The organism is Synechococcus sp. H55.10, from assembly GCF_047502715.1.
In the GTDB taxonomy this organism is placed as follows: domain Bacteria; phylum Cyanobacteriota; class Cyanobacteriia; order Thermostichales; family Thermostichaceae; genus Thermostichus.
Window position 1 is genome coordinate 57,040 of sequence record NZ_JANSJJ010000080.1, and the last position, 55,220, is coordinate 112,259.

56 protein-coding genes and 2 tRNA genes (2 of these 58 only partly in view) are annotated in these 55,220 nt (G+C 59.2%); 29 read left to right on the plus strand and 29 right to left on the minus strand.

Annotation, left to right across the window (positions count from 1 at the left end):
• The 4 genes from NW858_RS06150 to NW858_RS06165 form a co-directional block, all read left to right on the plus strand.
• Positions 1–995, plus strand: partial view of a recombinase family protein gene (locus NW858_RS06150; protein WP_414333683.1) — the 3' portion only. It extends 292 nt beyond the left edge of the window; 995 of the gene's 1,287 nt are visible here — the last part of the coding sequence; the start codon falls outside the window, past its left edge; the stop codon is at positions 993–995.
• Positions 996–1,362: 367 nt separating this feature from the next.
• Positions 1,363–2,199, plus strand: a complete 837-nt coding sequence (gene bchL, locus NW858_RS06155; RefSeq protein WP_414333681.1) for a ferredoxin:protochlorophyllide reductase (ATP-dependent) iron-sulfur ATP-binding protein — start codon at positions 1,363–1,365, stop codon at positions 2,197–2,199.
• A gap of 158 nt (positions 2,200–2,357) precedes the next feature.
• Positions 2,358–3,329 (plus strand): protochlorophyllide reductase, encoded by a 972-nt coding sequence (locus tag NW858_RS06160; protein ID WP_414520151.1) that lies wholly within the window; start codon positions 2,358–2,360, stop codon positions 3,327–3,329.
• Between the two features lie 29 nt (positions 3,330–3,358).
• The gene (locus tag NW858_RS06165) at positions 3,359–4,759 is read left to right on the plus strand and encodes a ferredoxin:protochlorophyllide reductase (ATP-dependent) subunit N (protein ID WP_414520121.1); all 1,401 of its coding nucleotides are present in this window, start codon (positions 3,359–3,361) and stop codon (positions 4,757–4,759) included.
• Here NW858_RS06165 and NW858_RS06170 read toward each other — a convergent pair.
• The 3 genes from NW858_RS06170 to NW858_RS06180 form a co-directional block, all read right to left on the minus strand.
• The gene (locus NW858_RS06170; protein WP_414333678.1) at positions 4,756–4,992 is read right to left on the minus strand and encodes a hypothetical protein; all 237 of its coding nucleotides are present in this window, start codon (positions 4,990–4,992) and stop codon (positions 4,756–4,758) included. The two genes, NW858_RS06165 and NW858_RS06170, sit on opposite strands and share 4 nt — an antisense overlap.
• A 63-nt stretch (positions 4,993–5,055) precedes the next feature.
• Positions 5,056–6,366, minus strand: coding sequence for a glutamate-1-semialdehyde 2,1-aminomutase (gene hemL, locus NW858_RS06175; protein WP_414333676.1), 1,311 nt, complete (start codon positions 6,364–6,366; stop codon positions 5,056–5,058).
• 71 nt (positions 6,367–6,437) lie between these two features.
• The gene (locus tag NW858_RS06180) at positions 6,438–6,713 is read right to left on the minus strand and encodes a DUF4404 family protein (protein WP_414333675.1); all 276 of its coding nucleotides are present in this window, start codon (positions 6,711–6,713) and stop codon (positions 6,438–6,440) included.
• A gap of 187 nt (positions 6,714–6,900) precedes the next feature.
• Here NW858_RS06180 and NW858_RS06185 point away from each other — a divergent pair, with 187 nt between their 5' ends.
• The 7 genes from NW858_RS06185 (at position 6,901) to NW858_RS06215 (ending at position 13,281) form a co-directional block, all read left to right on the plus strand.
• Positions 6,901–7,212, plus strand: a complete 312-nt coding sequence (locus NW858_RS06185) for a hypothetical protein (protein WP_414520122.1) — start codon at positions 6,901–6,903, stop codon at positions 7,210–7,212.
• 135 nt (positions 7,213–7,347) lie between these two features.
• Positions 7,348–7,989, plus strand: coding sequence for an SIMPL domain-containing protein (locus NW858_RS06190; protein ID WP_414520123.1), 642 nt, complete (start codon positions 7,348–7,350; stop codon positions 7,987–7,989).
• A gap of 332 nt (positions 7,990–8,321) precedes the next feature.
• A complete protein-coding gene (locus NW858_RS06195; RefSeq protein ID WP_414333669.1) occupies positions 8,322–9,554 on the plus strand; it encodes a response regulator in 1,233 nt (410 codons plus the stop codon).
• Between the two features lie 71 nt (positions 9,555–9,625).
• Entirely contained in the window at positions 9,626–10,120 is a 495-nt protein-coding gene (locus NW858_RS06200; protein ID WP_414520124.1) for a hypothetical protein, read from the plus strand.
• Between the two features lie 36 nt (positions 10,121–10,156).
• Positions 10,157–11,047: a shikimate dehydrogenase gene (locus tag NW858_RS06205; protein WP_414520125.1), complete on the plus strand. Its 891-nt coding sequence runs from the start codon at positions 10,157–10,159 to the stop codon at positions 11,045–11,047.
• A 150-nt stretch (positions 11,048–11,197) separates the two neighbouring features.
• On the plus strand, positions 11,198–12,877 hold the full coding sequence (locus tag NW858_RS06210; protein WP_414520126.1) for a hypothetical protein: 1,680 nt from the start codon (positions 11,198–11,200) through the stop codon (positions 12,875–12,877).
• A 38-nt stretch (positions 12,878–12,915) separates the two neighbouring features.
• Positions 12,916–13,281: a hypothetical protein gene (locus tag NW858_RS06215; RefSeq protein ID WP_414333663.1), complete on the plus strand. Its 366-nt coding sequence runs from the start codon at positions 12,916–12,918 to the stop codon at positions 13,279–13,281.
• A 57-nt stretch (positions 13,282–13,338) separates the two neighbouring features.
• On the opposite strand, the gene argS is transcribed toward NW858_RS06215, so the two are convergent.
• The 4 genes from argS to NW858_RS06235 all read right to left on the minus strand — a co-directional run bounded on the left by argS (position 13,339) and on the right by NW858_RS06235 (position 16,258).
• Positions 13,339–15,129 (minus strand): arginine--tRNA ligase, encoded by a 1,791-nt coding sequence (gene argS, locus NW858_RS06220; RefSeq protein WP_414332691.1) that lies wholly within the window; start codon positions 15,127–15,129, stop codon positions 13,339–13,341.
• A 197-nt stretch (positions 15,130–15,326) separates the two neighbouring features.
• Positions 15,327–15,400 (minus strand) — tRNA-Pro (locus NW858_RS06225).
• A gap of 103 nt (positions 15,401–15,503) precedes the next feature.
• Positions 15,504–15,929, minus strand: coding sequence for an NfeD family protein (locus NW858_RS06230; protein WP_414332579.1), 426 nt, complete (start codon positions 15,927–15,929; stop codon positions 15,504–15,506).
• Positions 15,930–16,018: 89 nt separating this feature from the next.
• Positions 16,019–16,258, minus strand: coding sequence for a hypothetical protein (locus NW858_RS06235; RefSeq protein ID WP_414332581.1), 240 nt, complete (start codon positions 16,256–16,258; stop codon positions 16,019–16,021).
• 139 nt (positions 16,259–16,397) lie between these two features.
• Here NW858_RS06235 and NW858_RS06240 point away from each other — a divergent pair, with 139 nt between their 5' ends.
• Entirely contained in the window at positions 16,398–16,592 is a 195-nt protein-coding gene (locus tag NW858_RS06240) for a hypothetical protein (protein WP_414332583.1), read from the plus strand.
• On the opposite strand, the gene NW858_RS06245 is transcribed toward NW858_RS06240, so the two are convergent.
• The 3 genes from NW858_RS06245 to NW858_RS06255 form a co-directional block, all read right to left on the minus strand.
• Entirely contained in the window at positions 16,568–17,638 is a 1,071-nt protein-coding gene (locus tag NW858_RS06245) for an SAM-dependent methyltransferase (protein WP_414520127.1), read from the minus strand. The genes NW858_RS06240 and NW858_RS06245 overlap by 25 nt on opposite strands.
• Positions 17,635–18,237, minus strand: a complete 603-nt coding sequence (gene leuD, locus NW858_RS06250; protein ID WP_414332587.1) for a 3-isopropylmalate dehydratase small subunit — start codon at positions 18,235–18,237, stop codon at positions 17,635–17,637. Before leuD ends, NW858_RS06245 begins: the two co-directional genes overlap by 4 nt.
• A 94-nt stretch (positions 18,238–18,331) precedes the next feature.
• Positions 18,332–18,658, minus strand: coding sequence for a phasin family protein (locus NW858_RS06255; RefSeq protein ID WP_414332589.1), 327 nt, complete (start codon positions 18,656–18,658; stop codon positions 18,332–18,334).
• A gap of 41 nt (positions 18,659–18,699) precedes the next feature.
• On the opposite strand from NW858_RS06255, the gene NW858_RS06260 reads away from it, so the two are divergent.
• Positions 18,700–19,038: a hypothetical protein gene (locus tag NW858_RS06260; RefSeq protein ID WP_414348892.1), complete on the plus strand. Its 339-nt coding sequence runs from the start codon at positions 18,700–18,702 to the stop codon at positions 19,036–19,038.
• Positions 19,035–19,511 carry an urease accessory protein UreE gene (locus NW858_RS06265; RefSeq protein WP_414332593.1) on the plus strand — a complete coding sequence of 159 codons (477 nt, stop codon included), beginning with the start codon at positions 19,035–19,037 and terminating at the stop codon, positions 19,509–19,511. The genes NW858_RS06260 and NW858_RS06265 overlap by 4 nt, the downstream gene beginning before the upstream one ends.
• Before the next feature lie 25 nt (positions 19,512–19,536).
• On the opposite strand, the gene NW858_RS06270 is transcribed toward NW858_RS06265, so the two are convergent.
• Positions 19,537–21,462: a S9 family peptidase gene (locus NW858_RS06270; RefSeq protein ID WP_414520128.1), complete on the minus strand. Its 1,926-nt coding sequence runs from the start codon at positions 21,460–21,462 to the stop codon at positions 19,537–19,539.
• Positions 21,463–21,821: 359 nt separating this feature from the next.
• Between NW858_RS06270 and urtA the strand changes: the two genes are divergently transcribed.
• From urtA to mnmH, 6 genes are all read left to right on the plus strand, one after another.
• Positions 21,822–23,096: an urea ABC transporter substrate-binding protein gene (gene urtA, locus NW858_RS06275; RefSeq protein WP_414332597.1), complete on the plus strand. Its 1,275-nt coding sequence runs from the start codon at positions 21,822–21,824 to the stop codon at positions 23,094–23,096.
• 108 nt (positions 23,097–23,204) lie between these two features.
• Positions 23,205–24,362 (plus strand): urea ABC transporter permease subunit UrtB, encoded by a 1,158-nt coding sequence (urtB, locus tag NW858_RS06280; RefSeq protein ID WP_414332599.1) that lies wholly within the window; start codon positions 23,205–23,207, stop codon positions 24,360–24,362.
• Between the two features lie 56 nt (positions 24,363–24,418).
• Positions 24,419–25,564 carry an urea ABC transporter permease subunit UrtC gene (gene urtC, locus NW858_RS06285; protein WP_414509666.1) on the plus strand — a complete coding sequence of 382 codons (1,146 nt, stop codon included), beginning with the start codon at positions 24,419–24,421 and terminating at the stop codon, positions 25,562–25,564.
• Positions 25,565–25,712: 148 nt separating this feature from the next.
• Positions 25,713–26,480, plus strand: coding sequence for an urea ABC transporter ATP-binding protein UrtD (urtD, locus tag NW858_RS06290; protein WP_414332603.1), 768 nt, complete (start codon positions 25,713–25,715; stop codon positions 26,478–26,480).
• Positions 26,481–26,546: 66 nt separating this feature from the next.
• Positions 26,547–27,299, plus strand: coding sequence for an urea ABC transporter ATP-binding subunit UrtE (gene urtE / locus NW858_RS06295; RefSeq protein WP_414367710.1), 753 nt, complete (start codon positions 26,547–26,549; stop codon positions 27,297–27,299).
• A 129-nt stretch (positions 27,300–27,428) separates the two neighbouring features.
• Positions 27,429–28,478, plus strand: coding sequence for a tRNA 2-selenouridine(34) synthase MnmH (mnmH, locus tag NW858_RS06300; RefSeq protein ID WP_414520129.1), 1,050 nt, complete (start codon positions 27,429–27,431; stop codon positions 28,476–28,478).
• On the opposite strand, the gene NW858_RS06305 is transcribed toward mnmH, so the two are convergent.
• The 3 genes from NW858_RS06305 to NW858_RS06315 form a co-directional block, all read right to left on the minus strand.
• The gene (locus NW858_RS06305; protein WP_414509668.1) at positions 28,475–29,278 is read right to left on the minus strand and encodes a M55 family metallopeptidase; all 804 of its coding nucleotides are present in this window, start codon (positions 29,276–29,278) and stop codon (positions 28,475–28,477) included. The genes mnmH and NW858_RS06305 overlap by 4 nt on opposite strands.
• A gap of 263 nt (positions 29,279–29,541) precedes the next feature.
• Positions 29,542–30,576 carry an adenosine deaminase gene (locus NW858_RS06310; RefSeq protein ID WP_414348888.1) on the minus strand — a complete coding sequence of 345 codons (1,035 nt, stop codon included), beginning with the start codon at positions 30,574–30,576 and terminating at the stop codon, positions 29,542–29,544.
• Positions 30,577–30,698: 122 nt separating this feature from the next.
• Positions 30,699–31,577, minus strand: coding sequence for an isoaspartyl peptidase/L-asparaginase (locus NW858_RS06315; protein WP_414332613.1), 879 nt, complete (start codon positions 31,575–31,577; stop codon positions 30,699–30,701).
• 229 nt (positions 31,578–31,806) lie between these two features.
• Here NW858_RS06315 and NW858_RS06320 point away from each other — a divergent pair, with 229 nt between their 5' ends.
• Positions 31,807–33,420 (plus strand): NAD(P)H-quinone oxidoreductase subunit 4, encoded by a 1,614-nt coding sequence (locus tag NW858_RS06320; RefSeq protein WP_414332693.1) that lies wholly within the window; start codon positions 31,807–31,809, stop codon positions 33,418–33,420.
• 20 nt (positions 33,421–33,440) lie between these two features.
• On the opposite strand, the gene NW858_RS06325 is transcribed toward NW858_RS06320, so the two are convergent.
• Together NW858_RS06325 and NW858_RS06330 are read right to left on the minus strand one after the other, a co-directional pair.
• Positions 33,441–34,049 carry a Uma2 family endonuclease gene (locus tag NW858_RS06325; protein WP_414520130.1) on the minus strand — a complete coding sequence of 203 codons (609 nt, stop codon included), beginning with the start codon at positions 34,047–34,049 and terminating at the stop codon, positions 33,441–33,443.
• Between the two features lie 61 nt (positions 34,050–34,110).
• Entirely contained in the window at positions 34,111–34,857 is a 747-nt protein-coding gene (locus NW858_RS06330; RefSeq protein WP_414332617.1) for a rhomboid family intramembrane serine protease, read from the minus strand.
• Between the two features lie 193 nt (positions 34,858–35,050).
• On the opposite strand from NW858_RS06330, the gene NW858_RS06335 reads away from it, so the two are divergent.
• The gene (locus NW858_RS06335; protein WP_414332619.1) at positions 35,051–35,725 is read left to right on the plus strand and encodes a response regulator transcription factor; all 675 of its coding nucleotides are present in this window, start codon (positions 35,051–35,053) and stop codon (positions 35,723–35,725) included.
• Positions 35,726–35,806: 81 nt separating this feature from the next.
• Here the strand turns inward: NW858_RS06335 and psb35 are convergent, their stop codons facing one another.
• On the minus strand, positions 35,807–36,115 hold the full coding sequence (gene psb35, locus NW858_RS06340) for a photosystem II assembly protein Psb35 (protein WP_414332621.1): 309 nt from the start codon (positions 36,113–36,115) through the stop codon (positions 35,807–35,809).
• A gap of 122 nt (positions 36,116–36,237) precedes the next feature.
• The gene (locus NW858_RS06345; RefSeq protein WP_414332623.1) at positions 36,238–36,456 is read right to left on the minus strand and encodes a chlorophyll a/b-binding protein; all 219 of its coding nucleotides are present in this window, start codon (positions 36,454–36,456) and stop codon (positions 36,238–36,240) included.
• 179 nt (positions 36,457–36,635) lie between these two features.
• Here NW858_RS06345 and NW858_RS06350 point away from each other — a divergent pair, with 179 nt between their 5' ends.
• The 4 genes from NW858_RS06350 to NW858_RS06365 all read left to right on the plus strand — a co-directional run bounded on the left by NW858_RS06350 (position 36,636) and on the right by NW858_RS06365 (position 41,302).
• On the plus strand, positions 36,636–37,913 hold the full coding sequence (locus NW858_RS06350; protein ID WP_414332625.1) for a SufS family cysteine desulfurase: 1,278 nt from the start codon (positions 36,636–36,638) through the stop codon (positions 37,911–37,913).
• 217 nt (positions 37,914–38,130) lie between these two features.
• Complete coding sequence (gene petG / locus NW858_RS06355) at positions 38,131–38,244, plus strand: cytochrome b6-f complex subunit V (RefSeq protein WP_414332627.1); 114 nt, start codon at positions 38,131–38,133, stop codon at positions 38,242–38,244.
• Between the two features lie 48 nt (positions 38,245–38,292).
• Positions 38,293–39,921, plus strand: coding sequence for a bifunctional pantoate--beta-alanine ligase/(d)CMP kinase (locus NW858_RS06360; RefSeq protein WP_414332695.1), 1,629 nt, complete (start codon positions 38,293–38,295; stop codon positions 39,919–39,921).
• Positions 39,922–40,264: 343 nt separating this feature from the next.
• On the plus strand, positions 40,265–41,302 hold the full coding sequence (locus NW858_RS06365; RefSeq protein WP_414348887.1) for a hemolysin family protein: 1,038 nt from the start codon (positions 40,265–40,267) through the stop codon (positions 41,300–41,302).
• Between the two features lie 9 nt (positions 41,303–41,311).
• Here the strand turns inward: NW858_RS06365 and NW858_RS06370 are convergent, their stop codons facing one another.
• From NW858_RS06370 to bioB, 3 genes are all read right to left on the minus strand, one after another.
• Entirely contained in the window at positions 41,312–41,608 is a 297-nt protein-coding gene (locus NW858_RS06370) for a 2TM domain-containing protein (protein WP_414332633.1), read from the minus strand.
• An 88-nt stretch (positions 41,609–41,696) separates the two neighbouring features.
• A complete protein-coding gene (locus NW858_RS06375) occupies positions 41,697–43,772 on the minus strand; it encodes an ATP-binding protein (RefSeq protein ID WP_414520131.1) in 2,076 nt (691 codons plus the stop codon).
• Positions 43,773–43,930: 158 nt separating this feature from the next.
• The gene (gene bioB / locus NW858_RS06380; RefSeq protein WP_414520152.1) at positions 43,931–44,863 is read right to left on the minus strand and encodes a biotin synthase BioB; all 933 of its coding nucleotides are present in this window, start codon (positions 44,861–44,863) and stop codon (positions 43,931–43,933) included.
• A gap of 109 nt (positions 44,864–44,972) precedes the next feature.
• On the opposite strand from bioB, the gene NW858_RS06385 reads away from it, so the two are divergent.
• Positions 44,973–45,968, plus strand: a complete 996-nt coding sequence (locus NW858_RS06385; RefSeq protein WP_414520132.1) for a deoxyhypusine synthase family protein — start codon at positions 44,973–44,975, stop codon at positions 45,966–45,968.
• Between the two features lie 142 nt (positions 45,969–46,110).
• On the opposite strand, the gene NW858_RS06390 is transcribed toward NW858_RS06385, so the two are convergent.
• From NW858_RS06390 to NW858_RS06400, 3 genes are read right to left on the minus strand one after another with little or no spacing between them, the layout of a single operon-like run.
• The gene (locus NW858_RS06390) at positions 46,111–46,659 is read right to left on the minus strand and encodes an ankyrin repeat domain-containing protein (RefSeq protein WP_414520133.1); all 549 of its coding nucleotides are present in this window, start codon (positions 46,657–46,659) and stop codon (positions 46,111–46,113) included.
• 4 nt (positions 46,660–46,663) lie between these two features.
• On the minus strand, positions 46,664–47,440 hold the full coding sequence (locus tag NW858_RS06395; protein WP_414509673.1) for an MBL fold metallo-hydrolase: 777 nt from the start codon (positions 47,438–47,440) through the stop codon (positions 46,664–46,666).
• Positions 47,437–48,072: an anthranilate synthase component II gene (locus NW858_RS06400; RefSeq protein WP_414520134.1), complete on the minus strand. Its 636-nt coding sequence runs from the start codon at positions 48,070–48,072 to the stop codon at positions 47,437–47,439. The genes NW858_RS06395 and NW858_RS06400 overlap by 4 nt, the downstream gene beginning before the upstream one ends.
• Before the next feature lie 171 nt (positions 48,073–48,243).
• Between NW858_RS06400 and NW858_RS06405 the strand changes: the two genes are divergently transcribed.
• Together NW858_RS06405 and NW858_RS06410 are read left to right on the plus strand one after the other, a co-directional pair.
• Positions 48,244–50,655, plus strand: a complete 2,412-nt coding sequence (locus NW858_RS06405) for a DEAD/DEAH box helicase (RefSeq protein ID WP_414348896.1) — start codon at positions 48,244–48,246, stop codon at positions 50,653–50,655.
• A 229-nt stretch (positions 50,656–50,884) separates the two neighbouring features.
• Complete coding sequence (locus NW858_RS06410; RefSeq protein WP_414332647.1) at positions 50,885–51,430, plus strand: hypothetical protein; 546 nt, start codon at positions 50,885–50,887, stop codon at positions 51,428–51,430.
• A gap of 338 nt (positions 51,431–51,768) precedes the next feature.
• Here the strand turns inward: NW858_RS06410 and NW858_RS06415 are convergent.
• The 5 genes from NW858_RS06415 to NW858_RS06435 all read right to left on the minus strand — a co-directional run.
• Positions 51,769–51,853, minus strand: a tRNA-Ser gene (locus NW858_RS06415).
• Positions 51,854–51,925: 72 nt separating this feature from the next.
• Complete coding sequence (locus NW858_RS06420) at positions 51,926–52,351, minus strand: DUF2358 domain-containing protein (protein WP_414520135.1); 426 nt, start codon at positions 52,349–52,351, stop codon at positions 51,926–51,928.
• On the minus strand, positions 52,348–53,145 hold the full coding sequence (locus NW858_RS06425; protein WP_414520136.1) for an MBL fold metallo-hydrolase: 798 nt from the start codon (positions 53,143–53,145) through the stop codon (positions 52,348–52,350). Before NW858_RS06425 ends, NW858_RS06420 begins: the two co-directional genes overlap by 4 nt.
• 4 nt (positions 53,146–53,149) lie before the next feature.
• The gene (locus tag NW858_RS06430) at positions 53,150–54,490 is read right to left on the minus strand and encodes a TldD/PmbA family protein (RefSeq protein ID WP_414348881.1); all 1,341 of its coding nucleotides are present in this window, start codon (positions 54,488–54,490) and stop codon (positions 53,150–53,152) included.
• Positions 54,491–54,503: 13 nt separating this feature from the next.
• Positions 54,504–55,220, minus strand: partial view of an Rpn family recombination-promoting nuclease/putative transposase gene (locus NW858_RS06435; protein ID WP_414520137.1) — the 3' portion only. It continues 156 nt past the right edge of the window; the window shows 717 of its 873 coding nt (coding positions 157–873); its start codon lies off the right edge, out of view; it ends in the stop codon at positions 54,504–54,506.

The following is a 55,220-nucleotide window of genomic DNA, read 5'->3' on the forward strand; positions in this document are numbered from 1 at the left end:
AGGCTGCCGACTGGATCCCGCTGCTGGCCGAGATCCCCCATCAATTGCAAAGCCGCCGCCTCTGCCACAGCCAAGCCCGCAACCGTCTGGCGGGCAAACCTCCCCCCGGCCCGGCTCCCTTTGGCTATCGCCGCGAGGGGGAGCGCTATGTGCTGGAGCGCCGCCAGGCCCCTGTTGTTCAGGATTTTTTCCAGCACTTTCTTCTCTACGGATCCCTGCGCCAAGCGGTGCGCTTTTTGGAAGAAAAACACCACAAGCGCATTTCGGTGGCCACGGGGCGCAACTGGCTGCTCAACCCGGTCTATCGCGGGGATCTGGCCTATGCCGACGGCACCGTTCTGCGCGATACCCACCCCGCCCTCCTCAGCCGCACGGAAGCGGCCCAGATCGATCGCTGGCTCAAACGCAACCAAAGGATCCCACGCCGCAGCGCCAGCGCCCCCCGCGCCCTGGCCGGCCTAGTCCATTGCCGTACCTGTGGCAGCCTTCTGCGCATCGTGCAAACCACCCCCGGCAAGGCCAAGAGGAACGGCTCCTCCTACCTCTACCTGCGTTGCCAAACCTGTCGCTACAGCCTCCACTACGCCCAAGTCCTGCAGGAGGTGATCCGCCAGGTCTGCGAGCAGCTCCCCCACCGTGCCCAAAACCTGGATCGGCAGGCCCTGGACCAAACCCGCCAACAGCTCCAAGCCCAGATCCAGGCCAACAGCGAGCGGCTGCGGCAACTGGAGGAGCTGCAGCAATCTGGACTGATGGATGAGCCCTCCCTGGCCCAGCGCTGCTACCAACTGCGGGCGGAAACGGCCCGTTTGGCCCAAAAGCTGGAACAGCTCCCTCCTGCCAACTTCCTCCAGATCGCCCAAACTCTCTCCATCCTGCCCTTCTGGCAAGACCTCAGCGAGAGCGAGCGCCGCGCCTACCTGCGGGAATTCCTGCGCAGGGTTGAGGTGGATTCTACAGGGGCCGTGCAGATTGCCTTTGCCTTCGATCCCTGAGATCCCTTTTGAAGTTGGGGATTCCGCGTCTCCTCTGGCCATTGAGACCATTCTTGAGACTCTCCCTCAAAGCGGGAAAAGGGATCCCGCCGGCAGTCTCCAGCGAGTTGACGGGAGCAGCGCTTGTCAAAGCCACGGAGAGATGAATGATTTGTTTTTGATCTGCTTTTACGAAAAAACAAAAAACAAAAGCTGGAAAAAAGCCAAAAATCGGCTCGAAGAATCTTTTGGGCGAGGACTTGTCCGTCTGGCGATTTAAGAAATTGCTTTAACTTGTTTCAGGCTTGCCTTAATTCTTCTCAACACTTCTCAGGGAGTGGGTTAGCTGCCGATAATGGCCCTTGTCAGGCTTGTGGAGGAACGTGCTGTGAAGTTGGCAGTTTACGGGAAGGGTGGGATCGGCAAGTCCACCACCAGTTGCAACCTCTCGGTGGCCTTGGCCCGGCGGGGCAAGAAGGTGTTGCAAATTGGCTGTGACCCCAAGCACGACAGCACCTTCACCCTGACTGGTTTTCTCATCCCCACGATCATCGATACCCTGGAAGCCAAGGGCTACCACTACGAAGACATCTACCCCGAGGATGTGATCTACCGCGGCTACGGCGGCGTAGATTGCGTTGAGGCGGGAGGGCCGCCGGCAGGGGCCGGCTGTGGCGGCTATGTGGTGGGAGAAACCGTCAAACTCCTGAAGGAGCTGAACGCCTTTGACGAGTACGACGTCATCCTCTTCGACGTGCTGGGGGACGTGGTGTGCGGCGGCTTTGCTGCCCCCCTCAACTACGCCGACTACTGTGTGATCGTTACTGACAACGGCTTTGACGCCCTGTTTGCCGCCAATCGCATTGCCGCCTCGGTGCGAGAAAAAGCCAAAACCCGCAAGCTGCGCCTGGCCGGCCTAATCGGCAACCGCACCAGCAAGCGGGATCTCATCGACCAATACGTCTCGGCAGTGCCCATGCCTGTGCTCGAGGTGCTGCCACTGGTCGAGGACATTCGCATTTCGCGGGTCAAGGGCAAAACCCTCTTCGAGATGGCAGAGACGGATCCCAGCCTGGAGCCCGTCTGCCAGTACTACCTGAACATCGCCGACGAGCTGCTGGCCCGCCCGGAAGGGATCGTGCCCCGGCCTGCTGAGGATCGGGAGCTGTTTGCCCTGCTGTCGGACTTTTACAACGCCCCGGCACGGGAGCCGGCGCTGGTGTAAGGGATCCCAAACCTGCCAGCTTGCCGGTGTGTCTAAAAGTGAAGCAATTGTTTCGGAAAACCGTCGCAAACCTTATCAATTTGTTGTCTGGCCCGCTTTCCGCCCCAAGATGGATTGTGCAGGAGAGCCATCTTGAGGACATGGCAGAGGAGTTGGATATGCAAGCACAAGTGCAACCCACCGTGGTGATTACTGGAGCCTCTTCGGGCGTTGGCCTGTACGCGGCTTTGGCTTTGGCCAAGCGGGGCTGGCACGTGGTGATGGCCTGTCGGGATCTGAACAAAGGCCAGCGGATGGCTCAGCAGGTGGGGATCCCCAGCTACACCCTGATGCCGATCGATCTGGCCAGCTTGGCCAGTGTGCGGCAATTTGTCGAACAATTTCGCCAGTCGGGGCGCTCTCTGGATGCCCTGGTGTGCAACGCCGCCATCTACATGCCCTTGCTTAAGCAGCCCTTGCGCAGCCCGGAGGGCTATGAGCTGACCATGGCCACCAACCATCTGGGGCACTTCCTGCTCTGCCACCTGATGCTGGAGGATCTGAAGCGCTCCACCTATCCGGATCGGCGGCTGGTGATCCTGGGCACGGTTACCCACAACCCCAAGGAGCTGGGGGGCAAGATCCCACCCCAACCCCACCTGGGGGATCTGCGGGGCTTTGCCCAGGGCTTCAAGGAACCGATCAGCATGGCCGATGGCGGCAAGTTCGATCCCGTCAAAGCCTACAAAGACAGCAAAGTTTGCAACATCCTCACCATGCGGGAGCTGCACCGCCGCTTCCACGAGAGCACCGGCATCACGTTTCTCTCCCTCTACCCAGGCTGTGTGGCGGAAACAGCCCTCTTCCGCCATCACTATCCCGTCTTCCAAAAGCTGTTCCCCTGGTTTCAGAAAAACATCACCGGCGGCTACGTCTCCCAAGAGCTGGCCGGCGAGCGGGTGGCCCAGGTGGTGGCGGATCCGGAGTTTCGCCAGTCGGGATTCTACTGGAGCTGGGGCAACCGGCAACGGAAAAATGCCAAGCCCTTTAACCAAGAAGTCTCGGACGAGGCGGGGGATGCGGCCAAGGCCAAGCTGCTCTGGGATCTGAGCGAGAAATTGGTGGGCGTGCCCCAATTGGTCGCCCCCTAGCTTGACAAACCCTTTTCTAGGAGCCGACGATGACTGCTGCTGTGGATGCTTCCAATACCCTCCACTTTCAATGCGAGACCGGCAACTACCACACCTTCTGCCCGATTAGTTGCGTGGCTTGGCTCTACCCCAAAATCGAAGACAGCTTCTTTTTGGTGATCGGCACCAAAACCTGTGGCTACTTTTTGCAAAATGCCATGGGGGTGATGATCTTTGCCGAGCCGCGCTATGCCATGGCCGAGCTGGAAGAGGGGGACATCAGCGCCAAGCTCAACGACTACGAGGAGCTGAAGCGGCTGTGCCTGCAAATCCAGCGGGATCGCAATCCCAGCGTCATCGTCTGGATCGGCACCTGCACCACCGAGATCATCAAGATGGATCTAGAGGGCCTAGCCCAGAAGCTGGAAGGGGAGATCGGGATCCCGATTGTGGTGGCGCGGGCCAATGGCCTCGACTACGCCTTTACCCAGGGGGAAGACACGGTTTTGGCCTCTATGGCCCAGCGCTGCCCGGAGCAGGTGCAGGAAGAAGAGCGGGAGACGCGGGGTGGCCTGCAGGCTCTTTTCTACGGGCTGCGCCCCGGCAAAAAGAAAGAGGAAGAAGGCTTCCCCAAACATCCCCCCTTGGTGATCTTCGGCTCCGTGCCGGATCCGGTGGTAACCCAACTCACCCTGGAGCTGAAAAAGTACGGGATCCGCGTCTCCGGCTGGCTGCCGGCCAAGCGCTACGAGGAGCTGCCGGCCATCGAGCCGGGCACCTATGTGGTGGGGGTAAATCCTTTCCTCAGCCGCACCGCCACCACGCTGGTGCGCCGCAAAAAGGCCAAGCTCATCACCGCTCCTTTTCCCATCGGGCCGGATGGCACCCGCGCCTGGATCGAGGCCATCGCCGGCGAGCTGGGGATCCCGACTCAAGGCCTGGCAGAGCGGGAAGGGGAAGTGTGGCGTCACCCCCAGGTTCAGGAGTACCTGGGCCTGCTGCGGGGCAAGAGCGTCTTCTTCATGGGGGATAACCTGCTGGAGATCTCCCTGGCCCGCTTCCTGGTGCGCTGCGGTATGACGGTGCAGGAAATCGGGATCCCTTACCTCGACAAGCGCTACCAGGCCGCCGAGCTGGCCCTCCTGGAGCGCACCTGCGAGGAGATGGGGGTGCCCAAGCCCACCATTGTCGAGAAGCCGGATAACTACAACCAACTGCAGCGCATCAAAGCCCTGCATCCGGATCTGGTAATCACGGGCATGGCCCACGCCAACCCCCTCGAAGCCCGCGGCGTCACCACCAAGTGGTCGGTGGAGTTTACCTTTGCCCAGATCCACGGCTTCGGCAACACCCAGGCGCTGCTGGAGCTGGTCACCCGCCCACTGCGGCGCAACGCTGCCCTCAAAGGCTTGGGCTGGGAACAGTTGGTGGGGGAAAAAGCCCTGAGCTAACTTTCTGGCTCCTCGTTGTCGAAGAGCAGGCCATCCAGGTGATCCGGCAGTTGCTGCCGGTCGATCCAGACCATGCCGGCCAAAATTGCCTCGGCCTCATTGTGGAAGTAGCCGTAGGCTGGGGCGGCAAACTCCACCGAGCCATCCTGACGTAGCCGCTGACAGCAAAAAATGAACCCCTTGTCGGTGGTTTGGGTGGTGATGCGCCAGTTGCGGTGGATGTGCTCGGCCATGATCCCAGTGCAGATCACCCTCACCCCCAACCCCTCTCCCAAGGGGAGAGGGGAGAAGAAACCCTAGAGCGTGCGCAGCACCTCTCGCGCCGCCTCGAGGGTTCTCTCCACATCGGCTTCGGTGTGGGCCAAGGAAGTGAAGCCGGCCTCGAATTGCGAGGGCGCCAGATACACCCCCCGCTCCAGCATGCCGCGGTGGAAGCGGGCAAACTTTTGCAAGTCCGAGCGCTTGGCCTCCTCGTAGTTGCGCACTGGGCCAGCCGTGAAGAAGAAGCCGAACATGCCGGGCAAATGGCCCCCACACATCTCGTGCCCGGTCTCTTGCGCAATCTGCAGCAGCCCCGTCGCCAGCTTCTCGGTAATCCGCTCCAGATACTCATAGGTACCGGGGCGACGCAAAATATCGAGGGTGTGGATCCCGGCCGTCATGGCCAGGGGGTTGCCGGAGAGGGTGCCCGCCTGGTACATCGGCCCCGCCGGCGCCACCATTTCCATAATCTCCCGCCGACCGCCGTAGGCCCCCACCGGCAGGCCGCCGCCGATTACCTTGCCCAGGGTGGTTAAATCGGGGATGACACCAAACTTGGCCTGCACACCGCCGTAGCTGATGCGAAAGCCGGTCATCACCTCGTCAAACACCAGCAGGGCGCCATACTTCTGCGTCAGCTCCCGCAAACCCTCCAAAAAGCCCGGCTGCGGCGGAATGAAGCCGGCATTGCCCACCACCGGCTCTAGGATCACGCCCGCAATGGAGTCGGGATGCTGCTCAAACAGAGCCTTGACTGCCTCTAGATCGTTGTAGGGGGCGGTCAGCGTGGCACTGGTAGCGGCCTTAGGTACCCCCGGCGAATCCGGCAGGCCCAGCGTGGCCACCCCTGAGCCGGCCTTGACCAAAAACATGTCCGCATGGCCGTGGTAGCAGCCCTCGAACTTGATCACCTTTTCCCGCCCCGTGTAGGCCCGCATCAGGCGCAGCGCCGCCATGCAAGCTTCGGTGCCGGAGTTAACAAAGCGCACCATCTCCACGCTGGGCACCGCCTCGATCACCCGCTCGGCCAGCTCGTTTTCCAAAACGCAAGGGGCGCCAAAGCTGGTGCCTTTCTCCAAAGCTCGGTGCAGAGCCTCGATCACCTCGGGATGGGCGTGGCCGACAATCGCCGGCCCCCAACTGCCGATGTAGTCGATGTACTGGTTGCCGTCCACATCCCAGGCGTAGGCTCCTGAGACGCGGTCAAACACGACGGGATCCCCGCCCACCGACTTGAAGGCGCGCACCGGGGAACTGACCCCGCCGGGCATGAGCCCTTTTGCTCGGGCAAAAATCTGTTGGGAGCGGGTGATGTTAAACGAGGTGGGATGGAGAGTGCCGGTCATAAACAGGAGCTATTCAACGCATTACCAAGGCTAGCAGGCAGAGGAGCTTGCTGGTGAGCCCTCCTCATAAACTACAAACCCATCCCTGCCAGCGTGTCGATCACTTGCTCCAGGATCAGGGTGAGGTTGGGATGCGAGGTCTCGAACAGGCCCAGCGCCTCCCCAATGCGATCTCTACGCCCTTGATTTTGCTTGCTCTCACTCGGGGATCCCAGCTCGGCCAGCACCGCTTCCACCTCTTGGCGAATGGTGGCGATGTGCTGTCGCTGCTTTTCATCCAAGCCAGGGGTTTTTTGCAGCTCAACATCCAGGTCGTGCAGCAGTTGTCGCAGTTTCGATGCAGCCATTCTCAAAAAGACCTTATCAATTCACTCAATCAACAAATCGAGTTTTGACCACGCTGACTCGATCATACAGGAGCGGAGATCGCTCTTTTGGAAGCGGCTGAGGCGGCAAAGGTTAACTTTTGCAGCCGGGGATCCCAGCCTTGGAGCAACTCCCATACGATGGGCAATAGCCTTGCTGTCTATCTCTATGTCTGAGCTGGTATTGGCCCTGCTGGGGGCAGTGGTTGCCGTTGCCCTGTTCCTGGGAATTTTTGTCTGGGAACAAAGACGCAGCCAGGAGCTGCTGCAGCGGTGGGCGGCAAAGCATGTCTACTCCATTCTGAGCCAGGAGGCGCGGTATTGGCGGCTGGGGCCTTTTTCCGGCAGCACTTCCAAGTATCAACGCGTGTTTTATGTGCGGATACGCAATCCGGGGGGGCAAGAACGCAGCGGCTGGGTGAGGTTAGGGAACTGGTGGCTGGGGCTTTTGTCAGATCAGGTGGAGGAACGGTGGGAGTAGGCTGGGGTTAACGACTGAAAGGGGGAAGTAATGGACAGGCTCAAGGGGTGGAAAAGGCTGAAGGGGGTGGCCTGGCTGGGCGTGGTACTGGCGCTGGCACTGTTGGGTTGGAACGCAATCGCTGGAGGCGGGGCAATGGCCAGTCCCGGTGAGGGATCCCGAACTTTGACGGTAACCGGCCAGGGGTCTGTTGCGGTGGAAACCTCCATTGCCGTAATCCGGCTGGGGGTGGTGCTCCAAGGGGAGACGGCGCAATCGGTACAGCAACAGGTGGCCGAGCGCTCGGAGCGGCTGGTGAACCGCCTCAAAGAGCTGCAGGTGAGCGCCCTGCAGACCACCGGCATTTCTCTCTATCCGCAATACGACTACCAGCAGAGCCCACCCCGCCTGACCGGGGTACAGGGGCAAAACAGCCTGCAATTTGAAGTACCCATAGCCCGAGCCGGACAGGTGCTGGATGAAGCCGTGGCCGCCGGAGCTACCCAGGTGGAATCGGTCAGCTTCCGAGCGGATGAGGCCACCTTGCTGCAGGCGCGCAGCCGTGCCCTGACCCAGGCCGTGGAAGATGCCCAACGTCAAGCCAGCGATGTGTTGAGGGCCTTGAACCTGAGCATTCGTTCTGTGGAGGGCATCCAAATTCACAGCGAGGGCTCCATCGCGCCGCCAGTTCCTTTGGCTGCTCAAGCAGACTATGCCCGCCTAGAAGCAGCTTCCACACCGGTGGAAGGAGGACAACAAGCCGTGCGCGCCCAAGTCACGCTTGAGATTCGTTTCTAGGTTCCTGGGGTGGCCATGAAGTCACGGCGAACCCTGCCTTCCCTCTCCCTGGGGCAGAGGAGGATTCCCCCTGGGGGCGTGAGGAGCAGTAGCGGGGAACGCCCAGAAGCATCTTCCTCGCGTTTAGAATGACTGCGAAACTTCAAAAATCTCAAAAAAATAACCCGGCAAAGTTAGGTAGTGGCTGCCAATCCCTACGTCTAGAATAACGATGGAAAACACGGGAAAGTTCGCTTTCCCGGATTTCCTTGTCATCTGGCTTTGGCTTACCCGTGGATCCCAATTTGGAGAACGCTGCTGCCACTGGTACGTCTGAAGGCCCTCAGGCGGGCTTGGGCGCAAGCAAAGGCGGAGCCAGCAGCTTGCGGGCCCATGTGCTGATCGTGGATGACAGTTACATGGTGGCAGAGATGTTGTCCAACTTTTTGGGTAAGCAGGGCTGTAGTATTTCTTATGCTTTGGATGGCTTGTCTGCCCTGGAGCAAATCCGCCGCCGGATCCCAGATCTCATCATCGCCGACTGGGTCATGCCCAATCTAAATGGCCTGGATCTATGCCGGCAGCTACGGCAATCACCCGAATATGCTTGGGTGTACTACATCCTCATGACCGCCCGCGAGGGCAACGACAACATGGAGCGGGCGTTAGAAGCCGGAGCCGATGAGTTCCTCTCCAAGCCCTTTCAGGCGGCAGAGCTGCTGACGCGGGTGCGGGCAGGGCTGCGCATTGTGGAGAGCCGCCGCCAGCAATATCTGCTCCAGACTGGACAAAAACAAGTCTCATCTCCTTCTGGCTCGGTTGCTTTGGGCAATCGGCAGGATTTGGTTACTCGCTTGCCGTTGCGGGTGGCCCAAGCCCGTGCCCAATCAGATCCCCTCAGTTTGTTTGTGCTGCGCTTGGCCAACCTCAGTGCTCTGGGGCAAGGCCTAGAGGCCGGCGGTCGGGCTGCTCTTCTCAAGCTGTTTACGGATCGCTTGGCCCACAACTTGCGAGAGGGGGATGACCTCTTTTGCTACGACGAGGGGCAGTTTATTGTGGTGCTGCCGGGGAGCACTCTGGCTGCTGCCCAGATTGCCGCCGAGCGCTGCTGCCAGCGGTTGATCCAGGATCCCTTTGTGGTGAATGGGCGAGCGCTGCCGGTGCAGCTTCAATTTGGGGCGGCCACCCTCACAGATAAGGACGATCCCAAGGGGGTGGCCCTGGTGCGACGGGCTGCCCAAGCCCTGCGAGACAGCAAAAATGTCCACACTTCGGTGGTGACTGCACCCCATCCCATCCCGGTTTCCGATTGCAGTAGCGGGACGGCGTCCTCAGAGCTGCTGAAGCGTTTGCAACATCTAGAAAAAGAGAATGCCGAGCTACGCCAAGAGCTGGAAACTCGCCTCAGGCAGCTCGAGGAGTTGCGGCAACACAACCAGGATCTCAGCCAAGGGGTGCGGGAGCCTAGGGCTGAGCGGTTTGAAGCTGGATCCCGCTCTCAGCAGCCCTTGGGGATCCGCCGGCGGAAACCGCGGCGGCGTCTGAAGCGTCAACTGGGCCGCGGAGGATGGCGACTGCGCCGGTAAGTCCGATCCCCAGAATCCGGCGGTGGGTTGGCCGCAGCAGAATAGGCAGGTGGGAGGTGGGAAGAACAGCCATGTTCAATTCTAGTCGGAGCCAATCCGCCATCTGGAAGCCAGCAAGAAGGTGGTTTCTCAACAACATCGAGCTGATCCTGACGGCGGTGGGGATAGGCGTAATCCTACTCAGCGGCTGGGTGGCCAGCCGCAGCGCTCTTTCCGCGGCGACGGCAACGGCGATCAGCGCCACCGTGGTGGGAGTTATCCACGGCATCCTGTTCTGGCTGTTGCGGCGGCGGCAACGCCGGGTGCGGCAGGAGGCGATCGGGCAAATTCGGGAAATGCTGGAAGATCTGGGCAAAAACCGGTTGCAAACCATCAAGATGAGCCTGTACCTGGTGCAGGTGCGCCAGCCAGATCAAGAAGAGCGCACCCGCCAAAGCTTTGACCGCGTCTACCAGATCCTGGGCGAGATGAGCAGTTTAATCGACCACATTTCGGAAGAATCCCTGGCCAGTTGGCGGCAGCGCTACCGGCAAACTTTAGATCGGGTGGAGTCGGAGTCTAACTAGTCGGAGCTACAGGGCAGGGATCCCTTAGGAGCTGGGGTGGACAGGCGGATTTCGGGAAGTACGCAATTGCTGGGCCTGATCGGGGATCCGGTGGTCCACAGCCTATCCCCGGCGATGCACAACGCTGCCTTGGCGGCCATGGGAGAAGACTACTGCTACGTGCCCTTTCCGGTGGCGGCAGAGCGCCTGGCAGTGGCGGTGGCCGGGCTGGCGGCCATCGGGGTGCGGGGGTTTAACGTCACCATTCCCCACAAGCAGGCGATTCTGCCTTTGCTCAGCCAGGTGGAAGCGCGGGCGGCAAAGGTGGGAGCAGTAAACACGGTCTACGCCTTGCCGGAGGGAGGCTGGGGCGGCACCAACACCGATATCGACGGCTTTGTTCAGCCTTTGCTGGGCCTGGAAAAGGGGATCCCGACCCTGATCCTGGGCTGTGGCGGGGCGGCGCGGGCGGCCATCCAGGGCTGTTTGGAGTTGGAGTTGGGGCCAGTACGGGTGGCCGGGCGATCCCCTGAGAAGTTACGGGCTTTGCAACAGACCTGGCCCCAGGTGGAAACGCTGAGCTGGGCCGAGCTGGATCGCCACTTGCCCGAGACTTCCCTTGTGGTCAACACCACCCCCGTGGGCATGTACAAGCCGGGATCCCCTGCCGAGCTGTCTCCCCTTAGCCGGGAGCAGCTGCACCTTCTGCCCGCCGGCGCCGTTGTCTACGATCTCATCTATGTACCGGATCCCACTCCCCTGCTGCGGATGGCCGCAGAGTTAGGCCATACCCCCATCAGTGGGCTGGAGATGCTGATCCACCAGGGGGCCAAGGCCCTCTCCCTCTGGCTGGGGGGCAAGCCTGTGCCGGTGGAGGTAATGCGGCAGGCGGCCCGGCAGCAGTTGGCCCAGATTGAGGCAGATAGGGCAAGGGATCCCAAGCTCTAGCTCTCCTCTCAAAGTTGAATGCAATTGGCTGGGGGCGGGAACAATTGCCTCGGGCCTGCCGATCTCTAGGGGGAGATAGAGCTAAAGCAATTCTCGATGGGGTTAAGGGTGTTAAGGTTGCCGAGGCGGCAGCGGAAATGGCTTGTAGGTGTGCTCGGCGCACTGATGTGGCTGGGATCCGGAATTGCCGCCCAGGCCCAATTCCCTAGGTTTGGCCATTCTCTTTTCCCGGACTCCGGTTCCGCGCTTCAGGGCAGCGAGAACCAGACAGGATCCCTGTCTGCTCCTCAGCTCGATGCCTTCTGCCGGCAACCCCCTGAGGAAGTGGCGCGCAAGGCTCAACTGCGCCAGCAGGCCACCCAATCAGAGGCCGCTTGGGCCGAATACACCCAAGTCTTAGCCGAACATCGCGCTGCCTTGATGGCCTGCCGCAGCCGCCGTTGGCCGCAGATTCAGTCCATTTGGGTGCGCTTGCATCCCTGTGATGCCAATCCAGGCGTACTGGATCAGGTGTTTGACCAGGTGGTGAACCTGGGCTACAACCGCGTTTTTATCGAGACGTTTTACGATGGCCGCTCCATTCTGCCCGATGGGGCGGGCGGGATCTGGCCCAGCCTGCAGCCCAATGCCGATTTGTTGGATCTGGCTCTCAAGGCGGCGCGACGGCGGGGGTTATCGGCCTATGCCTGGGTGTTTTCCCTCAATTTCGGCTACAGCTACGGGCTTCTCCCAGGTCGCCAGGCAGTCTTGGCCCGCAACGGCCGTGGCCTCACCACCGTCTTGGATCCGGCGACAGCCCTTGCAGAAGATTTGGGCAGCCCGGATGAGGTGTTTGTGGATCCCTTTCATCCTCTGGCGCGACGGGATTTTGCCGAGCTGATCCGCCGCATCCTGCAGCGGCAGCCGGATGGGATCCTCTTCGACTACATTCGCTATCCCCGCGGCTCTGGGGGATCCAGCCTGGCAGCCACCGTCCAGGATCTGTGGATCCATGGGGAGGCAGCCCGGCAAGCCTACCTGGATTTGGCAGAAAACCCGGCGGGCCGAGCCTTGCTGGAGCGTTACCTCAGCCAGGGCTATATTACTGTGGCAGATGTTCTCCATCTGGATGCCACCTATGCCGAAGAGCCCCGCTGGCGCCAGCCAGGGGATCCCAAGCCCAGCGCAAGCAGGGAGCGGCCGCTTTCTCCAGAACTAGGGGACGGGATGGCCCAAAGCAAAGCAGGCGAGAATTGGCATTCCACCCATGCCGATTCAGAAGGTGATTCAGGGAATAGGGATTTAGAGAATTTGGCGGCTCCCCGTCCAAAAGCAGCGCCGCCGGATCCCACCCCTACCCCTAGCGCCGCTCTCCGACAGGAGCGCTGGCAAGAGCAGCTCTGGCAGCTCAGCGTTGAGTTTGCCCGCTATGGGATCCTCGATTACCTGCGGCAAGCTGCCCAACCGGCCCAAAGCCTTGGGATCCCGACCGGGGCCGTCTTTTTCCCCGAGGGCAACCAGGCGGTGGGAGAAGGGTTCGACGCCCGTCTCCAGCCTTGGGATCGTTTTGATCCAAACATGGAGTGGCACCCGATGGCCTATGCCAAGTGCGAGGATGGCTCCTGTGTGGTGCAGCAGGTGGGGCAAATCCTGGCCGTGGCCTCTCCCCAAACCTTTGTCTGCCCGGCCATCGCCGGCCTATGGGGACAAGCGCAGCGAAAACGCCCCAGCTTGGAAATCCAGATGGGATCCCTGGCCCGCCGCTTTCCGCAGTTGCCTTGTGTGAGCCACTTTGCCCTCTCTTGGATCGAGCCGGAGCTGGAGCGCAGCCGTCGCACCTGTCAATTCTGATGCTCACCCCACACCCGCAAGTTGGGAATTCTGAAATTATGAACCCCGAACAATTCGATCTGATTAACCGCTTGTTTCAACTCACGTTTCAAATTGGGGATCGCTTGGGATGTGAGTCTTCTGACCCCGCTCAGCTACTCCTGACCGACCGGCCCGGCCTAGAAGCAAGCCACCTATATTTCCCGTCCGATTACGTTTACGAGGATCTGGATCCCGAAGTGTGGGCCAATTATGTGGCTGAGGTGCCAGCTTTATCGCAGATGGCTGACCTTTTGCAATCCTATCCCCTCACCCGTGGCATTTATCGCCAAGACGAGGTTTCGTGGTGGATTTGCGCTTTTTGGATGGCCCAAGAGGGATTGGGAACCAACGTGCTCTTGCGCGCCCACAGAGTCGAAACTTAGGCAGTTGATCCCCAAGTTCCCTCTCGTCTTGGGATGGGGATCGGTTTTACTTAACATCTACATCGACTCTGGCGCGCTCAGGCCGAGAATGCCGGTGAGCACGTTAAATAAAACCTGTCGCGTGGCCTGCACCAATTGGATGCGGGCTTGGGCCAAAAGGGGATCCTCTTTTAAGAGGGGCAAAATGCGGCAGTTGTCGTAAAACTTGTTGAAATCGGCAGCAATCGCCTCGGCATAGCGAATGATCTTGTGAGGGGCGCGCTCTTCGGCAGCGGCAATCAGCTCATCGGGCAGGGCCAAGAGGCGCAGCAGCAGGGATCGCTCTTCAGGTTCTTTGTAGGGCAGTTTTTGCTGCTCCGTCAAAGCAACTGTGGCGGTTAGCTGCACCTGTTCCTCTTCCTGTAACCGCCGCAGCAGGGTACAGCAGCGGGCGTGGCTGTAGTGGACATAGACCACCGGGTTGTCGAAAGTTTGCTTGACGGCCAAATCCAAATCAAAGTTGATGGGGCTGTCCATGCTGCTGCTGAGCAAAAACCAGCGGGCTGCATCGACCCCCACGCCAATTTCGGGATCCTCAATAAGATCGTTTAAGGAGACAAAATTGCCGGTGCGCTTCGACATGCGCACTTCGGTCTTCTCGCCGGTTTCCGGGTCGGTTTTGAACAATTTGACAAATTGTCCAATCAGGATCTCCAGCTTGACCTCTGGGCTGAAGGCGCCCACCGCCGCCCTTAAACGACCGATATAGCCGTGGTGATCCGAGCCGAGGATGTTGATGAGTCGCTGATAGCCCCGCCGCACTTTGTCGCGGTGGTAGGCAATATCGGCGGCCAGGTAGGTAAAGGAGCCATCGGCCTTTTGCACCACCCGATCCTTGTCGTCGCCAAACTCTTGGGTTTTGAAATAGACGGCCTCTTCCGCCCCCGGCTTGGGATCCTCACCCCGCGGCGCCTTAGCCCTGTAGAGGAAGCCGCGCTCCTGCAGCTCCTGCAAAGCCTGTTGGATGGCGCTCAGCCCTGTCTGGGGATCGGGGGTGTGCAGGCGGCGTTCGCTAAACCAGTGATCGAACTCGGTGCGCAGTTGTTGCAGGGTCTGCTGTTGCCAGGCCAGCATTTCCTGGTAAGCAAAATCGGTGTACTCTTCCGGGGTGGTGGGCAGAGGGCGGATCCCGGCCTTGACCTGATCCAACAGCCGCCGGGCGATATCGACCAAATAGCTGCCGTGGTAGGCATCTTCCGGCAGAGCCACCTCTTCGCCTTGCAGTTGTCGCACCCGCACTTCTAGCGACTGGCCCAGGAGCCGCATCTGGTTGCCAGCATCGTTGATGTAGAACTCCCGCTCCACCTGGTGCCCCGTCCAGCGCAGCAGGTTGGCCAGGGTCGAGCCGACGGCAGCCCAGCGCCCATGTCCCACGTGCAGCGGCCCCGTTGGGTTAGCGGAAACATACTCCAGCAGGATGCGCTCGGGATGGGGGGCAGCGGTTTTGCCGAAATCTTCCCCCAACCGCAACAGCTCTTGCAATCGCTCGGCCAAAAAGGGATCCCCCAGCCGGAAGTTGAGGTACCCACCGCCTGCCACCTCGGTTTCTATGTCCGGCAGATCCAGGTGTTTTTGCAGGGTTTGGGCAATTTGGGCCGGCGCCATGCGGCAGAGCTTGGCCATCCCCAAGGGGGTAGGACAGGCGTAGTCGCCGTAGCGGGGATCGCTGGGGATCTGGATCACGGGAGTAACCCCTGCCGCCTGCTCAGGTGTTAGGGATCCCAGTTGGCCTGCCGCCCGTTGAATGCTCTCGGATACGGCGGCGGCGAGGAACCGAATCAGCGAGGTGGAAGGGGATTGGGTTGCCATGGCTAAAGGGAGCTGAGTTGAGAGCGAGGTTGACAGGGATCCCTGCTGCAGCAGGAGCACTATCATACTGGCAACAGACTGGCTATGACCAAAGGCTGCCCACACCTGAGCTGCGAATTTCCCAGCATCGAAGAGCTGATGGTTGCCCCCGACCCTCGACAAGCAGGCGAACAGCTCAACTCGTTGTACAAGCAGGATCGGGATGACAGGATTTGAACCTGCGGCCCTCTGCTCCCAAAGCAGATGCGCTACCAAGCTGCGCTACATCCCGGCTTAGCTTTTGCGATTATGACAGATCCCCGCCGCTAATGCACACTTGAACAAGGCTGCGGCAGCCCCCTCAGGGCGATAGGGGAATGGAAAATCCGTTCAGATCAAGACTTCAGCATCTTGGCCGGCATGACAATGAGGGTGTTTCCCTGCCGCTCCACCACGTAGAGCTCCTGCCCGGCTTGGATTTCGAGGTTGGGGATGCTGCACTTGGCATTCCAGGTGGAACCGAGATAAGAGACCCGACCGCGCTGACCAGCCGGGATCGCTGTAACTGCCCGTGCCTCTCGCGATTCTTTGAGAAGATCTTCTAGTTGAGTCGAACCGGAAGGGACTAGGCGTCGGCTGAGGACGATCAATCCAATGGAGAGCAGGATCCAAGCCGAAAATTGTGCCCAAATGGGCCAACCCCAGTAGGCCAAAAGGGCGGCCCCCAGGGCCGCTACCCCTACCGGGCCGGCTACCAACTCCGGCAAAAACAGCTCAGAGGCGATGAGAACCAAGCCAAAGACAATCCAAGGCCAAACCATAGAATCCAGGGATCCCACAAATTCAGTATGGCTTAAAACCTGTGATTGCTCAGGGAGATCCCTTGTCCTTGGAGAGATGGGGTTGGGGCTTATCCACCCAGGCGGTAATTCTCCAAAAACTGGAGGGGATCCAACTCGCCTTGAGGCAGGTTCTTGGGCAGGTTTTTGGATTCGGCAATCTGCATCAGCGTCTCCCAGTCGGTGTTCATGACAAAGGCCACCGCTTGACGAGCCGCCTCTCGGTGCGGGCAGGCCTCTCCCAAGACACAGCCATCTCGACAGAGGGTAGCGCAATCGTGCGCGGTGCTTTTGGGATCCGGGCCAGCCATGATGTCTTCCTCTCTTGGGTTTCATATTTTCTTTAGGATACCTGAAGAGAATCTTGCGCTTGCAGGAGATTTTGGAGAGGGCGGATAGCCTAGACGAGGAAATGAGGCGACAAGACCTGTTCAAGCGAAGAGGAGCCTTATGGAGTTTTCACAATTGCAAGCGCTGGTGAATCGAGCCTTAGAAGACAAAAAGCTCACCCGCACCGAGGTTGACCAAATCGTCGGCGCCATCCGGGCCGACGGCAAAATCTCCCCCGAAGAGATGGACTTGCTGGAGTCCATTCGCCAGATGGTGCTCCGCCGGGAAATTCAGGTGGTGGAAACGGCAGATTGAGGGACCCTCAAGTAGAGGGTGACTTCGCTGCGGTTGTGGAACAGGTGACGGGCCCTCACCACAGAGAAGGCACGACCCAAGATCTCCAGACTTTGCCGCAGCACCCGCAGGCGCTGCCGGTGGGGCAACTTCAGGGTCATCAGGGCCGCTCCCTGTGGCTCCAGATGGGGGGCGAAAGCCGCCATCAAGTTGGCAGAGGCCGAGCCATCCATGCGCATGTCGTTGAGGATGAGGTGAAACCGGCCTGGGCTACGGGCCAAGTAGGCTTGGGCGCTGAGGCGATGGTGGCAGATCCCCGGATCTTGGCTGAGGCGCTCGTCCAAGTCGGCCGGATCCACTGCTGTCACCTGCTGGCCATACAGGCGCAAAATGCGCGACCATCCCCCCGGCGCTGCCCCCAGATCCAAAGCCTGTCCGCCCGCTACCCAAGGAACCTGAAACACCTGGATGGCCTCCAGCAGCTTAAACTCGGAGCGGCTGATCTGGTTTGGATCCCGCCGGAAGCGGTGGATCCCGCCAGCCCAGTTGGAGAGGTTCTGTGCAGCCAGGGATAGGCCCAGCCAGGCCCGGATCCCTCCTGTCTCGGCCAGGATCACCACCGAGATCACCTGCTGGGGATCTTTGACCTGCAGGGGGGCTCCCACCGCCGCGATCACCTGTTCGGCCAGGGCTTCGTTGACCTGAAAGGGCTTGAGATTCGGCCCTCCAAACAGGCGCGTCTGCACCGAAAAGCTGCGCATGGGGTCGATGGCCGCCAACATTTCCTCATCAAGGTGCAATTTGCTCAGGGATCCCTCGTCTAGCCGCTGTTCTCGGTGAATGGGGCAGATGTGGCGCAAAAAAATGGGCGGGTCAGCCTGCCAAGCCTCCACCAGGTCAACAAACGAGCGTTGGCTGCACACCCACACCAAGCCGGGCGCCTCCCGCAGCCGCTGTACGGCGGCCTCCGGATCCGCAGCTTTTATCTCCCGGATGGCCAGATCCAAAAAATCCGGGTCGGCGCTGCCCAGCCAGGTATGGGTATCGGGGGGAAGAGGACTGCTCAACGGGCTCGCTGCCAACGCAGGTAGGGTAAACAGGCGGCTACTTGTTGAATCTGGGCTGTGGCCGCCAGCAATTGCCCTGTGGCATCCCAGGTGCCCTGCACCAGCATTTGCCAGGCCCCCTGAGGGATCTCCACAGCAGCGGCATGGTTCTGCCAGCGCACCTGTTTGTTGGGCAGATCCAGGGTCAACCGAAGCTGTGGATCCTCGGCCACCGCCTTTTGCAGGGTTTGGATCAGGCTCGCCGGCGCCGTCGCACAAGGGATCCCCAGGGCCAAACAGTTGCCGAAGAAGATCTCGGCAAAGCTTTCGCCGATGAGGGCGCGGATCCCCCACTTGGCCAGCGCTTGCGGCGCATGCTCGCGGCTGGAGCCACAGCCAAAATTGGCGTTGACCACGAGGATTTCGGCTCCCTGGTACTGGGGCAGGTCAAAGGGATGCTGGCCGGAAGCTTGGGCGCGGTCGTCGGCAAACACGTGCCGGCCCAAGCCCTCAAAGGTGACGCACTTCAAAAAGCGGGCCGGGATGATCCGATCGGTGTCGATGTCGTTGCCCAGCAGGGGGATGCCTCGGCCTGTAACGGTCAAAACTTCGCTCGGCATGGAAACTGGAATGAACTTTGGGACTGGATCTGGGGGTTGGCTGCGGGGTAGCGACGTTTGGCAATGCCCTGCTCGACGGCCAACTGGGCCTCGGCTACCGGCGGTAAACCTGATTTTCCAGATTGCGCACCTGCCGTTCCAGCCGATCCAGCCGCCCGCGCAGCTCGTCCATTTCCGATTGGCGGGGCACGCCCAAATCCTGTAGAACGTTGCGCACCTGCCGCTGCACGTAGGATTCAAAGTTGCTCTGCTCGGATTTTACCTGGTTGAGCAGGTTGTTGATGAGATTGGATGCCTCTTCTGGGTTGAGCTGGCCCTTCTGCACCAGATCGTCGGCAGCCTTCTTCAACTGCTCTGCCAGCAAGGTGGTGGTGCCGACGCCCATCAGCAAAAGCTGACGTAAGATACTGTTGTTATCCAATGCTGCCCTCCAGAGAACGCGTGCCGAAGGTACGGGCTTCTATGACCATCCATTTTCCTCAGTTTGCCTTCAACTTCGCAACCGGTTCGGCCAGCTTCTCCCTTCCCCCTGAGGCAGCACAACAATGGCACGAGGTTCTGCAGATTCTTTGGGAGCGACTTAAGCGCAGCTCCCGCCAGCAGCCTCAGGATCCCGTTGAATTTCGTTACCCTGCTGAGGATTTCAGCTTGGAGATGTTCTGCAACCCCAATATCTGGACTGGCCCCCATGCAGCCAAGGTGCTGGTAACTTTGAAAACCAAGGTGCTGCGCCTTTCCACTGAAGTGGAGTTCTCTCGCCTGCAAGAAGACCTCAGCCAGTATCTGGAGTCCCTGCCATGAGCGAAGGGCGGCACACTGCGGCAGAGGATCCCGTGGCTATTACGGTGATGCAACTGCTGGAAGAGCCGCCAGAGGGGATCCCCGGCCACTTGGAAGTGGTTTGCCTCACTTGGCATGACCGCCAGCGATCCCGGCAGCGGCTGGTGAGCGATCAGGGCACGGTAATCCAGTTGATGCTGCCTCGCGGCACTCATCTTCAGGATGGGGATCTACTCTACGCGGATGCGCAGCGACACATCCGGGTCAAAGCCCAAGCCGAACCGGTACTCTTGATTCAACCGGAAAACCCGATCCAGATGGGCCAAGTGATGCATCAACTGGGCAATTGGCACCGCCCGGCCCACATTTCCCCCCAAGGGCAGATCCGGGCGCTGGCCGATGAGCCGTTGCAGGACTGGCTGGCCCACCTGGGGATCCCGTTTCAGTTGGAGATGGCTGTCTTCGAGCCCAACCTGTTGGCCCACAGCCATTAGCCTGGGTCTAGCTGAGCAGTCATCCTCAGGTGTCTAAGTTCTCGATCCGAACGGGCTCAAGAGCTTCTGCCGGCGGAAACCCCAGCACCTGAGCATAAAAATAAAGCTCCGCCTCTAAGGCCCGTTTGATGTTGGCCGCCTGGCGAAAGCCGTGTTGTTCTCCCTCGAAGGGCACATAGGCCACCGGGATCCCTTTGGCCCGCAGGGCGGCTACCATCCTCTCTGCCTGATTGGGGGGCACGATGGCGTCTTCCAAGCCCTGAAAGAAAATAACCGGACAATTGAGGCCATCCAGGTGGTGGATGGGAGAGCGCTCCCGGTAGAGATCTCGTCGTTGCGGGTAGGGGCCAATTAAGCTGTCCAAGTAGCGGGACTCGAACTTGTGGGTGTCCTGTGCCAGGGCCTCCAGGTCGCTCACCCCGTAGTAGCTGGCACCGGCCTTGAAGACGGTGTGAAAGGTCAAAGCTGCCAGCGTGGTGTAGCCGCCGGCGCTGCCGCCGCGAATGAGCAATCGCTCGCCATCAACCCGGCCCTGTTGGGCCAAGAATCGGGCTCCAGCAATGCAATCTTCCACGTCCACAAGGCCCCATTGGCCCTTGAGGGCCTCCCGGTAGGCCCGTCCATAGCCGCTGCTGCCGCGGTAGTTGACATCCAAAACGGCAATCCCGCGGCTGGTCCAGTACTGGATCCCCAGGTCGAGCACGGCTGCTGTTGCTCCCGTGGGCCCGCCGTGGCTTTTCACCAGCAGGGGCGGCTTTTCGCCGGCAGGGGCCACGAAGTCGCGGTTCTTGGGGGGATAGAAGAAGCCGTAGGCCACTGCTCCGCCCGAGGTGGGAAAGGTGATGGGCTCAGGGATCGACAAATACTCCAGATCTATTGCCACGCTGCTAGAACGGGCCACCACCTCCAATTGGCCAGAAGGTAAGTCCAGACAGACCAAGGCCATGGCTTCGCTGGGGGATCCGGCCAGGAAGGCAGCTTTTTCGCCGCTAACTTGGAGGTTGTGGAGCTCGGTGTAGGGCAGGGGGAGCTCCTGCCTCTGTCCTGAACGCGGATCCAAAAGCGCCAGGTGGCAGAGCCCCTCTTGTCGATAGATGGCCAGGATTTGCCCATCCCCACAGAAGCCGTAGGTGCTCAGGCCAAACACCCACTGGGGCTCCCCAAACTCCGCTTCCATAGGACAGAGGGAAATGGGGCCCTGGGGATCCCAGCAGTAGAGGTTCCACCAGCCGCTGCGGTCGGAAACAAAGTAAAGCTCCCCCTGCGGCGACCACTGGGGCTGGAAAATGGACTCAGCCGGGCCGCCAACGAGTTTCTGGGGTTCTCCCAAGCTGCCGTCAGGAGCCACTTCCGCCCGCCACAGCTCCGTGCCGTCCCAGGGCATCTGGGGGTGATCCCAGGCCAGCCACACCAGGATCTGACCGTCTGGGCTCAGTTGCGGGCTGGCGTAGAAATCGTGGCCCCTGGCCAAAACCTGCTGGGATCCGCTTTCTAGATCGATGGCAACCAGGGTATTTTCCGGCTCTCCCTGGCGGCTGTGATCCTCGCGCACGCAGAGGATGCGCCGGCGCCTCCTGTCCACCACCCCGTCGGCATAGCGGTAGGGGCCAGCTTCGGTGAGGGGCTGGGGATCCGAAGCCGGCAGCAGGCAGTACAGCCGTTGATCGGCAAAGTTGCAGAAATACACCACCCCCTCGGAGACCCAGTAGGCGCCGCCGCCGTACTCATGCACCCGCGTGCGCACGTTGAAGGGTGCTGGCGTCAGTTCCTGCACCGTCCCGTCGGCAGCTCGCCGCATCAGCACGTTGCGCCCCTTCTCCTGCGGGCGGCCCTCCGTCCAGTAGAGACCCCCCTTGTCCCAAGCCGGTTGCCCTAGGCGTAGGGATCCGGCCACCACCAGGTCAGCGGTAATTGGGGATCGCCAAGATCCATAGCCAGCCTGTTGCACCATAAGCCATCAATTTTCAACCTCGAAATCTCCATTATGCCGAGAGCAAGGGATCCCTGGGAGCTTGGCGAGAACAGGCTCAGATTCTGGAAAAAAGTATCTCGCAACACAATTTCTTCCTGGCTGAATGGGTTTGATAAAACACGTCCAGGCAACAGGGGCGCACGACGCTCTCTCGACTGCAGAACTGGCTTTTCCCTCTGTTGATGTTGGGAAGGCATTGGTGAAAACCTCAGCCGAGCGCAGTTGGGCAAGCTGATCCATGGGCAAGGTGATGAGCTGAGTCCTTCCCCCCGTTGGCCAGGCTGCTGTAACCACACTTCGCTACATCCTTTGCACTCACCTCGTTTCGGAGTTTACCGATGGCTCAATCTTTTAATCGTCGTCAAGTGCTGAAAATGGGCGCGCTGGCCGGAGCCGGGGCTGCCTTAGGGCCGCAGATCTGGGTGAAGCGGTCTGTGCCTGCCTATGCTCAGGGAGAGACTATTCGCGTTGGCATTTTGCACTCCCTCAGCGGCACGATGGCCATTTCGGAAACCAGTGTGGTGGATGCGGAAAAGCTAGCCATTAAAGAGATCAATGCCGCCGGTGGGGTTTTGGGCAAGCAGATCGAGCCCATCATCGAGGATGGCGCCTCCGATTGGCCAACCTTTGCCGAGAAAGCCACCAAATTGATCGATGTGGACAAGGTGGCAACGGTATTCGGCTGTTGGACCTCGGCCAGCCGCAAGGCAGTTTTGCCGGTATTTGAATCCAAGCAACACCTGCTCTGGTATCCCGTACAGTACGAAGGACAAGAGTGCTCCAAAAACATCTTCTACACCGGCGCTGCCCCCAACCAGCAGATCGAGCCTTCTGTGGAATGGCTGCTCAAGAACAAGGGCAAAGAGTTTTTCCTGGTGGGATCCGACTATGTCTTCCCCCGCACGGCCAACACCATCATCAAGGCCCAGTTAGAGGCCCTGGGCGGCAAGGTTGTGGGAGAAGATTACCTGCCTCTGGGCAACACCGAAGTGACTCCCATTATCAGCAAAATCCGTGCCGCTCTTCCCAACGGCGGCGTGATCTACAACAGCCTGAATGGCGACAGCAATGTGGCCTTCTTTAAGCAACTGAAAGCAGCCGGTCTGGAGCCGGATCGCTATCCCTCTATGTCCGTCAGCATTGCCGAAGAAGAGGTGCAGGCGATTGGCTCCGAGTTCCTAGAAGGCCACTACGCTGCCTGGAACTACTTCATGACGGTGGATACGCCTGCCAACAAGAAGTTTGTGGAAGCCTTCAAGGCAGAATACGGCCAAAACCGCGTCACCAACGACCCGATGGAAGCGGCCTATATCATGGTTTACATCTGGAAGCAGGCGGTGGAAAAAGCGGGAACCGTGGAGATCGACGCGGTGCGCCAAGCAGCCTACGGCCAAACCTTTGATGCCCCAGAGGGTCTGGTGACGATGAACACCAACCACCACCTGACCAAGTACGTGCGGATCGGCCAGGTGCGCTCTGATGGGCTGTTTGATGTCATCTTTTCTACAGACGCTGTGGAGCCACAGCCCTGGAACCAGTTTGTGGCGGAAACCAAGGGCTTTGCCTGCGACTGGTCGGATCCGGCCAAAGGCGGTCGCTTCAAAGTCAGCTAGCCCTGTTGAGCGCTGGGTGCGGGATCCCTTGCGGGTGAGTTGGGGATCCCGTCCTGGAGTTGGAAGCGCGTCCCCAGTCAACGGGTAAAGAAGGAGGATCCCCTGCCGATGACCTTGCTTTTGGATAGCTTGTTTAACGGCATCAGTATTGGCACCGTTTTGCTGATAGCCGCTCTGGGCCTGGCGATTGTCTTCGGCCTCATGGGGGTGATCAATATGGCCCATGGGGAGCTGATGATGTTGGGGGCCTACACCACCTTTGTTGTGCAAAATGCCTTCCGACAATTGGGAGATCCCTGGCGGGATCTGTATATCTTTCCAGCCTTGGTTGCCGCTTTTGTCGTCACGGCCCTGGCGGGTCTGGCTCTGGAGCGGGGGGTGATTCGCTTTTTGTATGGGCGGCCGCTGGAAACCCTTTTGGCCACCTGGGGCGTGAGCCTGATCCTGCAGCAGTTCGTGCGCAGCGTCAATTGGGTGTTGGCTTTCCGCTTGGGGGCCTTTGCGGTGCTCTTTTTTGGCGGCTGGTGGCTCTTGGCAAAACGGGCCGATTGGCCGCGACTCAAAGGCTGGGTGCTGACGTTGTTGTTGGTGCTTTCTACGGCCATTGTGGCAGTAGGCGGGCGGGTTCTGGCCCAAACCTATGCCCTGGCCGTCACCCAGCCCTGGTTTGGGGCCCAAAATAGAGACGTGACCGCTCCTCGCTGGCTGCGGGGTGGGATCCCGGTGGGCAACCTGTTTTTGCCCAATACTCGCCTGTTCATCATCGCCCTCACCGTTGTCTGTATCCTGGGGCTGTACTTTTTCTTGCAACGCACCCGCTGGGGGTTGCGCATCCGCGCCGTCACCCAAAATCGGGCCATGAGCGCTTGTGTCGGGATCCCTACGCAAACGGTGGATGCTCTCACCTTTGCCATGGGTTCGGGTCTGGCAGGAGTAGCCGGCGTGGCCGTCAGCCTGCTGGGATCCGTGGGGCCCAATACCGGCCAGAACTACATCGTGGATACCTTCATGGTGGTTGTCGTGGGGGGTGTGGGCAAGCTCCTGGGCAGCATTGTGGCGGCACTGGGGATCGGAATTGCCAACTTTGTCATCGGTTCCGGGACGCTGGCTTTGATCTTTCCCAACGTGCCGATCCTGACCGATACCCTCAACTTTTTTGCCACCACCAGCATGGCTAAGGTGATGGTCTTTGCCTTAATTGTGGCCTTTTTGCAGGTGCGCCCCCGCGGCCTTTTCCCCGAAAAAGGTCGCATGGTGGATGCCTAGGACAGCCCTCTTGAGCGAATCTTTCTAGCCGTATCCCCCATCCCCCCACACCGCCCATGAAACTGGCTCATCTCCCCCCCGCTGATCGTGAAGAGGCCATTCTTGCCACCGGTCGGGATCCCAGTCCTGCCCGCAAGCTCCTGTGGGAAGTTGGGATCCTCATTGGCCTGGCGCTGGCTTTGATCTTGGTGGCCCCAACTGTGTTGTCGGGTTTTCGGCTGAACTTGTTGGGGCGATTTCTGGCATTGAGCATTGTTGCCCTGGGGATCGACCTTATCTGGGGCTATACCGGCATGCTGAGTCTGGGGCATGGGGTGTTCTTTGCCTTGGGGGGCTATGCTTTGGGGATGCACCTCAAGTTGCAACTGCCAGAGGGACAGATACCGGAGTTTTTCAGCCTCTATGGGGTAACGGAATTGCCCTGGTTTTGGTACCCTTTTTATTCGTTTCCGTTTACGGCTATTGCTATTGTCTTGATCCCGGCTGTGGTGGCAGCAGCTCTGGGGTACTTGGTGGTGAGAAATCGCATCCGAGGAGTTTATTTTTCTATTCTGACTCAGGCCACCACAATCATTTTCTTCAACTTCTTCAACGGGCAACAGCGCTTAATCAACGGCACCAACGGCCTGACCAATTTCCAGACGTTATTTGGCCTGGATGTCAACTCTTCCCAGATGCGCTTTGCTGTCTATGTGGCCACGGTTTTAACCGTTGTTTTGGCTTACCTTCTCTGTCGTTGGCTTACCAGTGGCTTGTTTGGTCGAATCCTGGTAGCCATTCGAGACGATGAGCCGCGGGTTCGTTTCTCTGGCTACGATCCCACCGGATTTAAGGTGCTGGTATTTGCCATCTCGGCTGCGCTGGCAGGGATCGCCGGGGCTTTGTTTACCTTACAAACTGGCATCATTTCTCCCAATGCCATGGCCGTTCCCTTCTCCATTGAAATGGTGATCTGGGTAGCGGTGGGTGGTCGGGCCAGTTTAGTGGGGGCATTGGTCGGGGCTTTGTTGGTAAACTTTGCCAAGAGTTTGCTGAGTGAAAATTTCCCAGAAATTTGGCTGTTTTTCCAGGGGGGATTGTTCCTGCTGGTGGTGCTGGTGTTGCCGGATGGTTTGGTGGGCTGGGTGCGCACCCGGGGCAGGCAGCTTTGGGTTACCTTCCAGCTTTGGCGCCGGCGTTTGGCCAATATTTCTCCAGCCTAAATCCGTGCCAGTATCCCCCTATGCAAGGTGCAACTTCAGAGTAAGAGGATCCCAATGGGTGAGATAACGATGCCAAGTGTCCTCTCTTGTTCGATGGGCTGAGAATCCTACTCGTCCTCTGGCCTTTCCGTTCTTGGACGTGATCCCTATGCTTACAGCAGCTCCCACCACTACCCGGCAAATTTTACAAACTCAGGATCTCACCGTCAGCTTTGATGGCTTTAAGGCTTTGGACGGGCTGAACTTCTCTTTGGAAGAAGGGGAGTTAAGGGTGGTGATCGGCCCCAATGGAGCGGGCAAAACTACCTTCCTCGATGTGTTGACAGGCAAGGTCAAGCCTACTCGAGGGCGAGTGCTGTTTAAAGGAAAAGATCTGGCTAAGCTCAAGGAGCACGAAATCGCTGCCTTGGGTATTGGTCGCAAGTTCCAAACGCCGCGGGTCTACCAAAACCTGAGCGTGCGAGAAAATTTGGAGCTCTCTCTCAACCCTCACAAGGGTGTTTTCTCCACCTTATTTGGCAAAAAGCGCTTGCGAGAAAAGACTGATGCTCTCCTGGAAACCATCGGCCTGAGCCGTAAGGATCGGATCCCGGCAGGGCTGCTCTCCCATGGAGAAAAGCAATGGTTGGAGATTGGCATGGTGATTGCCCAGGATCCGGATCTGCTGCTGCTTGATGAATGCGTGGCCGGGATGACGGATAAAGAAACAGAGGCTACGGGAGAGTTAATTCAATCCTTAGCTCGAAATCACACCATTTTGGTGATTGAGCATGACATGGTATTTGTCCGGCAAATTGCTCGCAAGGTTACTGTTTTACACCAAGGAGCGGTGTTGTGCGAGGGTAGCTTTGAGGAAGTGAAGAACGACCCGCGAGTTATCGAGGTCTATCTTGGATCCCACAAAGCCAGAGGCTAAACGAAAACAGGGGAGAAGGGGAGATCTGTGTTGACTGTCCAATTAACCAACTCTATATCCAAGCCTATGAATACGGAAAACGCCACCAAAGCGCAAAATCTATCTCAAAGTGGATCTCAGCCTTTGCTGGAAGTCTGTAACCTGAGAGCTTATTATGGGCAAAGTTTAATTGTGAGAGATCTTTCTTTCAAGATCCTTCCCGGCCAAGCAGTTTGCCTTCTGGGTCGCAACGGCATGGGCAAAACTACCACGCTTAAAGCCCTAATGGGGCTTCTCAAAGACTGTACAGGTAAAGTTCTCTTTGAGGGCCGACCCATCAATCATTACCCACCCAACTGGCGGGCTCGCGCTGGCATTGGCTATGTGCCCCAAGGCCGAGAGATCTTTCCTCGCCTAACGGTTGAGGAAAATCTACTGGTGGGGTTAGAAGCAGCACCGGACAAAGAACGGGCTATACCTGAGTTTATCTATGACTTATTCCCGATTTTGCGTTCTTTTCTAAAGCGTCCCGGTGGAGATTTGAGCGGTGGTCAGCAGCAGCAATTGGCCATTGCCAGAGCTTTGGTGGCAGAGCCTAAACTTTTACTCCTGGATGAACCCACAGAAGGGATCCAACCCTCTATCATCATTGAGATCGAAGAAGCCATTGCCCGTATCCAAAAAGAGCGGGGCGTTGCGGTGTTGCTGGTAGAACAGTACTTTGAGTTTGCTCAAAGCTTGGCCGATTACTTTTACCTCATGGAAAATGGATCCCTCGTTATGGAAGGGCCGACTGACCAAATGGACGAGGAAAAAGTGCGATCCTATCTCTCCCTCTGAGGTTAGCCTGGAGGAGGAGCCGAGCGGTGCAACTCTTGTCAGGCCCAGGGATCCCCTTAAGCAACAACCCTAGAAATCTGCCAGGATCGAGCAAGAGAGAACTCAGTCCACTCCCTCCTCGCTGCGTCTGTGGCTGCCCCCATTCACGTCACTGCCGAACCTTGGCTGCACACCTACAGCGAAATCATTGACGTGCGCTCGCCGGCAGAGTTTGCTGAAGACCATTGGCCGGGGGCCATTAACTTGCCTGTGCTTGACGATGCAGAACGGGCAGAGGTGGGCACCCTCTACAAGCAGGTGGATCCCTTTACGGCCCGCAAGCGGGGAGCCAGCCTGGTGGCCCAGAACATCGCCCGCCACCTGCAGACCCACTTTGCCGACAAGAGCCGGGACTACCACCCCCTGATCTACTGCTGGCGGGGAGGGCAGCGCTCGGCCAGCTTGGCGTTGGTGTTGTCCCAGGTGGGCTGGCAGGTCACAGTTTTGCAAGGGGGGTACAAAACCTACCGCGCCTGGGTACGCCGGCAACTGCAGAGCTTGCCCCAGGAGTTTACCTACCGCGTCCTCTGCGGGCCGACGGGAAGCGGCAAAACCCAGTTGCTCCACTACCTGCAGCGCCAGGGATCCCAAGTCCTCGATCTGGAAAAGCTGGCCCACCACCGCGGCTCCGTGCTGGGAGCGGAGTGGGGTATGCCGCAGCCCACCCAGAAGAGCTTTGAAAGTCAACTGGTGCAGGTTTTTCTCCAGTGGGATCCAGCTAAGCCGGTCTGGGTGGAAGCTGAGAGTGCCAAGGTGGGCCAGCTCCACCTGCCCCCTGCCCTTTGGCAGGCCCTCACCCAAGCCGATTGCGTGGAAGTGCGATTGCCTTTGGAAGAGCGGGTGAAGGGGCTGATTGCCCATTATCCCCACTGGATAGCCCATCCCCAGGCACTCAAGGAGAAATTGCTGCCCCTAAAAGCCCGCCATGGCCAGGCGCGCCTGCAGCGCTGGTTTGAGCTCATCGACGCCCAAGACTGGCCGCAGTTTGTGCAGGAGTTGCTGGAGCAGCACTACGATCCCACCTATCGGCATGGGTTGCAGCAGAACTTCAACCGCATCCACGCCCGGATAGAGCTGCCCGACCTTTCCGAGACCAGCCTCAGAGAAGCTGCCGCTCGCCTGCGCACCCGTCCAGACTAGGTGAGCACAATAAATTGCAGAGCCCGCAGCACCTCAAACCAATTGGAAACCTCCAGCCGAACGGTTGCGTCAGCAACCCACCGGCAGCCGGGGTAAAAAGACTTGCGGTAGGCGCGGGCAGGATCCTTGTAGTCCACCTCCAAGTGAAAGCAATCCGGCAGTGGGCGGGGCCGGTAGGCCGACAGCCGTTTCAGGGATCCCTCTACACCTTGGCGGATGGCCTGCAGAACCTGCTGCGGATGGGGAGCAACGACCGAGTGGCCCATCCCTTTGTGGGTGACCACCGTCTCGATCTGGGCGTCATAGGCTTTCGCTTCCGCACACACCTCTGCGTCTCCGGCCAGAAATACAACCGGCACCCCTTCATAGGCAGCGGTGAGGCTGACCAGGTGAAACTCGGCGATGGCCTGGCCGTTCAGCCGGATTTGGCTAACTTCGGTGGTGTAGGTGTGGGCAAGGGGGTTGGCAGCAGATCCGGCGCGGGCATGGTAGCCGATTAAGATCAGGGCATTGTAACTGCGATCCAGCTCTTGCACCATACAGTAGGGGTGGCCGCTCCAGCCGCGGATGAGTTGCACCGGCGCCGGCAATCGCTCGGGGAGAAGGTTGCGCCCGGAATCATGGGCGTCTTTGACAGTGATCCGGGTGGCTCCGGCAGCCAGGGATCCCTCACAAGCGGCGATCACCGCTTGGGTCATCTGCTCGCGGAATGGCTCATAACCCGGCTGGCCGAGGGTGGCTTCATCCCAATGGCTGATGCCGGAGATCCCTTCGATATCAGCACTGATATAGACCCTCATGCTCGACTAATAGTCATTTCAGACTAGATTGAGACAGCCCCAAGCGCTCCACGCCGCCGGCGCGTTCGCCTTTGGCGGCACCCAACACTCCCAGCCCTCACCCCCGGCCCCTCTCCCTTTGGGAGAGGGGAGTTAGGGATTGGCTCAAGGAACTGAGGATATGTTTTGTGGGAGCCCAAGATTTCCATGGCTTTGGTGCGGATCTCTACCCTCGTTTTTGAGAAGTCGGAATAAAGGACAAGGACTCCGTCCCGCTGACGCGATCAGAGGGCTACCAAAGAAGCAGATACCCCCTGCTGTAACTCCGACAACAGAGAGGCCGGGCGCCCCTTATAAGGCCAGGCAAAAGCGTGGCGAAAAGCTGCTTCCTGACAGTGTTTGAGCTGCTCGAAATCGATAATGTCGTGGGTGAGCAGGTTCTCGTACTCAAACGGCAGGCGCACATTGTGCAAGCCGGCGTTGTCGGTGCAGATGGCGATATCTACCCCTGCCTCAAAGCAGCGATCAAACACAATCTTGAGGGGATCCAAACTGGACAAGGTGCCCGTTTTTAGATAGGTGGTGGGACAAACTTCCAGGCATTGTCCTCGCCGCGCCAGCTCCGGCAGCAACTCTGGATAGTGAAGGGGAATTTGAATGCCGTGGCCAATCCGCGAGACATAGGGCAGCAGCTCTGGGTAGCAGCCATCCAACGTCTCGTAGAGGTGGGCAGTGGTCTTCAGGCCGCGGGCCAAGGCATACTTGAATAGCTCGATCCACTCGTCCATGCGTTCGCCGTAAGGCTTGTCTCCCCCAGCCAGGTCGATGGCACTCACATATTCCGACTCGGCAGCAGCTTCAACCATAGCCCGGTTGATGTGGCTGGGGAGGCGGGAGTGCAAACACACAATCTGAGTGGTAACAATGGGGTATTCCCGCTGCTGGCTGGCCCGTCCCACCGTCTCGATTACCTGGCGCATTTGCTTGAGGCGATCTGCCTCGTCTAGGCTGGGATCCGTGCGCAGGTAGGGGGTGTAACGAATTTCTAGGTAGGCCAGATCCTCAAATACATAGGCTCCCCGCAGCAGACGGTAGATGAAATAGGGTAAGCTTTCCAGGGTTTGCACCTGTTCCACCAGCGTGTGCAGCTCCAAGTAATCTTCAAGGGTGTTGCGCGGGCGGGTGTAGAACTCTTCAAACTCGGCATAGGTGGGAAAGCGCTCCGCCAGAGGGGATCCCTGGCGATGCAAGTAGCGCCACAGAATCCGAGGGACGACAGAACCGCCCAGGTGGCGGTGCAACTCCGCATGAAGTGCCATAGGTCGGGGCTCCCCATCGCTGCCCGCGCAGGAGCAGACTTGGTTTGTTTAAGTACTATCTTTACTCTTATCCAACTGCCTCGAGCTTGTCCAGGCGGAATTGCGCAAGCTCGGTTGGAAGTTTAGATCGTCAAACCGATCCCCTGCCCATCGTGGTAGGCGGCCAGCAGCAGGTCGGTGGTGGTATCCCAGGCAATCTCGCCCAAGCGCGATAGAGCAATGGCCCCAAGGGAGCGGCGCCGTTGGCGGGCCTCTTGAAAAGACTTGGCCATGGCCGCTTTCAGGCTGAGGCCATCTTCCACTCGAATGACAATCCGTGCCGCCAAGCTCTCATCCAAAATATCTTCCCCAACACCGGTGCAACTGACTCCCGCTGCCGCACTGGCGTAGGTTCCTGCGGGCGTGGCCGAATCGCTCACCCGCCCCACCCGCTCAAACCCCCGCCCGCCGGTGGAGGTGCCAACACAAATGCGCCCCTGTTGATCCAGCGCCACCGCTCCAACCGTGCCCATGGCCAGGGCGGTGAGCACCCTTGAGGGGGGATGGGTCTGGCGCAACTGCACCCACTCCTGCAGCCGCTTGAGAGTGGTCGGGTCATAGACCGGCAACTTCAGTTCCCGCGCCAGCTCTGCTGCCCCCTGTTCGGCCACCACCCGATCCGGGCTGGATTGCAAAGCCTGGGCCAGGAGGATGGGATGCTGAACCCGGCTGACGTTGATCACCCCACTAAAAGACTGGGTGGCCCCGTTCATGAGGGCGGCGCTCATGCGGATCTGCCCATCCGACTGCAAGACCGATCCTGTGCCGGCGTTGTAGAGGGGATCATCTTCCAGCAGTTGGCAGGCATGTAAGACAGCCGCCTCTGCCGCTTGCCCTGCCAACAGCAGCGCATAGGTACTTTCCACCACCTGCCGCAGGGATCTCCTCACCTTTTCCAGGCTGTCTTCTCCTTCTAGGGCACTGCCGGCTCCGCCGTGGATAATGAGTTTGGGCTGAGGCATGATGGGTTCGGATACCTTGTGAGGCTACTGGGGGATGGTCTTTGCTTTTTGGGTTCACCCTTCACAGATACCACTTTCCAGGAACGCCGGCGGAAAGGGAGGAAGAGTCTTAAGATAATTCTGTGGATTTGCTAAGCATAGATACTCAACGGCAATCCTGGAAGAGGGCTGTCGGGTTGTGGCCGGCAGTGGTTCTCTTGGATCGTATGGCATGAACGAGGTTCTATCGATGGCGCTGCCCAGCTTGAACGAGTTCCCCTGGCTGACCACGGTCATTGTGTACCCTGTGTTGGCCGCTCTCTTTATCCCGTTGATCCCGGCGCCGGCTGGGGATCCCAGTACCCGCGCCTACGCGCAAAAGTTGGCCGAGCGGATCCGCTGGTTTGCTTTGTTCATCGCAGTCACCGATCTGCTGATTCTGCTGGCCGGCTTTTATGTCGGCTACGATCCCGCCCAGACGGGCTTGCAACTGCTGGAGCGCTACACCTGGGTGCCGCAGGTGGGGCTAAGCTGGTCGGTGGGGGCCGATGGCCTCTCCATGCCGCTCATTCTGCTCACGGCTTTTATTACCACGCTTGCCATCTTGGCCGCCTGGCCGGTCACCCTCAAGCCGCGCCTGTTTTACTTTCTCATGTTGGCCATGTACGGCGGCCAGATCGGGGTGTTTGCCGTGCAGGATATGCTGCTGTTTTTCCTGATGTGGGAGCTGGAGCTGATCCCGGTCTATTTGCTCCTCTCCATTTGGGGGGGATACAACCGCCTCTATGCGGCCACCAAGTTCATCCTCTACACCGCCCTCAGCTCGCTGTTTATCCTGGTGGCGGGCTTGGCTATGGCCTTCTACGGGGATCCCATCAGCTTTGACATGACGGATCTGGCCCACAAGGCCTATCCGCTGAGCTTCCAGTTGCTGATGTATGGGGCTTTCCTGATTGCTTATGGGGTGAAGCTGCCCGTCTTCCCCCTGCACACCTGGCTGCCCGATGCCCACGGCGAAGCCACGGCGCCGGTTCACATGTTGCTGGCCGGGATCCTGCTCAAGATGGGGGGCTATGCCCTGATGCGCATGAATGTGGGCATGCTGCCGGATGCCCACCTCTACTTTGCGCCGGTGCTGATCGTGCTGGGGGTGGTGAACATCATCTTTGCTGCCCTCACCTCCTTTGCCCAGCGTAACCTGAAGCGGAAGATCGCCTACTCCTCCATCAGCCACATGGGCTTTGTCCTCATCGGCATCGGATCCCTGACCGAAATCGGCATGAGCGGCGCCATGTTGCAGATGATCTCCCACGGGCTGATCGGGGCCAGCCTGTTCTTCTTGGTGGGGGCCACCTACGACCGCACCCACACGCTGGAGCTGGAGGAAATGGGCGGCGTCGGCCTGAAGATGCCCAAGATTTTCTCGATGTTCACCACTTGCTCGCTGGCCTCTCTGGCTCTGCCGGGGATGAGCGGCTTTGTGGCCGAGCTGATGGTGTTCATCGGCATGGCCACCACCGATGCCTACTCTCTCCCCTTCCGGCTGGTGGTGGTCTTTCTGGCGGCGGTTGGGGTGATCTTGACTCCTATCTACCTGCTGTCGATGTTGCGGCAGATCTTCTTTGGCCCGGAAAACAAAGAGCTGACCGAACATGAAGAATTGGTGGATGCCGAGCCGCGCGAGGTGTTCATCATCGCCTGCCTGCTGATCCCCATCATCGGCATCGGGTTTTATCCCAAGCTGGTCACTAGCCTCTACGACCAGTCCACCAATGCCCTGGTGGCCTTGCTGCGCCAGGAACTCTCCTCCCTCGGAGCGACGGTTGCCCAAGCCCCTGCCCTTTACAACACTGAGCCAAATTGAGGAGAGGGAAGCCGGTGTAGCTAGCCTTGGCTTTTTTCTCCAATGGGCTTGCGGCTCTCGCCGCCTTGAACTCGCATCCAGCCAAACAATGTCCCGATCGTCAGTTGGATCCCTTGAGCAAAAGCGGGAACGGGGATAACCTCTTGCGGATCCTCATGCACTGTTGGCTGCTGTCCGGCAGGATAGGCGAAAACGACCCTTTCTTCGGGGGCCACGATCCACCCCATCTGGCAGCCGTGGGCCAAGCCAATCAAGATCTTTTTGACCAGCTTCATTTGATCTTGATCGGGAGAGAGAATCTCGATGATCCAATCTGGGCAAAAGGGGATGAAATTTTGAATGGTGCCATCTTCATCCACAGGGATCCGCTCCCAGGCGATCACAGAAATATCGGGCACAATCGCATATCCGGCAAAAGTGCAGCGCAGCTCTGGAAATGCCATTCCCAGTTGAGAAGGCTCCAACATCTCGTTAATGAAGCTGCCCAGTTTTAGTTGGAGACGGCTATGCTTTCCCTGTGGCATAGGCTTCTGGATAATTTCTCCTGCAATAAACTCGCTGGCAGGCTGAGTTTCCGGCTGTTGTAGAAAGTCTTCCAGAGTTAGAGGCTTGGCAGATAGACTGACCATAGCTTGCTCCTATCACGCTGCTATTTGATTAACAATAGGCTCAGTAAAGTATCAAAGCCGATCAAAACAGATCCCTGTCCCGTTGTTGCCAAGTCATTTGGCGGTCATAAGGGCTTTTGCCAGAAAATAACCCCATCAGCGGCCCCAAGATGGCCCCAAACACAAAGCCGCCCGCGTGGGCCCAGTAGGCAATCCCTCCCCCCTGCATGCCGATGTTGATGGGCGTCTGCAGGCTGGCGATGCCGTAAAACGCCTGTTGCACAAACCAAAAACCCAGGAACACCCAGGCGGGAACATAGATGGTTGTAATGAAAATGCCCAGAGGCACCAGGGTTAAGATCTCAGCTTGTGGAAAACGCAAGATATAGGCTCCCAACACCCCGGCAATGGCCCCACTTGCCCCCAGCGAAGGAATGGTGGATTCCATATCGAAAAACCACTGGGTTAGGGCGGCCAAAGCTCCACAAGTCAGGTAAAAAATGAGGTAGCGCACATGCCCCAAGCGATCCTCAACATTGTTGCCGAAAACCCACAAAAAGAGCATGTTCCCACCAATATGGAGAAAGCCCCCATGCAAAAATTGCGAGGTGAATAGGGTCATCCATTCGGGGCGCAGCGAAGAAGTGACCTCCCCTCGAAAACTCGCCGTCAACTCTACCGGTACCACTGCCCACTCTCGGAAAAAAGCCACCAACTCTCGCGGCGATAAGGTAAGCTCATACACAAAAACCAAGATGTTGATGAGCACCAGGGCATAGGTGACGTAGGCCGTGCGGGTGGTTGGGTTGCGGTCTTGCAGAGGTACCACAGTTGAGATCCGGTTGACATCACCCTCTAGCTTAACCTGTCTCTTCCTACCCCTCAGACTCACCTCTAAAACCCCACTTGAGGCTACACTGGAGTAGTCTGCTGGGAGCCATGCTTACAGTTGGGATCCCCTGTCTGTAGAAATGTTCCGGCTGTTCCCATACGGCCGATGGTGAACTTAGAGGAGTGGACTGATGTCCGAGGTTGAAAGCCCAACTACCCCCCTCAAGTTTTTGATCGTCGAAGATCATCCCGAGGTGGCCCAAAACAACTGCGAGTGGCTGCAGCGGATTGCAGCCGATGCTCAGTGCATCACGGTCAGCAATCCCATGGACGCCATCCTGCGCCTGCAGCGGGAACAGCCGGATTTGGTCGTGGCGGACTTGCTCTACGGTCAAACCAGCGGCGAACAGTCTGCCGAGCCTGGCCTAGAGTTCCTGCGCCACATCTTTGAGAACTACCCCACCCTGAACGTGATGGCCTATTCCAGTGAGCCGCTACTGCTGACTCCATTGGTGGGCTTGATCAGCAAACACCAGGGCGGGTTTGCCGCGGTTAACAAAATGGAACGGCGGACTGTGTTTTTGGAGGGAGCCAAAAGCGCCCTGAATGGAGAATTGCGCATGCCGCGGGAGTTGCGTGGTCTCACGAAGCTGACAGAACGGGAAATTGAGGTCTTGAACTTACTCTGCAAAGAGGCCCTCACCGATCAGGCCATTGCCGATCGCATTCACACCAGCAAGAAGACCGTACAAAACTGCATCCAACGGCTCAAAGAAAAGCTGGATATTTTCGGATCTGAGGATGAGATCAACGCCCGCGTTGCCATGTGTATGACAGCCGTTCAGAAGAAGATTATTCAATGGTAAATAAAGGTAACTAAATGGTAGAGGCCAGAGGATAGCTGTTGCTCTGTAGGAACTTTTATCCGAGACAGTTTTCCACCGGGCTCAGCGGATCCCCAACACAGAGGCGAAGACGCTGTGGCCCACAATGGCCTCTACCACAACACTCAGGGCAAACCCCAGCATGGCCAGCCGTCCGTTCCATCGCTCGGCCTTCTCAGTCCAGCCAATTTCCCACTCCGGCGGGGTGTCGCCGTCTTGACCATACTGCGGCACATACCGCGGGCGACCGGCGCCTTCCCAGCCGGCAGGGCGCTTGGAGTTGAAGAAAGCCATCGAGCCCATCGCAACAGCAGCTACCAGCCCAGCCACCATTACGGCAATGTAGGGGAAAAAGGGATTCTCAAGCATCATCAGCCTGTCAAGATAGGAGTCGAAGGGTAAAAAAGCTCAAGCCAAGGTAGAGCCGCAGCATCTCAAGGCTAAGGGGTAAAGTCTGTGAGATGCCCGATGGGGCTCTACCGGATTATTGCAGATTATTGCAGACCCAGCCACTGAGCGAGAGTGCTGGCAAAAACACTGTGGCCCAGCGCCGCTTCTGTAACCATGCTGATCACGAAGCCCAACATGGCCAAGCGTCCATTCCAACGCTCCGCTTGCTCCGTCCAGCCGGGGATCCAGTCGTTGCTGGTGTCATAGTACTGGGCAACGGATGCGGAATCCAGGCGCGAAGGAATCCTAGGAGACGATTGCATTGTGAATACCTTTATCACTGTACGTAAACAAACTTAACATAAGATTACAGTTTGTGACAAGTTTTGGCTTCCAAGCCCTGACGGCAGAGTGGGTAGGACTGAAGGGATCCCAGATGGGTTTTCCGAGGGCTGGCCCAGAGCGATGTCATACTGAGGGAAACGGGCTTTTTGCGCAGACTATGGCGGTATCCACCCCTTCTTCTCTTAGGCTGGACCATTCTTTCGACCTAGCTGCCCAGGTGCGGTCGGACTTTCCGATTTTGCAGCGCCAGGTCAACGGCCACCCCCTGATCTACTTTGACAACGCTGCCACTTCTCAAAAGCCACTGGCAGTTTTGCAGGCGATGGATCGGTACTATCGGTGCTCCAACGCCAACGTGCATCGTGGGGTTCATACGCTGAGCAACGAAGCCACCGATGCCTATGAGGGGGCGCGGGAAAAGATCGCTCGTTTTATCAACGCCGCTTCGCCACAGGAGATCGTTTACACCCGCAATGCCAGCGAAGCCATCAATCTGGTGGCCTACAGTTGGGGTTTGAGCAATTTGGAACGAGGGGATGAGATCGTCCTTTCGGTGATGGAGCACCACAGCAACCTGATCCCGTGGCAGCTCGTGGCCCAGAAGACGGGAGCCTGCCTCCAGTTCATCCAGATCACGCCAGCAGGAGAGTTGGATCTGGAGCACTACCGGTCTTTGCTCAGCGACCGCACCCGCCTGGTGGCGGTAACCCAGGTTTCCAATATGCTGGGATCCATCAACCCCGTCCAGGAGATCACGGAGCTGGCCCATCGCTACGGGGCCAAGGTTTTGCTGGATGCTTGTCAGAGCGTGCCTCACATGCCTGTGGATGTGCAGGCGTTGAATTGCGATTGGTTGGCCTTTTCAGGGCATAAGATGTGTGGCCCAACGGGGATTGGCATCCTCTACGGCAGGCGGGAGCTGTTGCGAGGGATGCCACCCTTTTTGGGTGGGGGAGAGATGATCGCCGATGTGTACTGGGATCACGCCACCTATGCGGATATCCCCCACAAATTTGAGGCCGGCACGCCGGCGATTGCCCAGGCGGTGGGGTTGGGGGCAGCCGTGGATTACTTGAGCCAGATCGGCTTGGAGCGGGTTCACGCCCATGAACAACGGTTGATCGCCCATTTGTTGGACGGGATCCAAAACATAGCGGGTATCACGGTTTACGGCCCCAAGGATCCGACGCGACGGGCAGGGCTGGTCAGCTTTTCGGTAGAGGCCGTCCATCCGCATGACTTGTCTACCTTGCTGGATGAGCAGGGCATCGCCATTCGAGCGGGGCACCATTGCACTCAGCCCCTGCATCGCTATTTGGGAGTCCAATCCACCGCCCGGGCCAGCGTTTACCTGTACAACACGTTGGCGGAGGTAGATCGCTTCTTGGAAGTGTTGGCAGAAGCGGTGGAGTTCTTCAGCGTTGCTTTGGGCTAGGGATCCGTCACAGGCAGAGGACTTCGTCCCGACTGGCGCCAATCGATATCTCAAGTAACATCAACCAAGTCGGGATGGAAGGCCTGACTCCAAAACCGATGTGGAGACCCTGTAGGACTGGTTTGCCGGCGTCGGTCGGTGAAGCGTCAAAGATCCCTGCCCTAAAAGACAGGGAGTATGTCAACATGATCTAGGTTTGAACTAGGAGGTCGGGGTTGTGATCGAGCCGATTTTGTTGGGGATCGTTTTGGGGATGGTGTTGGTCACCTTGGCGGGCTTGTTTGTGGCCGCCTACAGGCAGTATCAACGGGGCAACAAGATCGGTCTTTGAAAGTTGCCCTGGGTAGGTTAGGCGGAGAAGAAGTGAGGTGGCATGGCGATGCACTGGCTGCGCACCGTTGCTGCTTTGCGGGAGCAGGTAACTGGCTGGCGGGGATCCACCATCGGCCTGGTGCCCACGATGGGATCCCTGCACGAGGGCCATCTCAGCCTGATCCGCCGCTGCCGCCAAGAGTGCGACCGCACGGTGGTCAGCATTTTCGTCAACCCGCTGCAATTTGGGCCCAACGAAGACTGGGATCGCTACCCCCGCGACGAGGAGGGGGATCGGGCCCTGTGTGAAGCGGCGGGCGTGGATGTGGTGTTTGCCCCCGACCCGCAGGAGATGGGCGCCAGCCCGGCAGCCGGCAGCGACCGCACCTGGGTCATGCCTCCCGAGTCCCTTTTGCAAACCCTCTGTGCCCCCCACCGACCGGGGCATTTTCGCGGCGTAGCCACCATCGTGCTGCAACTGCTGAACTTGGTGCAGCCGCAGCGGGCCTACTTTGGCCAGAAAGACGCCCAGCAACTGGCGATCATCCAACGGCTGGTCCAAGATCTGCAGATCCCCACCACCATTGTCCCCTGCCCCACCGTGCGAGAAGCCGATGGCCTCGCCTGCAGCTCCCGCAACCGCTACCTTTCTCCTGAAGAGAGACAGGTGGCCACCAGCCTGTACCGGGCCTTGTGTCGGGGGTATAACCATTGGCAGGCGGGGGATCCCTCGGCAGAAGGGATCCTGGCTGCCGCCCGTGCCGAGCTGGAGCACACCCCTGAACTGCGGGTGCAATACTTGGAACTGGTGGATCCGCAAACCCTCCAGCCGCTGGCCGAGGTGAAAGACAAGGGATTGCTGGCCATCGCCGCCTATGTGGGGCAAACTCGCCTGATCGACAATCTGCTCCTCTCTCCGGCACAAGGGGATCCCTGGGCCGAGAAAGCACAAAACGCGGCACCGCCTTCCTCGGAGGTGGCTTCTACCCCACGTCGCCCGCTGATTGCCATCGACGGCCCGGCAGGAGCCGGAAAATCCACCGTGGCGCGGGCAGTGGCCGCCCAACTGCAGCTTTTGTACTTGGACACAGGGGCCATGTATCGGGCTATCACCTGGCTGGCGCTGCAGCGGGGGATCCCGTTGGACGACGCCGAGCAATTGACCCAACTGGCTGCCCAAACCCAGCTCACCCTGCAAAGTGGCACTTCTTCGGCAGAGCCGACCCGCATCTGGGCCGATGGCGAAGAAATCACCCAGGCCATCCGCTCCCCAGAAGTGACCCGCTGGGTCTCTCAGGTGGCGGCAGTGCCGGGGGTGCGGCAGGAGCTGGTGAAGCGGCAACGCAGCATTGGCCGGGATGGGGGGGCCGTCTTGGAGGGGCGAGATATCGGCACCTATGTCTTTCCCGATGCTGAGCTGAAAGTCTTTTTGACCGCCTCGGTGGGCGAACGAGCCCAACGCCGGCAACAGCAACTCCAAGCCCAAGGGCAAATGGTGCCCCTCGAAGAATTGAAAGCCCAAATCGAGCAGCGGGATCGCCGCGACAGCGAACGGCTTATCTCTCCCTTGCGGCCTGCCCCCGACGCCATCCTGATCGACACAGATCACCTGAGCCAATCCGAGGTGCAAGACAAAATTGTGATGTTGTACCGACAACTTTTGGATCGATCCGGCCAAGCCCGTTTTGATCAATAGCTTTGAGCAACCGGTTAGGGATCAACACAGGATAAGTTAAGCTTTTCACAAGATCTTCCAAGATCTTCAGCAAGCTAGTCGGTTTGAACAGCTTGAGTGCTCTCTCGTTGCTCAATGAAGACTCTCATCGCAAAAGATGGAGTTGGTGGGTGTTTAGGGATTCTGAGCCTTGGGTTGAGTGCTGAACTTTGGCGAAACGGCTGAGGTGTCGAGGTGCCGGATGGGATCCCGTTGGTGATGAAAATGTGCCGACCCGCTTTTCTTTGCATTGGCCGAAGCTACCCATTTTCTGCTCTGGGCAACATGGATCTGGATCCCGTTCCGCTGTTGCGGACGGAGCGCTATGGTTAATGTCTTCCTCTTAGCCTTTTTGCTTCTCCTTTCGGGAGCTTGCTCTGGGGCCGAAACGGCCATCACGGCCATGGATAACTTGCGCCTGGAATCCCTGATCGAGGAACAAGGGGATCCGCAAGGCTTGTATCGACTGGCCCAACAACAGCGCTCACGGCTGATCACCACCCTGTTGTTGGTGAACAACTTTGTCAACATCGGCATTGCTGCCCTGGCCACAGCCCTCTCCATCGAGCTGCTGGGATCCCAGTTTGGAGCTTTGGCCGCCACTGTGCCCACCACGCTCCTGGTGCTCCTGTTTGGAGAAGTAGCCCCAAAGTCCCTGGCGGTGAGTCATCCCCTGGGGGTGTTCCGCTGGGTGGTGCGGCCTGTCCATATCCTCTCGGTGCTGCTGCGCCCTTTTACCGACGCCTTTGAATGGATTGTCAGCCGGCTGTTCAACCTGTTGGAGCTCTCGCCGCTGACGGCCACCGCTTCCCTCAAGGATTTGGAGCTGTTGATCGACGTGCTGGGGCAGCGGGGGCTGCTGGATTGGCAAAAACGGCGCCTGTTTCGCGGGGCGCTGGCGTTGGATTTGCTCCAGGCGGGAGATGTGGCCAAACCCAGAGTAAAAATGGAGACCATCTCCCACGATAAAACCCTGCAGGATGTGGTGAAGCTCTGCCTGGAGACGGGCTACTCCCGCATCCCTGTGCAGGGGGAATCTAAGGACGAGATCGTCGGCGTCATCCACCTCAAGCAGGCCCTGCGCCACCTGGAGCAAAAGGGCAATGCCGAGGTGACCAAGGCCATGTCCCCGCCTTTTTTTGTGCCCGATACCAAGCGCGTCAGCCTGTTACTCAAAGAGATGCTGCGCTCCCGCCAACACCTGGGGATCGTGGTGGATGAGTTTGGCGGCACCACCGGCCTGATCACGCTGGAGGACATTTTGGAAGAGCTGGTGGGAGATATCTACGACGAAAGCGATCTCTCCCCCCTGCTGCTGCAGCGACAACGACGACAGCGCCCCTCCTCCCCTGGCTCCCCTTGAGGGAGGCCGCTAGCCGGCTTCTACAGAGTCTTCGTTGGCTTCGGGAGGGAGCTCCACAAAACCTGGATCGGCAGGGTAGCGGGCCACAAAAAAGATCGAGAAGCTGTGGATCCCCAGGCCTAGGCCCCACCAGCCCAGCAGCGGCACCAGCCACGGCCAATCCGCCCGGTACAACTGCTGGAAAAACACCAGTCCCGACGCGCTGCAGAGAAAAACGGCCAGGTGGGCCGCGTAGGTGTAGCGGTCATCCAGCTTGCGAAACTCGGGATCCCGACGGGAGGGCTTCCGGGGCCAGCGAGGCGGCATGGCAGCAACCCCTCACAACTCAAAACCTTCTCCAGTGTAGAACAAGCCACCACCAGGGATCCCTGCAGCCGTACGGGCTTTTTGCTCCTTAAGAGGTTTGCTGGGGATGCTCCCGCCAGCGGCAACTGGGGGGATCCGTTTCGCCGGGCTGGGTGGCAAACTCCAGCGGCCCGTTTTCGGTGTATAGGTGCAGGTCGAACCAGAAGGTGGATCCCTGTTCCAGCTTGCTTTCTAGGCAGATGCGGGTGTGGTGTTTCTCCAGAATGTTGCGCACAATGGCCAGGCCCAGGCCGGTGCCCTCCAAAGTGTGGACGCGGTTCTCGACGCGGAAAAAGCGGTCGAAGATCCGCTCTTGATCCTCCGGGGCGATGCCGATGCCCGTATCGGCCACCGCCACCCGCACCGCCTGCGGGGATCCATCCGCCTGTACCACCAGGTGGGCATGCACCGTCACCAGACCTCCCGACGGCGTGAACTTGAGAGCGTTGCCCAAAAGATTGGTCATCACCTGCAGCAGCAGATCGTAGTTGCCCCACACCAGTGGCAGATCCGGATCGACAAACTTGCGCAACTGGATCCCTTTGTCGCGGGCTTGCAGGTGGTGGGTGCGCAGGGTTTGCTCGATCACCGCCGCGATATCGACGGCCTCGAAGTGGTACTGCTTGCCCGACTCCAGACGCGACAAATCCAACACATCGTTGACCAAGCGGGTGAGGCGATCGGTTTCGCGGTTGGCAATTTCCAGATAGTCCAGCCGCTCCTCTGGCGACATCTGCTCGCCGTACTCGTAGAGGGTCTCGATGAAGGACTTAATGCTAAAGAGGGGGGTACGCAGCTCGTGGCTGATGTTGCTGATGAACTGGGCCTTGGCCTCGTTGAGCTCCACCTCGCGGGTAATGTCCTGCACCGTCATTACAATCCCCTTGAGGTTTTGCCGCCGCGGGTCGGATACCGGCGACAGCAGGATGCGAACGACGCGCTTGATGGGGCCGCTGAGGTTGACGCGAATTTCCTCTGCCTCTTGATCCCCGCGGGCAATTTGCATCAGGGGGCGGGCCAACTGCTGCCGTAGATCCTCCGGCAACAGCTCCGGCAAGGGCTTGCCCAAGACGGGATCCCCTTCCCAGCCGAACATGCGAGAGGCCGCCGGGTTGAGCAGCAGCACCCGAAACTCGGCATCCAGCAAAATGGCGGCATCGACGATAGAGAAAACCAACGTCTCCAACTTGGCTTTGGCGGCGGCCAGTTCTTCGATGTTCTGCTCTTCGTAGCTCTGCAGCCGCTCCGCCATCTCGTTAAAGCTGTCGATGAGCTGGGCCAGCTCTCCCCCAAAGGGCAGGTCGATGCGCTGCTTGAAGTTGCCCTTGGTGATTTCCTGAACGCCCTTGACCAGTTCTTTGATGGGATAGGTGATGGTGAGGGCGTTGACCACGGATCCCAGGATGGCCAGAACCCACACTGCCAAAAACACCCCAATCGAGACCTCCCGCGCCAGTTGCGTGGAGCGCACAAGGGCGGGGTTGGGGTTGATGCCGAGGCCAAGGGTGCCCAAAAAGCGGCCCTGATGATAGATGCCGACAAAAATGTCCGTCACCCGCCCGGCAGGGGTGAGGTGGGTGCGCACCAGCGGCTGGCCCTCGGCAGGCGGGCGGTTGTCCGGCAGTTGCATGCGGCGGGTAAGGCTGAGGGAGGTTTTCACCTCCTGGTTGGAAAACGGGATCCCGTAGTAGATGTTCCCCTCCGGGTCGGCGTAGAGCAAATAGCGAATGCTGCTGGTGCTCTCAAAATATTGCCGCGACAGTTGGACCACTTCGCCGATGCGATCTTCTGCGATCAGGGGGGCGACATTGGCTGCCAATAGCAATCCCAGATCCCGGCCAAAGCGAGCCTCGTTAAAGCGGGCATCCTGCTGCACGGTGCTGACGGCCCAGAAGGTGAAGCTGCTCACCACCAGCGAGACCACCAGCGTGGCCACAAAGAGCAACTGGGTCTCCAGGCGCAGCTTTTGTTTCCAGCGCGCCCACCAGCGCCGCAGGGATCCCCAAAAGCCCCCTCCCCTTGTCGGCTCCGCAGTCTCCCCAAGCGAGGGCTCTGGAGGAGAAGAAGCAGCCGCCTCAGGGGATTGGACTTCGGCAAGGGGCTCGGCAGTGCTGACAGGAGACATGAACCCGACGTAACAACCCTGGAGAACGCTGTCGCCACCATTTTGACATGGCTGCCGACAGGGTTAAGAAAGGGTTAGATTTTCTGAAAAGATTGTTACAACAGAAGGGACACGCCTAGATCCAACTAGGGATCCTAAAGGCGCAAAAGGAAATGCTTCTAGAGGGGTTGCAGGCCTAGCTTCTCAAGCAAAGCCGCATCGGCGGCCGAGCCTGGGTTAGGCGTGGTCAACAACTTTTCGCCGGTGAAGATGGAATTGGCGCCTGCCGAGAAGCACAGCGCCTGGTCGCTCTCCGACAGGTTTTTCCGCCCTGCCGAGAGCCGGATCTGGGCTCTGGGCAGCAGCAGCCGAGCCGTGGCGATGGTGCGCACCAGCAGCAGCGGATCGGGAGGGGGAAGCTGGCCCAGGGGCGTGCCAGCCACCGGCACCAGCGCGTTGATGGGTACCGAAGTGGGCGGCGGCGTCAGGTTGGCCAAAACGTGCAGCAGGCCGATGCGGTCTTCGTCGGTCTCCCCAAGGCCGACAATGCCGCCACAGCAGATCTGCAGGCCGGCTGCCCCCACATGGGCCAGAGTCTCCAGGCGATCCTGGTAGGTGCGCGTCGTGATGATGCGGGGGTAGAACTCCGGCGAGGTGTCCAGATTGTGGTTGTAGGCCGTCAGCCCTGCCGTCGCCAACTGCTGCGCCTGAGCAGCCGACACCATCCCCAAAGTGACACAGGCTTCCATCCCCAGCTCGCGCACCGTGCGCACCATCTCCAGCACCCGCTCAAACACCTCCCCTTCCGGGGCTGACCGCCAAGCAGCGCCCATACATAGCCGGGTGGCACCGGCTTTTTGAGCAGCCATGGCCTGCTGGCGCAGCGAATCCAGGGAGATCAAGGGGTAGGTCTCGATCCCTGTCGAGTAGCGGGCGCTTTGGGGGCAATAGGCGCAGTCTTCCGGGCAGCGGCCCGACTTGATGTTGACAAGGGCGCAGAGTTGAACCCGGTTGGGAGGGTGGTGCTGTCGGTGCACCGCTTGCGCCTCGAACACCAACTGCAGCAGCGGTCGGTGGTAGATTTCGCGAACGTACTCCAGAGCAATGGCCATGCCGGCAATGTCCAAAACTCCCTAAAAGCTTGCCAGCGCTCTTAGGTTTGGTTAGGATGTAAAATCTGTGCTTTGAGAAGGCGAACCCGTCTCGCTTAGAAACTCAACAATGATAACCGCAGAAGCAGTGGCCAAAGGCCCTATCAGCCAATTTGTTGAGCATCACTTTCGCCACTTCAACGCCGCCGCCCTGGTGGATGCCGCCAAGGGCTACTGTGCTCACCTGGAAAAAGGCGGCAAGATGATGGTGACCTTGGCCGGCGCCATGAGTACGGCGGAGCTGGGGCTCTCCCTGGCCGAGATGATCCGCCAGGACAAGGTGCACGCCATCTCCTGCACCGGCGCCAACCTGGAGGAAGACATCTTTAACCTCATCGCCCACGACTTCTACGAGCGGGTGCCCAACTACCGCGACCTCAGCCCGCAGCAGGAGCAGGAGCTGCTGGAGCGGCACCTGAACCGGGTAACCGATACCTGCATTCCCGAAGAAGAGGCGATGCGGCGCCTGGAAAAAGCTCTGCTGGAAGAGTGGATGGCTGCCGACCGGGCCGGGGAACGCCACTTCCCCCACGAGTTCATCTACCGCATCCTGCGCAGCGGCAGGCTGGAGCCCTACTACCAGATCAATCCTCGGGATTCCTGGGTTTACGCGGCCATGGAGGCCAACTTGCCCATCTATGTACCGGGATGGGAAGACTCCACCACCGGCAACATGTACGCTGCCCACTGCATTACCGGTGAGATCCGCAATGTCCATACCGTCCGCACGGGCATTGAGTACATGATCCAACTGGCGGACTGGTACACGCGCACCTCGGCAGAGTGCTCCATCGGCTTCTTCCAGATTGGCGGCGGCATTGCTGGCGATTTTCCCATCTGCGTGGTGCCCATGCTGCACCAAGACCTGGGCCGCAAAGGGATCCCCCTGTGGGGCTATTTCTGCCAGATCAGCGACTCCACCACCAGCTACGGCTCCTACTCGGGGGCAGTCCCCAACGAGAAGATCACCTGGGGCAAGCTGGGGGTTGACACACCTAAGTTCGTCATCGAGTCGGATGCCACCATCGTGGCGCCTTTGATCTTCGCCTGGGTGCTGGGGTGGTAGGGCCGTCTCAGGGCACCTCCCGCTCGGTCGTCCCTGGAGCGGCAGCCAGGGGAAGGTACAGCTGTTTCAAACGGGATGAAGACATTTCGCCCCCCACTCCCAACACAAGGAGAGAGGGGTTGCTGAGGGTCAGCGATTGTCCTTATGGTTCGGGGCGGGGCCATTGGGAAAGCAGAATCGCCGCTTCCCAGCGCCTCATGTCCTGGGCAATGCGCAGGGGGGTGAGGCCGTAGCCGTCCGGCTCGTCAATCTCGGAGCCATGCTCCAGCAGCAGCCGCACCACCGCGGGGTTGCCCGACCAAGCGGCAAAATGCAGGGGCAGGCCGCCGGCCCCGAAGCGGGCGTTCACTTCGGCACCTCCCTCGAGCAAAGCCTTGGTCACTTCAGGATTGCCCAGGCGGGCAGCTTGGTGGAGGGGGCTGGCTCCGCCGCGATCTAACCAGTTGGGATCCGCCCCAGCGGCCAGCAAAAGGCGGGTGTTGAGGCCGCTTTCGACGAAGAACAGAGCCGTCTTGCCCCGCTCCTCGACGACATTGGCGTCTTTCCCCAGCCAGAGAGCCAGTTGCAGCCGCAGCGGGTTGGCGGTGGCCAGGACTTGAGGATCTTCTGGCAGGGAGTACCCGTAGACCCCCAGCCCTCCCAGCAGCAGGGATCCCAGCCCGGCACCCACAGCCCACCACCTACGCTCCATGGCCCTACTCCTCAAAGAACAGGATGGCAATCCCTTGGCTGGGCAGGGCCTGGGCCGAAAGCAGCAACGGGTTGCTGAGGGCAGGTTGCGCGGCAGCGGCGGAAAATAGGCGCAAAAACGCTTCTAAAGGTTGCAGCTCGCATTGGGACGCCTCGGCGGCGGCGGTGCGATACATAGTCGGGATGACCAACTTGGGCTGCAACACTTCGATGGCTGCCTTGGCCGCCTCGGGATCGTAGTTTTTCGGCCCACCCCCCACCGGCACCAGCAAGAGGTCAGGGCGAGCCAGCAGGATGGACTGTTCCCGGCCAATCGGCAGAGCAGCCCCCCCCAAATGGACAATGTCGATCCCGGCCATGCGCCAGCGCCAGCCCACGTTGAGGCCAAAGCGAGGGCCCCGCGGCATGCGCACCCCCTGCACGCGGATCCCATCGATGACGTAGTCCCCGGGCTGAAACAACACCCTGGGGTTGCCGGGCACGACGTCCAGGGCCCCTTCGTCGAGAAGGCGGCTGCTGAGCAGCACCAGATCGGCATTAACGCTGGGAGCAGGGTAGCCGGCTGTACAGCCCCCAGGCCGAAAGGGGTTGACCAGAAAGCGCTTGCCCTCCCCCTCGAACAAAACGCAACTGTGGTGCAGCCAGGTCAGTTGCAGGCTCTGGGAGGTGAACTCCAGGGATCCCCCTGGGAAAGGGGCCGTTTGGGCAACCGCCCATTGACCCCCTACGGCGAGGGATCCCACCAGGCCGGCGCTGGCTTGCAAAAGCTGGCGACGCTTCATGGGCACGGGATCCCTGACGCGACGACGGCAGCCGCTGGCTGGGACGATCCCGAGACATGGAGCTGAGCCAGGCGCAGGAAGTTGCCCAACAGGCGCTTGCCCTCCAGGGTCAAGATGCTTTCTGGGTGAAACTGCACCCCCTGAACGTGAGGATAGCGGCGGTGGCGCACCCCCATGATGATCCCACTGTCCGTTTGAGCCGTCACCTCTAGCTCGTCAGGACAGGTGGAGGGCTCAATGACCAAGCTGTGGTAGCGAGTTGCCGCAAAAGGCCGGCTTAGCCCCTCAAACACCCCCACCCCTTGGTGGTAAATCAGGGAAGTTTTGCCGTGCATCAACTCAGAGGCGCGCACGATCTGGCCACCGTAGACCTGGCCGATGCACTGGTGGCCCAGGCAGACGCCCAGAATGGGCAGCCTTGGCCCCAGCTCCCGAATCAGCTCCAGCGAGATGCCAGCATCCTCTGGCCGTCCCGGCCCGGGGGAAATGACCACCCCCTCTGGCTGTAGCTGGCACAGCTCGGCAACCGAGAGCTGGTCATTGCGAAAAACCCGCACCTGCGCCCCCAGTTCCCCCAGGTATTGCACCAGGTTATAGGTAAAGCTGTCGTAGTTGTCAATAACGACCAGCACGATAGCATCCGGCGACGAGACCCCATTTTATCATTGCCCAGGAGGCTGCTAACCCTCGGCTCGGCATTTAGAGCCAATACCTTGAGGAAGCTTGTATTCTGGAAGGTATAACACATAAGCAGCAGCGAGTTGGCTGGCTTTCCAGATGTCAATGCCGACTTCTTGGATCCCATGAATGCGCTTCTCTCCCCGGCAACCGATTTGCTGGACGAGTTGCGGCAGCTTTTCCCCTTCGAGCTGGACGAATTTCAGATCCGGGCCATTCAGGTTCTGGCGGCAGGGGAATCGGTGGTGGTCTGTGCTCCCACTGGATCCGGCAAGACCCTGATCGGAGAATATGCTATCTATCGGGCCTTGTCCCAGGGCAAGCGGGCTTTTTATACAACCCCTCTGAAGGCTCTTTCCAACCAAAAGTTTCGCGATTTCGGCCAGCAATTCGGCCCGGAGCGGGTTGGCCTCCTCACCGGCGACATCTCCATCAACCGGGAGGCGCCGATCTTGGTGATGACCACCGAGATCTTCCGCAACATGCTCTACGGCACGCCGCTCTCTCTGGCGGTTCAGAGAGGGGCCTACGCCAGTGAGATGGAACCTTGGGAGGATGCGGAGGCCCTGAACCGGGATCCCTTGCGGGATGTGCAGGCGGTGATCCTGGACGAATGCCACTACATGAACGACCAGCAGCGGGGCACCGTCTGGGAAGAAGCGATCATCTATTGCCCCCCTACAATCCAGCTCATCGCCCTTTCGGCCACCCTGGCCAACAGCGACCAGCTCGCCGACTGGATGAACCAGGTGCATGGTCCCACCCGCCTGATCGACTCCAGCCATCGCCCGGTGCCGCTGCAATTTCACTTTGCCAATCGCAAAGGACTGTTCCCCCTGCTGGAGCAAACGGAGTCGGGCCAGTGGGTTCGCAATCGCCGCCTAAAAAGCAAACCCTCCAAGTCCGGCCAGTCCTCCTATGGGGGGGTGCCAGATATGGTGCAGGTGGTGGAAAACTTGCGCCAGCGAGATATGTTGCCGGCCATCTATTTCATTTTCAGCCGCAAAGGTTGCGACCTGGCGGTGGCCGGTGTGGGGAACTTGGACTTAATCGCCAGCGAGGCAGAACGGCAGCAGTTGGCCGAGCAGATCGACTGCTTTTGCCGGGAAACGCCGGAAGCTGTGCGTCGGGATCAACTGGATGCCCTCTACCGGGGTATTGCCGCCCACCATGCCGGCATGTTGCCCGCCTGGAAGGGCTTGGTGGAGCACCTGTTTCAGCAGGGATTGGTGAAGCTGGTCTTCGCCACCGAGACCTTGGCCGCCGGGATCAACATGCCCGCCCGCACCACGGTCATCTCTTCTCTTTCCAAGCGCACCGATAACGGCCACCGCCTCTTGACCGCCTCTGAGTTTATGCAAATGTCGGGCCGGGCCGGACGACGGGGCAAAGATGTGATCGGGCATGTGGTGACGTTGCAATCCCCCTTTGAAGGGGCGCAAGAGGCGGCGCGGCTGGCCACGGCGGGGGCGGATCCCTTGGTGAGCCAGTTTACCCCCACCTATGGCATGGTGCTGAACCTGCTGCAAAAGCACTCTTTGGAAGCGGCGCGGGATCTCATTAACCGCAGCTTTGGCCAGTATTTGCTCTCGCTGCAAAAGCTGCCCGAACAACAAGAACTGCAGCAGACGCGCGCCGAGCTGGAAGAGATCGACCGCCTCCTGGGAGATATTTCTGCTGAAGATATCGCCCGCTATGAGAAAATGCAGGCGCAGCGGCGGGAAGAACGGCGCATCTTGCGCTACCTACTCAAACAGCGAGAAGCCGAGCCGGATCCCACCCTGCGCCTGTTGGCTTTTCCCCACATCCAAGCCCAAGAGGAAAAGATCCGCGCCCTGGAAGCTCAAATCCGAGAGAATCCCGCCCACCAAGTGGGGAAAAAACTGCTGGGCCTACGAGAAAAACGGCAGCGCTTGCTCAAGCGCCTTGAGCATCTGGAGCGGCAAAGCGATTCGGTGCAGGAGTTGCGCTGGCAGCAATTTATGGCCTTGGTGGGGGTGTTGCAGGAGTTCGACTGTCTGCGGGAGTATCAACCTACCGCCAGCGGAGAGGTGGTGGCCGCTCTGCGAGGGGATAACGAGCTCTGGCTGGCGCTGGCTCTGCTCTCTGGGGAATGTCAAGGCTGTGCTCCTCATCATCTGGCCGGAGTTGTGGCTGCCTTGGTTTCAGAGCCTCCCCGTTCAGGTACCTACAGCCGGCTGCGCACCTCGGGGCTGGTGGAGGATGTGTTGCATGGGTTACGGGGCCTGCGGCGGCAACTGTTCCGCAGCCAGCGGCAACACCAGGTGTTTCATGTGCCGATTGGGTTTGAGCCCAGCTTGGCCGGGATCGTGGAACACTGGGCGCAAGGGACTCCTTGGAAAACCTTAGAGGCCAGTACCAACCTGGATGCCGGCGACTTGGTGCGCCTGATCCGTCGCACGTTGGATTTGCTTTCTCAGATCCCCTATGTCCCCCATCTGCCGTCAGAGTTGCGGGAAAATGCCCGCGAAGCCCAAAAGATGCTGGATCGCTTCCCGGTCAGCGAGCTGATCTAGAACTAGAATTACTGACTTTCTCTTTTTCAGGGACACAAGTGTAGCTATGCCACTGTTTGCAGAAAGCCTAGCTGCTAGCCTTTTGACCAACCCCAGTGTAATCCTACTTCAAAGCCTTCAGAAGTGATTGAGCTGCTGGACAGATTCCAGGGGTGTTCATGGATGATACTCTATCTGGGAAAAAAGCCTTTGGGCTTTATCAGAGTTAAGAAAATGAGGTGAGTACAACGTGCCTGACTTCAACTATTGGAAAGATAAGTACAAACATTCCTGGGAGGAGTCTGCAAAGCGAGAGCATAAGGTTGCAAAGCTTCTGGAGTCTATGTCTGATGGCAGAATTCAAGTTGAATTTAGAGGTTTAGGGACAGGCCAGTCAGAGTACCTACCTGGGAACGCAACACAGCATGGTCACGAGAAAGGTGATCCAGATATCTTTGTCGTTGGAACAAACGTGTACCTTGAAATTACTGGGCCATTGACAACCTCGGTCGACGAACATCAGCCTCTGTGGATTAGACCTGACAAGGTTCAAAATGCTCAAAGAAAAAGAGAAGGAGAACATGAGGTTTGGTTAGTGCATCACTTGCCTCGGAACGACTTGTTACGTACGGTAGCGCTCGACACTGAATTTTTTAATGCCTTGCAAGATGGAGAGTTTCCAATCGTTAACCCTAAAATTCGTGGAGCAGAAGAAAAGTATTACTCCATTCCAGCAAACCATCATTGCGTCGGATCAATAGATGTTCTGATTGAAAGACTGACGAGAGGAAGGTAACCCGAACTATACATTAACTAATTCGTAGAGCTAAACTTTACGCTAAATGTTGGCTAATCCAAGAAGAGAAGAAATTGACTACATTGAATCAGGGATCCGTCCGATGAAGCTGACAATGAGGTTTGGATCAGTGGCATTGGTTGTGCAGAGCTCGAACTGGGCTTGGCACTTCTGATGGCCAACTCCGTTAGGTCCATGCCCGACCCCGCTTGCCGTGTCCCACTGTAGCCTGGATCTCAGTGGACTTGGCCAGACTTCCCTGGACACCAAAAAGCCCAGAAGCCTCACCAGATAAGAACTTTCTGGACTTGGGTGGATACCAGTGGACTACCTGATAACGGAGAGAGTGGGATTCGAACCCACGGTGAGTTGCCCCACACAGCATTTCCAGTGCTGCGCCTTCGACCACTCGGCCATCTCTCCAGCGCACAGATTAATGACTTTCCAGCAGAGCTAAAAAGTCAGCTTTGTGATCCTAGCAAAGGATGGCGGTCACTAAGAGGATCCTTTGGCATCCCCAGGCCGAAACATTTGCCGCATCACCTTCCAGCGGGAGCAGCGCCAGTGGTCGATGTGGGATTCGATGAGACCTGCGGGGTTAAGCCGCATCTCTGTCCAGCCGGGGATGCACAGGCGGGGACGCCAGGGCAAAAAAGACAGGGATCCCCTCAGCGTCCACTCGCTGCGGATGTGGCTGCCGCTCTGGTGGATGTCGTGCAGCTCAAGATGGATATCCTGCAGCCAGCGCTCTAGGCTAGCAATCATGGCCCGGTAGCGATCCAGGCCGCGAAACTCGTTGAGGGGATCCCGGAAATAGACCTGGGGATCGTAGAGGGAGTAGGTTTGATCCCGAGGAAAGCGGGCGTAATCGGCCCGCAGGATGGCCACCAGGTCGAGGCTGGCCTGAGAAGGGTGGCTCATGCTCTGACCTCAGCAGGAAGGGATACCGTCTCTCCCGGGGCAGGACAGCACAGCCGGATGGATTGGCCAGTGGCGGCGTTCAGGGATCCCAGCTTTTCCCGGAACTCCTCTAGGCTCCCCAGAGGGCGGATCTGGGCGGCAAACCAGCCGTGGTAATCTACCTCTCCCAGAGCGGTGGGAATCACCTGCTGTGGGCGCAGGGCGGCCACCACCTGCAGGGCCCGCTCCGGCCCCATGATCACCTCGCCCAAGAGGGGAAAGATCTGCCCCACCACCGGGATCAGCAGGGTGTGGATGGGGGCAAACTCCTGCTGCAGCCGCGGGCGGATATCCGGTTGGGAGAGGTGGGGCTCGTAGTAAAGCCGCGTCTGGGTCGGCAGCTCCTCCAGCAAAAAGCCCAGCTCCCGCACCGGCCCTAGAGGTGCTCCCGGAACCGCTGTGATGCGCAGATCTCCCCACTGCACTGACTGCCAGGGATCCAGGGCCTGCACCCTCTTAAAGCCAAGGCTCCGTGCCACGCGGGCGGCTGTTGGAGAAGCGAAAACCGGGATCTGCCGGTTCAGCCGCTGCAGGGTGGGGGGGTGGCAATGATCCGGCTGGCCCTGGCTGAGGAGGATGGCGTCGAGTTTGGGCAGGGTTTCTGGTGTGAAGGGCGGCACCTGGCGGTGCTCCAGGCGGATGAACCAGGGCAGGCCAAAGAACACCAAGGGATCCACCAGCCACGGATCCAGCAGAAAAGTCTGGGTCTGGGTATGGATTAGCCAACTGTTGAGGTCGATGCGGGTGAGTTTCATGGTGCTACTGCCCGGTGATGGAGAGATCGGCTACCCAAATGCGAGGACACAAACCAGCAGGGGTGATTTGGGGCTCCGGCTCGACGTAGAAAATCGACTGCAAGAGTCCTAGAAAATCCCCCGCTACCGTTGCCGCCTCGATACTGATGCGCTCTCCCTGGCGCACCCACCAGCCCTGAAAGGGCAGGGAAAAGGATCCCTGCAGAGGCTTGACTCCGGCATGGAGAGCCTGCAGCTCGTCAATCCAGACCACATTCTCAGCCGTAGCCAGGTCGTAGGTGCTCTCTGGTGGAGCCCCGGCAAAGACGTGGTAGTAGTGGGCCGCCACCGTCACCTTAGCGCCGATATTGGCATGTCCCGTGGGCTGGGCCCCCAGGCGTTTGGCGGTGCCGGCGCTGTGCAAAAAGTGGGTCAGAACTCCATTGGTGATGAGGGGAACGCGGCGGGTGGGAGTGCCTTCACCGTCGAAGCTAATTGCGCTCACGTTGGTAGGGTGCAAGGCGTCATCACACACCGAGAGCAGCGGCGAGGCAATCTGCTTGCCCAGTGAGTCGGGAGTGGACAGGCTTTGGTTGTCCAGGATGTTTTGGGCGTTGAAGAGATTGGAGAAAGCGCCCAAGAGGCTTAAAAAAGCTTCCCCGGAAAAAACCACTGTGTATTTCCCCGAAGGGATCCGCTCGTACTCCAGGTGGCTGATGAGTTTCTCGGCTGCTTCCTTGACGCAGCCCTGGATATCCAACTCCTCCAGGCTGCGGGCTACCCGCATAGCGCCGGCGCTGCGGGGTTTGCGACCCTCCTGTTCTGCCTTGCCGTAGAGAAAGACCGAGGTCAGGGTGTGGCCCTCCTGCCGCAGAGCCTGGTCGCTGTTGAGGTAAAAGCGGTCGATCTGCCGCTGGGCCAGGCCGTTGTAGGGTACCCCCTGGATGGCGGGATGGGATCCCAGTAAAGCCTTCTCAGCGGCCAGCAGTTGCTCCAGAAGCTCGCTGGCCAGCGCCAGCGGCCTTTTGGCGTTACAGGGCTGGAGAATGGGCAGCTTCGCTTCTGGACTCAATTGGGGTGCGTGTTCCCGCACGCCGAAGTGGCTGGCTTCAAAGGCCGTCTGCAGAGCCAGTTCCAGCCCTGCCTCGTCCACAGCGGTGGTGGAAGTCACCCCCACCTGGCCCTGGTCGTTCCAGGCCCGCACCGTCACACTGCAGCGGTGAGAGGCTTTTACCTGACGGGGCTCCCCCTGCTCCACCTGCACGCTGGTCTCGTCCACCTCGGCTCCGTAGAGATCAAACTGGGGGATCCCCAAACGTTTGGCACAGCTTTGCGCCTGTTCGGCCAAGGCCTCAACTTGCAACATCGCTACTCCTTCCCTACCGACGGGCCAGCCAGGCGGTCAAGTCCTCCACGCTGTGGAAATCCAACAAAGCTTCCCCCAGCGCTTCCAGTTGCGACGGCGGCAAGGCCCAAATCTGGTTTTCCAAGGCCGGGTCAAGGGATCCCAGCTTCCGCCGCAAAAGCCGCAAAACCAGTGTTGCTTCCCCGTGTTGCAAACCCTGTTGTAAGCCCAGTTGCAAGCCTTCTTTGCGCCCTGCTTCCAACCCCTCCCGCAGAGCTTCTGCCCGCCATTCCTGGTAGATCACCGATTCCCTCATATCCAAGGACCTCATGATTTGCCGAATCAAGCCCCGATCCAATGCTAGTCCTGCCAAAACGGCTGTTGCCGCTGCCAATTCCCGCTGCTCGCTGGACTCTGGCAAGCGCTCCAGCTCAGCAACGACTTCTCGTAAGGTTTCTCCAGGATCCTCCACCTGGCTCAAGACTCGAAAAGGCAGCAGGGCTGGCCAATCGACCCTGGCTGGCAAGTTACACTCCCAGAGGCGAACGACCTCAAACTCATGGCTTAGCCTTTCTAGGCGAAAAGAGGTTTGGAAGACCCGCTGCGAGCGCGTTTTGCGAAGATAAATGACCACCTGCCGCACCGATAGCTGGGGATATTTCCGATAGAGGCGGAGCCGATAGTCGGCCATGCGAAAGGGGATTTCAGGATCCGGATCTGTTTGAAATTCCAGATGCAAAATGCCCTGCTG

Coding starts and splice junctions, on each gene's coding strand:
- NW858_RS06165 (WP_414520121.1), top strand. CDS start 3,359: ATGACTGCTGCTGTGGATGCTTCCAATACCCTCCACTTTCAATGCGAG.
- NW858_RS06240 (WP_414332583.1), top strand. CDS start 16,398: ATGGAGTTTTCACAATTGCAAGCGCTGGTGAATCGAGCCTTAGAAGAC.
- leuD (WP_414332587.1), bottom strand. CDS start 18,237: ATGCCGAGCGAAGTTTTGACCGTTACAGGCCGAGGCATCCCCCTGCTG.
- NW858_RS06420 (WP_414520135.1), bottom strand. CDS start 52,351: ATGAGCCACCCTTCTCAGGCCAGCCTCGACCTGGTGGCCATCCTGCGG.
- NW858_RS06265 (WP_414332593.1), top strand. CDS start 19,035: ATGAGCGAAGGGCGGCACACTGCGGCAGAGGATCCCGTGGCTATTACG.
- psb35 (WP_414332621.1), bottom strand. CDS start 36,115: ATGATGCTTGAGAATCCCTTTTTCCCCTACATTGCCGTAATGGTGGCT.
- bioB (WP_414520152.1), bottom strand. CDS start 44,863: ATGGCCATTGCTCTGGAGTACGTTCGCGAAATCTACCACCGACCGCTG.
- hemL (WP_414333676.1), bottom strand. CDS start 6,366: ATGACCGGCACTCTCCATCCCACCTCGTTTAACATCACCCGCTCCCAA.
- NW858_RS06235 (WP_414332581.1), bottom strand. CDS start 16,258: ATGGCTGGCCCGGATCCCAAAAGCACCGCGCACGATTGCGCTACCCTC.
- NW858_RS06310 (WP_414348888.1), bottom strand. CDS start 30,576: ATGGCACTTCATGCGGAGTTGCACCGCCACCTGGGCGGTTCTGTCGTC.
- NW858_RS06370 (WP_414332633.1), bottom strand. CDS start 41,608: ATGCCGCCTCGCTGGCCCCGGAAGCCCTCCCGTCGGGATCCCGAGTTT.
- urtE (WP_414367710.1), top strand. CDS start 26,547: ATGAATACGGAAAACGCCACCAAAGCGCAAAATCTATCTCAAAGTGGA.
- NW858_RS06430 (WP_414348881.1), bottom strand. CDS start 54,490: ATGTTGCAAGTTGAGGCCTTGGCCGAACAGGCGCAAAGCTGTGCCAAA.
- NW858_RS06190 (WP_414520123.1), top strand. CDS start 7,348: ATGGCCAGTCCCGGTGAGGGATCCCGAACTTTGACGGTAACCGGCCAG.
- urtD (WP_414332603.1), top strand. CDS start 25,713: ATGCTTACAGCAGCTCCCACCACTACCCGGCAAATTTTACAAACTCAG.
- NW858_RS06170 (WP_414333678.1), bottom strand. CDS start 4,992: ATGGCCGAGCACATCCACCGCAACTGGCGCATCACCACCCAAACCACC.
- urtC (WP_414509666.1), top strand. CDS start 24,419: ATGAAACTGGCTCATCTCCCCCCCGCTGATCGTGAAGAGGCCATTCTT.
- NW858_RS06305 (WP_414509668.1), bottom strand. CDS start 29,278: ATGAGGGTCTATATCAGTGCTGATATCGAAGGGATCTCCGGCATCAGC.
- NW858_RS06345 (WP_414332623.1), bottom strand. CDS start 36,456: ATGCAATCGTCTCCTAGGATTCCTTCGCGCCTGGATTCCGCATCCGTT.
- argS (WP_414332691.1), bottom strand. CDS start 15,129: ATGGCAACCCAATCCCCTTCCACCTCGCTGATTCGGTTCCTCGCCGCC.
- NW858_RS06260 (WP_414348892.1), top strand. CDS start 18,700: ATGACCATCCATTTTCCTCAGTTTGCCTTCAACTTCGCAACCGGTTCG.
- NW858_RS06360 (WP_414332695.1), top strand. CDS start 38,293: ATGCACTGGCTGCGCACCGTTGCTGCTTTGCGGGAGCAGGTAACTGGC.
- NW858_RS06405 (WP_414348896.1), top strand. CDS start 48,244: ATGAATGCGCTTCTCTCCCCGGCAACCGATTTGCTGGACGAGTTGCGG.
- NW858_RS06425 (WP_414520136.1), bottom strand. CDS start 53,145: ATGAAACTCACCCGCATCGACCTCAACAGTTGGCTAATCCATACCCAG.
- NW858_RS06365 (WP_414348887.1), top strand. CDS start 40,265: ATGGTTAATGTCTTCCTCTTAGCCTTTTTGCTTCTCCTTTCGGGAGCT.
- NW858_RS06200 (WP_414520124.1), top strand. CDS start 9,626: ATGTTCAATTCTAGTCGGAGCCAATCCGCCATCTGGAAGCCAGCAAGA.
- NW858_RS06335 (WP_414332619.1), top strand. CDS start 35,051: ATGTCCGAGGTTGAAAGCCCAACTACCCCCCTCAAGTTTTTGATCGTC.
- NW858_RS06385 (WP_414520132.1), top strand. CDS start 44,973: ATGATAACCGCAGAAGCAGTGGCCAAAGGCCCTATCAGCCAATTTGTT.
- NW858_RS06320 (WP_414332693.1), top strand. CDS start 31,807: ATGGCGCTGCCCAGCTTGAACGAGTTCCCCTGGCTGACCACGGTCATT.
- NW858_RS06390 (WP_414520133.1), bottom strand. CDS start 46,659: ATGGAGCGTAGGTGGTGGGCTGTGGGTGCCGGGCTGGGATCCCTGCTG.
- NW858_RS06395 (WP_414509673.1), bottom strand. CDS start 47,440: ATGAAGCGTCGCCAGCTTTTGCAAGCCAGCGCCGGCCTGGTGGGATCC.
- NW858_RS06270 (WP_414520128.1), bottom strand. CDS start 21,462: ATGGTGCAACAGGCTGGCTATGGATCTTGGCGATCCCCAATTACCGCT.
- NW858_RS06160 (WP_414520151.1), top strand. CDS start 2,358: ATGCAAGCACAAGTGCAACCCACCGTGGTGATTACTGGAGCCTCTTCG.
- NW858_RS06315 (WP_414332613.1), bottom strand. CDS start 31,577: ATGCCTCAGCCCAAACTCATTATCCACGGCGGAGCCGGCAGTGCCCTA.
- NW858_RS06325 (WP_414520130.1), bottom strand. CDS start 34,049: ATGGTCAGTCTATCTGCCAAGCCTCTAACTCTGGAAGACTTTCTACAA.
- urtB (WP_414332599.1), top strand. CDS start 23,205: ATGACCTTGCTTTTGGATAGCTTGTTTAACGGCATCAGTATTGGCACC.
- NW858_RS06215 (WP_414333663.1), top strand. CDS start 12,916: ATGAACCCCGAACAATTCGATCTGATTAACCGCTTGTTTCAACTCACG.
- NW858_RS06230 (WP_414332579.1), bottom strand. CDS start 15,929: ATGGTTTGGCCTTGGATTGTCTTTGGCTTGGTTCTCATCGCCTCTGAG.
- urtA (WP_414332597.1), top strand. CDS start 21,822: ATGGCTCAATCTTTTAATCGTCGTCAAGTGCTGAAAATGGGCGCGCTG.
- NW858_RS06185 (WP_414520122.1), top strand. CDS start 6,901: ATGTCTGAGCTGGTATTGGCCCTGCTGGGGGCAGTGGTTGCCGTTGCC.
- NW858_RS06375 (WP_414520131.1), bottom strand. CDS start 43,772: ATGTCTCCTGTCAGCACTGCCGAGCCCCTTGCCGAAGTCCAATCCCCT.
- NW858_RS06350 (WP_414332625.1), top strand. CDS start 36,636: ATGGCGGTATCCACCCCTTCTTCTCTTAGGCTGGACCATTCTTTCGAC.
- NW858_RS06180 (WP_414333675.1), bottom strand. CDS start 6,713: ATGGCTGCATCGAAACTGCGACAACTGCTGCACGACCTGGATGTTGAG.